54 protein-coding genes (1 of these 54 cut by a window edge) are annotated in these 55,649 nt (G+C 69.9%); 31 read left to right on the top strand and 23 right to left on the bottom strand.

What is annotated here, in order from left to right:
* The 3 genes in view from B0I29_RS33040 to B0I29_RS33030 are tightly spaced (at most 53 nt apart) and all read right to left on the bottom strand, a layout consistent with a single transcriptional unit that may run on beyond the window.
* A protein-coding gene (locus tag B0I29_RS33040) for an ABC-F family ATP-binding cassette domain-containing protein (RefSeq protein ID WP_111653046.1) crosses the window boundary here: on the bottom strand, nt 1-1,584 show its 5' portion. The gene continues 39 nt to the left of window position 1, outside the view; only the first 1,584 of its 1,623 coding nucleotides appear in the window; it begins with the start codon at nt 1,582-1,584; its stop codon lies beyond the left edge, outside the window.
* Nucleotides 1,585-1,637: 53 nt separating this feature from the next.
* Nucleotides 1,638-2,069: a PPOX class F420-dependent oxidoreductase gene (locus B0I29_RS33035; protein WP_111653045.1), complete on the bottom strand. Its 432-nt coding sequence runs from the start codon at nt 2,067-2,069 to the stop codon at nt 1,638-1,640.
* A gap of 28 nt (nt 2,070-2,097) precedes the next feature.
* Nucleotides 2,098-2,916 (bottom strand): PhzF family phenazine biosynthesis protein, encoded by an 819-nt coding sequence (locus B0I29_RS33030; protein WP_111653044.1) that lies wholly within the window; start codon nt 2,914-2,916, stop codon nt 2,098-2,100.
* A 113-nt stretch (nt 2,917-3,029) separates the two neighbouring features.
* Here B0I29_RS33030 and B0I29_RS33025 point away from each other — a divergent pair, with 113 nt between their 5' ends.
* Nucleotides 3,030-4,454 (top strand): sigma 54-interacting transcriptional regulator, encoded by a 1,425-nt coding sequence (locus tag B0I29_RS33025; RefSeq protein WP_111653043.1) that lies wholly within the window; start codon nt 3,030-3,032, stop codon nt 4,452-4,454.
* A gap of 2 nt (nt 4,455-4,456) precedes the next feature.
* Nucleotides 4,457-6,406, top strand: a complete 1,950-nt coding sequence (locus B0I29_RS33020) for a vWA domain-containing protein (protein WP_375790606.1) — start codon at nt 4,457-4,459, stop codon at nt 6,404-6,406.
* Nucleotides 6,407-6,990: 584 nt separating this feature from the next.
* On the opposite strand, the gene B0I29_RS33015 is transcribed toward B0I29_RS33020, so the two are convergent.
* Nucleotides 6,991-7,947, bottom strand: coding sequence for an AraC family transcriptional regulator (locus B0I29_RS33015; protein WP_111653041.1), 957 nt, complete (start codon nt 7,945-7,947; stop codon nt 6,991-6,993).
* A 351-nt stretch (nt 7,948-8,298) separates the two neighbouring features.
* On the opposite strand from B0I29_RS33015, the gene clsA reads away from it, so the two are divergent.
* The 9 genes from clsA (at nt 8,299) to B0I29_RS32970 (ending at nt 14,170) form a co-directional block, all read left to right on the top strand.
* Nucleotides 8,299-8,919, top strand: a complete 621-nt coding sequence (gene clsA / locus B0I29_RS33010) for a cardiolipin synthase ClsA (RefSeq protein ID WP_111653040.1) — start codon at nt 8,299-8,301, stop codon at nt 8,917-8,919.
* The gene (locus tag B0I29_RS33005) at nt 8,916-9,821 is read left to right on the top strand and encodes a DUF881 domain-containing protein (protein ID WP_111653039.1); all 906 of its coding nucleotides are present in this window, start codon (nt 8,916-8,918) and stop codon (nt 9,819-9,821) included. The genes clsA and B0I29_RS33005 overlap by 4 nt, the downstream gene beginning before the upstream one ends.
* Entirely contained in the window at nt 9,818-10,150 is a 333-nt protein-coding gene (locus B0I29_RS33000) for a small basic family protein (protein WP_014445295.1), read from the top strand. The genes B0I29_RS33005 and B0I29_RS33000 overlap by 4 nt, the downstream gene beginning before the upstream one ends.
* A 34-nt stretch (nt 10,151-10,184) precedes the next feature.
* The gene (locus B0I29_RS32995; RefSeq protein WP_245972929.1) at nt 10,185-11,120 is read left to right on the top strand and encodes a DUF881 domain-containing protein; all 936 of its coding nucleotides are present in this window, start codon (nt 10,185-10,187) and stop codon (nt 11,118-11,120) included.
* A gap of 15 nt (nt 11,121-11,135) precedes the next feature.
* Nucleotides 11,136-11,516 carry a glycine cleavage system protein GcvH gene (gcvH, locus tag B0I29_RS32990; protein WP_111653037.1) on the top strand — a complete coding sequence of 127 codons (381 nt, stop codon included), beginning with the start codon at nt 11,136-11,138 and terminating at the stop codon, nt 11,514-11,516.
* A gap of 157 nt (nt 11,517-11,673) precedes the next feature.
* Complete coding sequence (odhI, locus tag B0I29_RS32985) at nt 11,674-12,126, top strand: oxoglutarate dehydrogenase inhibitor Odhl (protein ID WP_014445292.1); 453 nt, start codon at nt 11,674-11,676, stop codon at nt 12,124-12,126.
* A gap of 68 nt (nt 12,127-12,194) precedes the next feature.
* A complete protein-coding gene (ftsR, locus tag B0I29_RS32980; protein ID WP_111653036.1) occupies nt 12,195-12,863 on the top strand; it encodes a transcriptional regulator FtsR in 669 nt (222 codons plus the stop codon).
* 126 nt (nt 12,864-12,989) lie between these two features.
* Nucleotides 12,990-13,454 carry a bifunctional nuclease family protein gene (locus B0I29_RS32975; protein ID WP_111653035.1) on the top strand — a complete coding sequence of 155 codons (465 nt, stop codon included), beginning with the start codon at nt 12,990-12,992 and terminating at the stop codon, nt 13,452-13,454.
* 170 nt (nt 13,455-13,624) lie between these two features.
* Nucleotides 13,625-14,170, top strand: coding sequence for a MerR family transcriptional regulator (locus tag B0I29_RS32970; protein WP_111653034.1), 546 nt, complete (start codon nt 13,625-13,627; stop codon nt 14,168-14,170).
* 52 nt (nt 14,171-14,222) lie between these two features.
* Here B0I29_RS32970 and B0I29_RS32965 read toward each other — a convergent pair whose 3' ends face one another.
* Nucleotides 14,223-15,011 carry an alpha/beta fold hydrolase gene (locus B0I29_RS32965; protein ID WP_111653033.1) on the bottom strand — a complete coding sequence of 263 codons (789 nt, stop codon included), beginning with the start codon at nt 15,009-15,011 and terminating at the stop codon, nt 14,223-14,225.
* A gap of 104 nt (nt 15,012-15,115) precedes the next feature.
* Here B0I29_RS32965 and B0I29_RS32960 point away from each other — a divergent pair, with 104 nt between their 5' ends.
* A complete protein-coding gene (locus B0I29_RS32960; RefSeq protein WP_111653032.1) occupies nt 15,116-16,072 on the top strand; it encodes a sigma-70 family RNA polymerase sigma factor in 957 nt (318 codons plus the stop codon).
* A gap of 3 nt (nt 16,073-16,075) precedes the next feature.
* On the opposite strand, the gene B0I29_RS32955 is transcribed toward B0I29_RS32960, so the two are convergent.
* Entirely contained in the window at nt 16,076-16,372 is a 297-nt protein-coding gene (locus B0I29_RS32955) for an STAS domain-containing protein (RefSeq protein WP_111653031.1), read from the bottom strand.
* A gap of 110 nt (nt 16,373-16,482) precedes the next feature.
* Here B0I29_RS32955 and B0I29_RS32950 point away from each other — a divergent pair, with 110 nt between their 5' ends.
* Complete coding sequence (locus tag B0I29_RS32950; protein WP_111653128.1) at nt 16,483-16,989, top strand: DUF4142 domain-containing protein; 507 nt, start codon at nt 16,483-16,485, stop codon at nt 16,987-16,989.
* 210 nt (nt 16,990-17,199) lie between these two features.
* Here B0I29_RS32950 and asnB read toward each other — a convergent pair whose 3' ends face one another.
* Nucleotides 17,200-19,098, bottom strand: a complete 1,899-nt coding sequence (gene asnB, locus B0I29_RS32945) for an asparagine synthase (glutamine-hydrolyzing) (protein WP_111653030.1) — start codon at nt 19,096-19,098, stop codon at nt 17,200-17,202.
* Between the two features lie 154 nt (nt 19,099-19,252).
* Here asnB and B0I29_RS32940 point away from each other — a divergent pair, with 154 nt between their 5' ends.
* From B0I29_RS32940 to purU, 3 genes are all read left to right on the top strand, one after another.
* The gene (locus tag B0I29_RS32940) at nt 19,253-19,942 is read left to right on the top strand and encodes a response regulator transcription factor (RefSeq protein WP_181558084.1); all 690 of its coding nucleotides are present in this window, start codon (nt 19,253-19,255) and stop codon (nt 19,940-19,942) included.
* Nucleotides 19,939-21,693 carry a sensor histidine kinase gene (locus tag B0I29_RS32935; RefSeq protein WP_111653029.1) on the top strand — a complete coding sequence of 585 codons (1,755 nt, stop codon included), beginning with the start codon at nt 19,939-19,941 and terminating at the stop codon, nt 21,691-21,693. Before B0I29_RS32940 ends, B0I29_RS32935 begins: the two co-directional genes overlap by 4 nt.
* An 89-nt stretch (nt 21,694-21,782) precedes the next feature.
* A complete protein-coding gene (gene purU, locus B0I29_RS32930) occupies nt 21,783-22,688 on the top strand; it encodes a formyltetrahydrofolate deformylase (protein WP_111653028.1) in 906 nt (301 codons plus the stop codon).
* 31 nt (nt 22,689-22,719) lie between these two features.
* Here the strand turns inward: purU and B0I29_RS32925 are convergent, their stop codons facing one another.
* Both B0I29_RS32925 and B0I29_RS32920 read right to left on the bottom strand, forming a co-directional pair.
* A complete protein-coding gene (locus tag B0I29_RS32925; protein WP_111653027.1) occupies nt 22,720-23,295 on the bottom strand; it encodes a TetR/AcrR family transcriptional regulator in 576 nt (191 codons plus the stop codon).
* Nucleotides 23,296-23,340: 45 nt separating this feature from the next.
* Nucleotides 23,341-25,392 carry an NACHT domain-containing protein gene (locus B0I29_RS32920; RefSeq protein ID WP_111653026.1) on the bottom strand — a complete coding sequence of 684 codons (2,052 nt, stop codon included), beginning with the start codon at nt 25,390-25,392 and terminating at the stop codon, nt 23,341-23,343.
* A 76-nt stretch (nt 25,393-25,468) separates the two neighbouring features.
* On the opposite strand from B0I29_RS32920, the gene B0I29_RS32915 reads away from it, so the two are divergent.
* Together B0I29_RS32915 and B0I29_RS32910 are read left to right on the top strand one after the other, a co-directional pair.
* Nucleotides 25,469-26,575: an S-(hydroxymethyl)mycothiol dehydrogenase gene (locus B0I29_RS32915; protein WP_111653025.1), complete on the top strand. Its 1,107-nt coding sequence runs from the start codon at nt 25,469-25,471 to the stop codon at nt 26,573-26,575.
* Nucleotides 26,572-27,183 (top strand): MBL fold metallo-hydrolase, encoded by a 612-nt coding sequence (locus tag B0I29_RS32910; RefSeq protein WP_111653024.1) that lies wholly within the window; start codon nt 26,572-26,574, stop codon nt 27,181-27,183. The genes B0I29_RS32915 and B0I29_RS32910 overlap by 4 nt, the downstream gene beginning before the upstream one ends.
* An 82-nt stretch (nt 27,184-27,265) precedes the next feature.
* On the opposite strand, the gene B0I29_RS32905 is transcribed toward B0I29_RS32910, so the two are convergent.
* The gene (locus tag B0I29_RS32905) at nt 27,266-28,657 is read right to left on the bottom strand and encodes an NAD(P)/FAD-dependent oxidoreductase (protein ID WP_111653023.1); all 1,392 of its coding nucleotides are present in this window, start codon (nt 28,655-28,657) and stop codon (nt 27,266-27,268) included.
* Nucleotides 28,658-28,744: 87 nt separating this feature from the next.
* Between B0I29_RS32905 and B0I29_RS32900 the strand changes: the two genes are divergently transcribed.
* Nucleotides 28,745-29,386 carry a TetR/AcrR family transcriptional regulator gene (locus B0I29_RS32900; RefSeq protein WP_146616959.1) on the top strand — a complete coding sequence of 214 codons (642 nt, stop codon included), beginning with the start codon at nt 28,745-28,747 and terminating at the stop codon, nt 29,384-29,386.
* A 226-nt stretch (nt 29,387-29,612) separates the two neighbouring features.
* Here B0I29_RS32900 and B0I29_RS32895 read toward each other — a convergent pair whose 3' ends face one another.
* On the bottom strand, nt 29,613-30,458 hold the full coding sequence (locus tag B0I29_RS32895; protein ID WP_111653021.1) for a MurR/RpiR family transcriptional regulator: 846 nt from the start codon (nt 30,456-30,458) through the stop codon (nt 29,613-29,615).
* 76 nt (nt 30,459-30,534) lie between these two features.
* Between B0I29_RS32895 and B0I29_RS32890 the strand changes: the two genes are divergently transcribed.
* Together B0I29_RS32890 and B0I29_RS32885 are read left to right on the top strand one after the other, a co-directional pair.
* A complete protein-coding gene (locus B0I29_RS32890; protein WP_111653020.1) occupies nt 30,535-31,542 on the top strand; it encodes an ornithine cyclodeaminase family protein in 1,008 nt (335 codons plus the stop codon).
* The gene (locus B0I29_RS32885) at nt 31,539-33,116 is read left to right on the top strand and encodes an aromatic amino acid lyase (RefSeq protein ID WP_111653019.1); all 1,578 of its coding nucleotides are present in this window, start codon (nt 31,539-31,541) and stop codon (nt 33,114-33,116) included. Before B0I29_RS32890 ends, B0I29_RS32885 begins: the two co-directional genes overlap by 4 nt.
* 361 nt (nt 33,117-33,477) lie before the next feature.
* Here the strand turns inward: B0I29_RS32885 and B0I29_RS32880 are convergent, their stop codons facing one another.
* Nucleotides 33,478-34,467 (bottom strand): LacI family DNA-binding transcriptional regulator, encoded by a 990-nt coding sequence (locus tag B0I29_RS32880; RefSeq protein ID WP_111653018.1) that lies wholly within the window; start codon nt 34,465-34,467, stop codon nt 33,478-33,480.
* Between the two features lie 72 nt (nt 34,468-34,539).
* Here B0I29_RS32880 and B0I29_RS32875 point away from each other — a divergent pair, with 72 nt between their 5' ends.
* Nucleotides 34,540-35,469, top strand: coding sequence for an amidohydrolase family protein (locus tag B0I29_RS32875; protein WP_111653017.1), 930 nt, complete (start codon nt 34,540-34,542; stop codon nt 35,467-35,469).
* Complete coding sequence (locus B0I29_RS32870; RefSeq protein WP_111653016.1) at nt 35,466-35,984, top strand: cysteine dioxygenase; 519 nt, start codon at nt 35,466-35,468, stop codon at nt 35,982-35,984. Before B0I29_RS32875 ends, B0I29_RS32870 begins: the two co-directional genes overlap by 4 nt.
* A gap of 15 nt (nt 35,985-35,999) precedes the next feature.
* On the opposite strand, the gene B0I29_RS32865 is transcribed toward B0I29_RS32870, so the two are convergent.
* On the bottom strand, nt 36,000-37,439 hold the full coding sequence (locus B0I29_RS32865; RefSeq protein WP_111653015.1) for an aromatic amino acid lyase: 1,440 nt from the start codon (nt 37,437-37,439) through the stop codon (nt 36,000-36,002).
* Between the two features lie 116 nt (nt 37,440-37,555).
* Between B0I29_RS32865 and B0I29_RS32860 the strand changes: the two genes are divergently transcribed.
* The 4 genes from B0I29_RS32860 to B0I29_RS32845 are packed head-to-tail and all read left to right on the top strand — an operon-like array spanning nt 37,556 to nt 40,864.
* Nucleotides 37,556-38,560, top strand: a complete 1,005-nt coding sequence (locus B0I29_RS32860; RefSeq protein WP_111653014.1) for an ABC transporter ATP-binding protein — start codon at nt 37,556-37,558, stop codon at nt 38,558-38,560.
* Entirely contained in the window at nt 38,557-39,210 is a 654-nt protein-coding gene (locus B0I29_RS32855) for an ABC transporter permease (protein ID WP_111653013.1), read from the top strand. Before B0I29_RS32860 ends, B0I29_RS32855 begins: the two co-directional genes overlap by 4 nt.
* Nucleotides 39,207-39,890, top strand: coding sequence for an ABC transporter permease (locus B0I29_RS32850; protein WP_111653012.1), 684 nt, complete (start codon nt 39,207-39,209; stop codon nt 39,888-39,890). Before B0I29_RS32855 ends, B0I29_RS32850 begins: the two co-directional genes overlap by 4 nt.
* Before the next feature lie 44 nt (nt 39,891-39,934).
* Nucleotides 39,935-40,864 (top strand): ABC transporter substrate-binding protein, encoded by a 930-nt coding sequence (locus tag B0I29_RS32845; protein ID WP_111653011.1) that lies wholly within the window; start codon nt 39,935-39,937, stop codon nt 40,862-40,864.
* A gap of 46 nt (nt 40,865-40,910) precedes the next feature.
* On the opposite strand, the gene B0I29_RS32840 is transcribed toward B0I29_RS32845, so the two are convergent.
* Together B0I29_RS32840 and B0I29_RS32835 are read right to left on the bottom strand one after the other, a co-directional pair.
* Entirely contained in the window at nt 40,911-42,347 is a 1,437-nt protein-coding gene (locus B0I29_RS32840) for an FAD-binding oxidoreductase (RefSeq protein WP_111653010.1), read from the bottom strand.
* 67 nt (nt 42,348-42,414) lie between these two features.
* A complete protein-coding gene (locus B0I29_RS32835; protein WP_146616958.1) occupies nt 42,415-43,518 on the bottom strand; it encodes a hypothetical protein in 1,104 nt (367 codons plus the stop codon).
* A 168-nt stretch (nt 43,519-43,686) separates the two neighbouring features.
* On the opposite strand from B0I29_RS32835, the gene B0I29_RS32830 reads away from it, so the two are divergent.
* Nucleotides 43,687-44,025, top strand: a complete 339-nt coding sequence (locus tag B0I29_RS32830; RefSeq protein WP_111653008.1) for a hypothetical protein — start codon at nt 43,687-43,689, stop codon at nt 44,023-44,025.
* On the top strand, nt 44,022-44,399 hold the full coding sequence (locus tag B0I29_RS32825; protein ID WP_111653007.1) for a hypothetical protein: 378 nt from the start codon (nt 44,022-44,024) through the stop codon (nt 44,397-44,399). The genes B0I29_RS32830 and B0I29_RS32825 overlap by 4 nt, the downstream gene beginning before the upstream one ends.
* 15 nt (nt 44,400-44,414) lie before the next feature.
* Here B0I29_RS32825 and B0I29_RS32820 read toward each other — a convergent pair whose 3' ends face one another.
* The 7 genes from B0I29_RS32820 to B0I29_RS32790 all read right to left on the bottom strand — a co-directional run bounded on the left by B0I29_RS32820 (nt 44,415) and on the right by B0I29_RS32790 (nt 50,019).
* Nucleotides 44,415-45,905: a ricin-type beta-trefoil lectin domain protein gene (locus B0I29_RS32820; RefSeq protein ID WP_111653006.1), complete on the bottom strand. Its 1,491-nt coding sequence runs from the start codon at nt 45,903-45,905 to the stop codon at nt 44,415-44,417.
* Nucleotides 45,902-46,504: a PilW family protein gene (locus tag B0I29_RS32815; RefSeq protein WP_111653005.1), complete on the bottom strand. Its 603-nt coding sequence runs from the start codon at nt 46,502-46,504 to the stop codon at nt 45,902-45,904. The genes B0I29_RS32820 and B0I29_RS32815 overlap by 4 nt, the downstream gene beginning before the upstream one ends.
* Nucleotides 46,495-47,904 (bottom strand): type II secretion system protein, encoded by a 1,410-nt coding sequence (locus tag B0I29_RS46025; RefSeq protein WP_181558083.1) that lies wholly within the window; start codon nt 47,902-47,904, stop codon nt 46,495-46,497. The genes B0I29_RS32815 and B0I29_RS46025 overlap by 10 nt, the downstream gene beginning before the upstream one ends.
* 67 nt (nt 47,905-47,971) lie before the next feature.
* Nucleotides 47,972-48,370 carry a superoxide dismutase, Ni gene (gene sodN / locus B0I29_RS32805; RefSeq protein WP_111653003.1) on the bottom strand — a complete coding sequence of 133 codons (399 nt, stop codon included), beginning with the start codon at nt 48,368-48,370 and terminating at the stop codon, nt 47,972-47,974.
* An 11-nt stretch (nt 48,371-48,381) separates the two neighbouring features.
* A complete protein-coding gene (locus B0I29_RS32800) occupies nt 48,382-48,870 on the bottom strand; it encodes a flavin reductase family protein (protein ID WP_181558082.1) in 489 nt (162 codons plus the stop codon).
* A gap of 49 nt (nt 48,871-48,919) precedes the next feature.
* Nucleotides 48,920-49,489, bottom strand: a complete 570-nt coding sequence (locus B0I29_RS32795) for a hypothetical protein (protein ID WP_146616957.1) — start codon at nt 49,487-49,489, stop codon at nt 48,920-48,922.
* Entirely contained in the window at nt 49,486-50,019 is a 534-nt protein-coding gene (locus B0I29_RS32790; protein WP_111653125.1) for an RNA polymerase sigma factor, read from the bottom strand. Before B0I29_RS32790 ends, B0I29_RS32795 begins: the two co-directional genes overlap by 4 nt.
* A gap of 197 nt (nt 50,020-50,216) precedes the next feature.
* Here B0I29_RS32790 and B0I29_RS32785 point away from each other — a divergent pair, with 197 nt between their 5' ends.
* Nucleotides 50,217-51,827, top strand: a complete 1,611-nt coding sequence (locus tag B0I29_RS32785) for a methyl-accepting chemotaxis protein (RefSeq protein ID WP_111653001.1) — start codon at nt 50,217-50,219, stop codon at nt 51,825-51,827.
* A gap of 170 nt (nt 51,828-51,997) precedes the next feature.
* Nucleotides 51,998-53,644 carry a serine/threonine protein kinase gene (locus B0I29_RS32780; protein WP_111653000.1) on the top strand — a complete coding sequence of 549 codons (1,647 nt, stop codon included), beginning with the start codon at nt 51,998-52,000 and terminating at the stop codon, nt 53,642-53,644.
* Between the two features lie 149 nt (nt 53,645-53,793).
* Here the strand turns inward: B0I29_RS32780 and B0I29_RS32775 are convergent, their stop codons facing one another.
* Nucleotides 53,794-55,584, bottom strand: a complete 1,791-nt coding sequence (locus tag B0I29_RS32775; RefSeq protein WP_245972925.1) for an amino acid transporter — start codon at nt 55,582-55,584, stop codon at nt 53,794-53,796.
* Nucleotides 55,585-55,649: the final 65 nt, after the last annotated feature.

Genomic DNA, 55,649 nt, shown 5'->3' with positions numbered 1-55,649 from the left:
GTTCGTCGACACCGCGGACAGCATCCGCCGATCGTGCGTGACCAGCAGCAACGTCCCCGTGAAACTCTCCAGCGCCGACTCCAGCTGCTCGATCGCCGGCAGATCCAGATGGTTCGTCGGCTCGTCGAGCACCAGCAGGTTCACCCCACGCGCCTGCAACAGCGCCAGCGCCGCCCGGGTCCGCTCGCCGGGCGACAACGTCGCGGCCGGCCGCATCACATGCGCCGACCGGAGCCCGAACTTCGCGAGCAGCGTCCGCACGTCGGCGTCACTCCACGTGGGAACCACCTCGCCGAACGCCCGCATCAGCGGCGTCTCGGACAGGAACAGCCCGCGCGCCTGGTCGACCTCGCCGACCACCACGCCCGGGCCGAGGTGCTGCGAACCGGACTGCAGCGGCACCCGCCCGAGCAACGCCGCGAGCAGCGTCGACTTGCCGGCGCCGTTCGCGCCGGTGATCGCGACCCGGTCGGCCCAGTCGATCTGCAGCGTCACCGGCCCGAGAACGAACGACCCGTGCGACACCACCGCGTCGCGCAGCGTCCCCACGACCGCACCGGCCCGGGGCGCCACCGCGATCTCCATCCGGAGTTCCCACTCCTTGCGGGGCTCTTCGACGACGTCGAGGCGTTCGATCATCTTCTCGGTCTGCCGGGCTTTCGCGGCCTGCTTCTCGCTGGTCTCGCCGCGCTGACTCTTCGCGATCTTGTCGTTGTCCGGTGCTTTGCGGCGGGCGTTGCGCACGCCCTTGTCCATCCAGGCCCGCTGGGTCCGGGCGCGTTCGAGGAGGTCCTCCTTCTTGTCGGAGTAGTCCTCGAACTCCTCGCGGGCGTGCCGCCGGGCCCGCTCACGCTCGGACAGATACGACTCGTACCCGCCGCCGAACAGGTTGACCTGCTGCTGCGCGAGGTCCAGTTCGAGGACCTTGGTGACGGTCCGCATCAGGAACTCACGGTCGTGACTCACCACCACGGCTCCGGCGCGCAGACCGTCCACGAACGCCTCGATCTGCGCGAGACCCGCCAGGTCGAGGTCGTTCGTCGGCTCGTCCAGCAGGTAGATGTCATAGCGGCTGAGCAGCAACGACGCCAGCCCGGCCCGGGCCGCCTGGCCACCGGACAGCGACGTCATCGACGCGTCCAGGTCCAGGTCCATGTCCAGGGCGGCGGCACGCTCGTCCAGGTCGGCCCCGCCGAGGTCGAGCCAGCGTTCCAGCGCCGCCGCGTACCGATCGTCGGCTCCGTCGGCCGAGTCCGCGAGCAGAAGAGCCGCCGCGTCCATCTCTTCCTGAGCAGCGGTCACCCCGGTGCGCCGGCCGAGGAACGCCAGGACGGTCTCACCCGCGCGTCGCTCCCGCTCCTGCGGGAGATATCCGACATTGGCGGTGGGCGGGCTGAGCGAGACGCTTCCGCTCTCCGTGGGGATCAACCCCGCGAGGGTACGCAGAAGCGTCGTCTTGCCCGCCCCATTGACCCCGACCAGACCGATCACGTCGCCGGGCGCGACGACGAGGTCGAGCCCTGCGAAGAGGGTGCGGTCGCCGTGCCCAGCGGCGAGTTCCCGGGCGATCATGGTGGCGCTCATCAGACGCCATCCTAGGTTCCGCCCCCACCGGACAAATCAGCGCACCGGACAGGTCAGCGCAGCGCGGCCCCATAGACATGGTCGACCGTCATCGTCATCAGGACCCGGCGGTCGGCGACCATCACCGACCGGTACTCGTCCCAGTCCGGATGCTCCCCGGCGGCCCGCCGGTAGTAGTCGACGAGCGCCTCCACCTCGGGGCCGTCCGGCTCGGTGCCCGGCCCGGTGAGGGTGGCGATCCCCTCGGCGGTGGCCCAGGACCAGCCGTCGGCGCTGGTGACCGAGAGGGTGGCGCGGGGGTCGCGGCGCAGGTTGATGGTCTTGGCGCGCCCCTCGGTCATCGAGACCAGGATGACCCCGGCCTCGGTGTCGTAATGGGGCGTCACGGGGGAGAGCTGCGGCCGGCCGTCCGCCTTGATCGTGGCGAGGACACCGATCCGGCTCTCCGCGAGCAGGGTGCGCGGGTCGAACAGGGTTGCCGTCATGAGAGGTCCAGCCTCACCCGGACAGCGCTTATTCCGGGATCGGGGCGCCGGGTCCGCTGACCCGCACACCGGTGACGTCCGGGGTCAGCCGGACGGTGAGACGGCTCGGCCGGCCCATGTCGTCGCCCTGGCGCAGGTGCACTGTCGCGTCCGCGCCGACCAGGCCGAGCGCGCGCAGGTAACCGCCGAAGGCCGCTGCCGCCGCGCCGGTCGCCGGGTCCTCGTAGACGCCGCCGATCGGGAACGGGTTGCGCACGTCGAACGCATCCTCCGCCGTCCGGTGCACCAGCTGGATCGTCGTCCATCCGCGCGAGGTCATCAGCGCTTTCAGCGCCGGCACGTCGTAGTCCAGCTCGGCGAGGCGCTTCCGGCTGGTCACGGCCAGGATCGGATGATACGCCCCGGCGTACGCGACGCGGGCCGGCAACTGCTCGTCCAGATCGGCGGCGTCCCACCGCAGCGCCCCGAGCAGCGCCGCCAGATCGTCGGCCGCGAGATCGGTGACGTGCGGGTCCACGCTGGTCAGCGTCGCCACACCGTCGGTGGAGACGACGACCGGAACCTCGCCCGCATTGGTGACGAACAGGTGCGAGCCCGGTCCGAGCGCCACCGCCGTGGCGACCGTGGCGTGCCCGCAGAACGGCACCTCGGCGAGCGGGCTGAAGTACCGCACCCGCAGGCCCGCGCCGGCCGGCCCGGTCACGAAGGCGGTCTCCGAATAGCCGACCTCGGCCGCGATCTTCTGCATCTGGTCGTCGTCGAGTCCGGCCGCGTCGAGGACCACACCGGCCGGGTTGCCGCCGCTGGGATCCGAGCTGAATGCCACGTACCGCGCAATGTCTGTCATGAACGAAGCGTGCGCCGCGGCAGGGAGGGTGAGCGAGAGCCAATCTCGCGGCCCTGGATGCGTCCCACGTCACAGTCCTGGCATGTCGGGGCGACAGGAGTAGCGTTCTTGCGGTGACAAAGGCTCCTTCCGCGATCACACCCATTCCTCCCGCCGACCTGCCGCGCACCCTGGGCGAGCTGCGTGCCACCGGGCACGAGTTCCGCACCGTGAAAGAGGAGTTGCGCGACAACCTGCTCGATCGTCTCCGTTCCGGGCAGCCGCGTTTTCCCGGCATCGTCGGTTATGACGACACCGTCCTGCCGGAGGTGGAGCGGGCGCTGCTCGCCGGGCACGACATGGTGCTGCTCGGTGAGCGCGGCCAGGGCAAGACCCGTCTGATCCGGTCGCTGACCGGGCTGCTCGACGAGTGGACCCCGTTCATCACCGGCTCGGAGCTGCACGAGCACCCATACCTTCCGCTCACCCCGGCCAGCCTCCGGCTCGCCACCGAGGCCGGCGACCTGTTGCCGGTGTCCTGGCTGCACCGCTCCGAGCGGTACGGCGAGAAGCTCGCCACCCCGGACACCAGCGTCGGTGACCTGGTCGGCGACGTCGACCCGATAAAGGTGGCCGAGGGCCGTGCCCTCGGTGACCCGGAGACGATCCACTTCGGCCTGGTGCCCCGGACGAACCGGGGCATCTTCGCGGTGAACGAGCTTCCCGACCTGGCCGAGCGCATCCAGGTGTCGCTGCTCAACGTGCTGGAGGAGCGCGACATCCAGGTCCGTGGCTACCAGCTCCGGCTGCCGCTCGACCTGCTGCTCGTGGCCTCCGCCAACCCGGAGGACTACACCAACCGGGGCCGGATCATCACCCCGCTCAAGGACCGGTTCGGCGCGGAGATCCGCACCCACTACCCGGTCGACCTGGAGCTGGAGACCGCCCTGATCCGTCAGGAGGCGTCCCTGGTCGCGTCCGTCCCGGAGCACCTCATCGACGTCCTGGCGCGGTACACCCGCGGCGTGCGCGAGTCGCCGTCGGTGGACACCCGCTCCGGTGTCTCGGCCCGGTTCGCGATCGCGGCCGCCGAGACGGTGGCGGCGTCCGCGCTGCGCCGGGCCGGCCTGCGCGGCGAGCGGGAGGCGGTGGCCCGCATCTGCGACGCCACCTCGGTGACCTCCACGCTGCGTGGCAAGGTCGAGTTCGAGAGCGGCGAGGAGGGCCGGGAGACCGAGATCCTGGCGCACCTGCTGCGGGTCGCGACGGCCGAGACGTTCCGGGACCGGCTCGCCGGCCTCGATCTGTCCGGCTTCACCGACCTGGTCGCCGACGGCGCGATCATCCAGACCGGTGACCTGGTCAGCGCCGAGGACCTGCTGGCGCAGATCACCACGGTGCCGGGCCTGGCCAAGGTGCTCGACCGGCTCGGTCTCGGCGACGCGCCGAGCCCGGGGCAGGCGGCCTCCGGTGTGGAGTTCGTCCTGGAGGGCCTGCACCTGACCCGGCGGCTGGCCAAGGAGCTGACCGACGACGGCCGCACCCTGTACGGGAGCTGACCGTGTCCGTCTTCCGATACGGGCAATGGCAGGACGGTCCGGATCCGCTCGCCCCGCCGTACGACGTGCGCGCCGCCGTCGACGAGATGGGCGAGCGGGTTCTCGAGGGCGACAGCCTGCGGGACGCCCTGCGCGACCTGATCCGGCGTGGCCCGCGCGACGGCCGGGGTCTCGACGACCTGCGGGCCCGGGCGCAGCGGCTGCGCCGGGACGCGCTGCGCCGGGGCAATCTGGACGGCGCGGTCACCCGTGCCCGGCAGCAGCTCGACCAGGCCCTGGCCGCGGAGCGGGACACGCTCGCGGCCCGGGACGACATGGACGCGCGGTTCGCCGAGGCGCAGCTCGACAATCTGCCGCGGTCGGTCTCCCAGGCTGTTTCGGAGCTGTCCTCCTATGAGTGGGCGTCGTCCGAGGCACGGCAGATCTACCAGCAGATCCTTGAGGGTTTGCGGCAGGAGGTCGTGTCGCAGCGCTTCGCCGGGATGAAGCAGGCGTTGCAGCAGGGCGATCTCTCGGCTGTCTCCGAGATGGTGGGTGACCTCAACCGGCTGCTCGACCGGCACGCCCGCGGCGAGAACACCGAGGACCAGTTCCGTGACTTCATGGACAAGCACGGGCAGTTCTTCCCGGACAACCCGAGCAACGTCGACGAGCTGATCGACTCGCTGGCCCGGCAGGCCGCCGCGGCCGAGCGTCTGATGCGGTCGCTGAGCCCGCAGCAGCGCGAGGAACTGCAGAACCTGATGGCCCAGGCCATGGGGGATGGTCCTCTGCAGGGCCAGTTGTCCGAGCTCACCGACAACCTGCGCTCGCTGCGCCCCGGCCTCAACTGGGGTCGCGGCGAGCGGATGCGCGGGCCTAACGATCTGGGGTACGGCGACGCGGCGTCCGCACTGGGCGAGATCGCCGACCTGGACGAGCTGATCGACCAGCTCGGCCAGGAACACCCGGGCGCGACCCTCGACGACGTGGATGTCGAAGCCGTCGAGCGGCAACTGGGCCGGGGCGCCGCCGACGACCTGCGGCGGCTCCGCGAGCTGGAGCGTGAACTGCGCCGGCAGGGCTGGGTGCAGCGTGACGACGAGGGCCTCACCCTCTCCCCGAAAGCGCTGCGCCGACTCGGCCACACCGCGCTCTCCGCGATCTTCAAGGACATCGCGGGCGGCAAACGCGGCGAGCACGACATGCGCGACGCCGGAGCCGCCGGCGACCTGATCGGCTCCTCCCGGCGCTGGGAGTTCGGCGACGACCAGCCGCTCGACGTGGTCCGGACCCTCGGCAACGCGGTCCGCCGCCGGGCCGCCTCCCGAGACGTCAAAACCCTTCCGGTACGCCTGGAGCCCGACGACTTCGAGGTGGCCGAGACCGAACGGCGCGCGTCCGCCGTGGTGGCCCTCTGCGTCGACCTGTCCTACTCGATGTACGCCGACGGCCGCTGGGGCCCGATGAAACAGACCGCCCTGGCCCTGTCCCACCTGGTCGCCACGAAATACCCGCAGGACGCGCTGCAGATCGTCGGCTTCGGCAAGTACGCGCAGACGCTCAGCCAGGGCGAACTGGCCGCGATCGAGCCGACCATGGAGAAGGGCACCAACCTGCAGCACGCGCTCAAACTGGCCGGCCGGCACCTGCGCCGGCACCCCGGCGCCGAGCCGGTGGTGCTGGTGGTGACCGACGGCGAGCCGACCGCGCACCTGGAGGACGACGGCGAGGCGACGTTCTGGTGGCCGCCGATGCCGGAGACCGTGCGGGCCACGGTCCGCGAGGTCGACCTGCTCACCCGGTTCGGCGCCACGCTGAACGTCTTCATGCTCGGTGAAGACCCGGGCCTGCAACGCTTCGTCGGCAAGGTCGCCGAACGCAACGGCGGCCGCGTCTTCAGCCCGGAACCGGGCGAGCTCGGCCGCTACGTCATCGACGACTACGTCCGAGCCCGCCGAGGCCGCCGCTAGCCCCCCGACCCTGACGCGGGGCTGCCCGTCTCGTCCTGGCTGACCTGGCGCGGGGCTGCCCGTCCCGTGTCGACTTCGGGTTCGATCCGCACCCGAAGCCGACACGCACGAGGGTGACCTGCCGGTGTCCGTGTCGAGTTCGGGTCAGCCGGCTTCCCATCGAGATCCAGGCGTGTTCTGGCTGGATAGCGCCCGGAACACGCCTGGATCTGGACGGCAGCCCCGCCCACGGGCGTGCTCGCCGCCGGCCCCGGGTCGACGTGGGGTGAGATCCGCACGGCCCGCTCCCCGTCCTGGCTCGACTCGCCGAGGCCGAGTTCCGCGAGCCGTAGCTCAGTGGTGTCATCGGCACCTGATAACGCCACTGAGCTACGGCTCGGCGGCGCGAGCCGTACGCCAGACCCGGAATGACGGGCCGATAACACCACTGAGCTACGGCTCGCGACACCCGACCGCGACCCACGCCACGCCACGGTTCCGGTTGCGGTTGCGGTTGCGGTTCGGATCTTGTGAGGTTTCGGCTTGCTGGGCGGAGCAACCTCACAAGATCGGGGCAGCGTCCCGGCGAACCGGCGCCACGCTGTCTACGTTCGCAGGGTGTCCGAGGGGGAGACCCCGTATCGCTCGCGGTACGCGGCGGCGAAGCGGCTCGGGTGGGTGAAGCCGTACCGGTAGGCGACCTGGGCGACCGTCGTTCCCGGCCGGGCCTGGCGTAGTTCCTCGTGCACCAGGCCCAGCCGGAGCTGACGCAGGTAGGTCATCGGTGGCATCCCGACGTACCGCTGGAAGCTCTGCTGCAGTGACCGCACGCCGACGCCGGCGATCGTGGCGAGGTCGGCCACCGTGAACGGGCGGCCCGGCTGCGCGCGCATCGCCTCGACTACCCGCCGGATCGCGCCCGGGGCGGCCAGGGCCGGCCGGCGGCGTTCCATGGCGTCGCGATAGCGGTGGCCGCTCGCCGTCAGCAGCCCGCTGACCAGGGTCTCCCGCAGCCGCGCGCCGATCACCGGGTGCTGGGTGAGTCCGGCCTCGCTGGTGTCGGCCGCGACCATCCGGGCCAGGCGGGCCCAGGCCGCGCCGGCGCCGCCGGTGACGTCGAGCATGGGTGTCAGGTCGATCGGGCCGCGGATCGGGGCGTCCAGCATCAGGGCCAGCTGGTTCTCCAGATCGGTGCGCGCGATCTTCACGGCGATGATCCGGCAGTCGCCGTCCCACTTGTCGATGACGGTGTTCCCGGTCGGTCCGAAGACGGCGGCGCAGGCGGCGGTGGCCAGCTGCGGCGCGGCGTTGCCCTGGTGGAAGGCCATGTCGCCGTGCAGCGGCATGTTCACGTGGTAGTAGCCGAGTTCCCCGGCCCGGATCCGGACGTCGACGCCGAAGCGCAGGTCGCCGACGGTGACGGAGTCGTCGCCACCGACCGCGAAGGACGCCGTCCAGCCTGGTCGCGGCGTGAGTACGTCGACGTCCAATGTGTAGAAGTAATGGTTCAAGACCTGGTGGGCCTGGTCGACGTCACGGATCGCGTGAGTTACGGGTAACACGCGGTACAGCTTGACGTTTCAATTGACGCCTTGCCAACCGGAGATTGCCGGCCGTGATCACTCCGCGCCGGTTCTGGCCTGAGAAAACGTAGATCGAAGCAGGTCGTTGTGAATGCCGACACGTGTGACCACCCGAACAGCGCCTGGCCACGGCTATGGCCTAGCCTCCTAGGATGAACTAGAGGGTGTGGCCACTGTGACGGCGCGTCGGCGGCGGGAACGCGGCTGGTTATAGTTGCTCGGCGAGTGACCGGGAATCAGGCGCATCCATCCGCGGGGGAGCGGGTGTGAAAGCGCGGTCACCCGCCAGGCGCCGAGCGGGGGCCCGGGCCGAGGGGGAGGGAATCTGTGATGTCGCAGCAGCCTGCGCCGTCCATCGAGACCTCCAACCGCATTTTCACGCTGCCCAATGTGATCAGCTTCCTGCGGCTGCTCGGCGTGCCGCTCTTCCTCTACCTGCTGCTCGTCGCGGAGCACGACATCGCCGCGGTGATCGTGCTGGCGATCGGCGGCTCGACCGACTGGGTCGACGGTTACCTGGCCCGCCGGATGAATTCGGTGAGCCGCCTCGGTGAGCTGCTCGACCCGTTCGCGGACCGGCTCTACATCCTGGCCACGCTCGTCGGGTTCACGGTTCGTGAGGTCGTCCCGCTGTGGCTGACCGCCGCACTGCTGGCCCGCGAGGTGGTGCTCGCCGTCGCGCTGCTGGTGCTGCGCCGCCATGGGTACGGCCCGCCGCCGGTCCACTACGTCGGCAAGACCGGCACGTTCCTGCTGCTCGCCGCGTTCCCGATCATCCTGCTGGCGAAAGCGGTGCCGTCCTGGGAGTCCTGGGCGTACCCGACCGGCTGGGGCCTGGCCTGGTGGGCACTCGGGCTGTACTGGGCGGCAGCGGCTCTCTATCTGGTCCAGGCGGCCCAAATCCTGCGCGCTGACCGAGAAAATCCGCACGTCGGCCGGGAGACGCCGTGACGGTTCCGGACCCGGACGGCGCTTCCACCGGCAAGCGCACCTACGGCCCCGACTTCCTGACCGCGCTGTTCCAGAACCCGCTCGACCCCGGTTACGCCGACGCGGCAGCCCGCAAGGCCGAGGGCCGTGGCCGCACCGGCACGGCCCGGCAGATCGCCTCCGGTTCGACCGCGCTGATGCTGCTGGTGATCGGTTTCCTGCTGGTGGTGGCCTATCGGCAGACGGTCGCCGAGGAGCCGGCCCGCACGGTGGCCCGCGACGAGCTGATCGAGCAGGTGGAGAACCGGCGCGACGAGACCGCCGAGCTGCAGGGCCGCGCCGACGAGCTGGCGGCGAAGGTCGCCACGCTGCGCGAGCAGAAACTGAGCGGTGAGGCCCTGGCGCAGCTGCGTGACCTGGAGGCGGCCACCGGCTTCGCCGCGGTGCACGGCAACGGCGCGAAGATCACCCTGGCGGACGGTCCGACGACGGTGGACCCGGTGACCGGCGAGCGCCGCACCGAGAGCCGGGTGAAGGACACCGACCTGCAGCTCGCGACGAACGCGCTGTGGAGTGCCGGCGCCGAGGCGATCTCCATCAACGGTCAGCGGCTCACCGCCACGTCGACGATCCGTCAGGCCGGCGAGGCGATCCTGGTCAACGTGCAGCCGGTCGCCACTCCGTACGAAGTGGTGGCGATCGGTCCGGGTGACCTGGCCGGCGACTTCACGTCCGGGTACGCCGGGCACTTCTTCGAGACCCTGGTCGCGCGGTACGGCATGTCGTTCGACGCGGCCGGGGTGAAAAACGTGACGCTGGACGCGGCGACCGAGCTGAAACTGCGGGTCGCGACTCCCAGCACTCCTTCCTCCAGCACCCCCGTGCCCGCGCCGTCGGGCTCTGCGTCGGAAGGCGGCCGATGATCGCCGTACTTGCCCTGCTCGCCGGTGTCCTGCTGGGCATCGTCTTCCATCCGGCCGTGCCTCCGGAGCTGGTGCCCTATCTGCCGATCGCGGTGGTGGCGGCGCTGGACGCGGTCTTCGGCGGGGTGCGCGCCAAGCTGGACGGGATCTTCGACGACAAGCAGTTCGTCGTGTCGTTCATCTCCAACGTGCTGGTGTCGGCGCTGATCGTCTACGTCGGTGATCAGCTCGGTGTGGGTGGTCAGCTGTCCACCGGCGTCGTCGTCGTGCTCGGCGTGCGGATCTTCGGTAATGTCGCGGCAATTCGCCGGCACCTGTTCCGGGCCTGAGACGACTGTGGGCTGAGACGACTATGGGACTGCGATGACCGACCGCGAGGACGACGTGAAGGACCCGGCGGAGCCCCTGGCAGCCGAGCCCACAGTTGACCTGACTCGATCGGGTGAAGCTGTGAACCTTCCGGAGCAAGCAGCCGAGCCTGCTTCCGGCGTACCCAAAAGTGATCTTGATCCCTCGGAGAGCGAGACCGTCGCGCCGAGCGCGACCAACGACCAAGATCAAGAGCCAGATCCAGAGCCAGGCCCATTGGGTACGGAAGAAGCGAAGCGATCCTCGCGCCGCCCCGCACCCGCCGGGACCCTGATCTGGGTGTTGCTCGCGCTGCTCGGGTTCAGCCTGGTGGTGCAGCTGCGCAGCAACGACGCCGACCACGGGCTGGCGACGGCGCGGCAGGAGGACCTGGTCCGGATCCTCAGTGACCTGGAGGCGCAGGACAGCCGGCTGCTGTCCGAGATCCAGGCCCTGGAGACGACCCGGCAACAGCTCTCGTCGGGCGTTCAGGGCCGGGAAGCGGCCCTGGCGGAGGCGAGCAAGCGCAGCGAGGAGCTGGGTCTGCTGGCCGGAACCGTGCCGGGGCAGGGCGCCGGGCTGGAGATCACCCTGACCAAGGTGAAGGCGTCCGACATTCTCAACACCGTTCAGGAGCTGCGGGGTTCCGGCGGTGAGGTGATGCAGTTGAGCGGCGATAACGGCGTCGCCGTGCGGGTCGTCGCGGCGACCTATTTCGTGGACGCCCAGGGTGGGGGAATCCTCGCTGATGGCGAGCATCTGACGGGTACGTTCCGTCTTCTGGTGATCGGTCCCGCCGGAACGATGAGTACCGCGCTGCAGATCCCGGGCGGGGTGGTGGCGTCGGTGAAGAACGACGGCGGTAGCGTGACCATGGACTCGCGCTCCATGGTCGAAGTGACCGAGGTGCGTAAGGCGACAGCCTTGCAGTACGCGCGTCCGGTTTCGTGATTAACGGAGGAAGCGTTGATTCCTGAGGATCTGCGGTACACCGCGGAGCACGAGTGGGTCGCCGGTGACGGCAGCGGCCCTGTGCGGGTGGGCATCACCCATTTCGCGCAGGACGCGCTCGGTGACATCGTCTTCGTGCAGCTGCCCGACGAGGGCACGGTGGTGCAGGCGGGTGACTCGCTCGGTGAGATCGAGTCGACGAAGAGCGTCTCGGAGATCTACGCGCCGATAGCGGGAACCGTCGTGGCGAAGAATGCGACCCTCGCCGACGAGCCGGAAATCATCAACGGCGAGCCGTACGCGGCGGGCTGGCTGGTGGAGATCGCCCCGGATGACCCGGCGGTGCTCGATTCGCTTCTCGACGCCGCGGCGTACCGGGCGCTCACCGAGAGCTGATAAAGCCTATATCGGCCTCCGCGAGTCTTGTTGCCTCGCGATATTGGCGCTGACTAGGCTCGCGAAGCACACGAAGAACTGTTATTCCTTTGAAACCGATAGTCGTGCGTCGGGCTGTAATCGGCCGCGGCGACCAACTGATCCGTGAGGTGGTCCGATGACGCGCCCAGACGACGAGTTTCCCCCACTCGACGTCACGTCCACGCTGAACCTTGGCGCCCTTGACGAGGTGCTCGAGGGACCCGAGACCGACGTGGTGCCGAGCCGGATGTCCGGTTCGCTGCCGCCCGGTATGGCGCTGCTGGTGGTCCGCCGTGGCCCGAACGCGGGTGCCCGGTTCCTGCTGGATCACGACGTGACGACCAGTGGACGGCACCCGGACAGTGACATCTTCCTCGACGACGTGACGGTTTCGCGCCGCCACGCCGAGTTCCACCGTGACGGCGGCACGTTCACCGTTCGCGACGTCGGCTCGCTCAACGGTACGTATGTGAACCGGGAGCGCGTCGAGGCCGCGACGCTGAGCAACGGTGACGAGGTCCAGATCGGCAAGTTCCGGCTGGTCTTCATCGCCGGCCCGCGACCGGAGGGCGAGGGCGGCCGGGCGTGAACCCGTCGGGGGCGGCCGCGCGTGACCCCGGGGCTTCGGGCCCCGCGGGCGGGCGTGAGGGTGCGCTGATGAGCATCGGGGAGGTGCTGGCACATTTGCGCACCGAGTTCCCCGACACCACGATCTCGAAGTTGCGGTTCCTGGAGGCGGAGGGTCTTGTCGACCCGCAACGCACCGCCTCCGGGTACCGCAAGTACTCGTGGAACGACGTGGCCCGGCTGCGTTTCGTGCTGACCGCGCAGCGGGACCAGTACCTCCCGCTGCGCGTCATCCGCGAGCAGCTGGACCGTCTGGAGCAGGAACCGGCGGTGCCGCAGCGGCCCACGCTGGTGGCGGTGGGCACCCAGCGCCCGGCCGACCCGGCGGACACCCGCATCCCCAAGGACGACCTGATCGAACGCACCGGTGTGGACGAGGCGGTGCTGGCCGAGCTTGAGCAGATCGGTCTGGTCACCGCACGCCCGCCGGGCTGGTACGACGCCGACGCGGTGATCATCGTGGAGGCTGTGGTCGGGCTCGGCCGCTACGGTCTGGAGGCGCGTCACCTGCGCGCGTTCCGCAACGCCGCGGACCGGGAAGTGGGCCTGTTCACACAACTGCTGGCGCCGATGGCGCGTCAGCAGGACCCGGCAGCCCGGGCTCGGGCCGCCGAGACAGCACGTGACCTGCAAGCGCTCTCGCAGCGATTGCACGCGGCTCTCGTTCGCTCCGGCCTGCGCGGCGAACTGGGTCGTTGACCCGGTTCGGCCTACCCTTTGCGGGGTGTCCCGCACTCCTCGGATACCAGGGGTGTGCGTGTACCGTGCAGATGATGGGGCGGCTGGAACCACAGCGGCGACAAAACAACGACACGGAGGCGGGCGGTGCGCGAGCTGAGCGTGGTCGGGGTCCGGGTGGAGCTGCCCAGCAACCAGCCGATCGTTCTGCTGCGGGAGGTCGACGGCGATCGTTACCTTCCGATCTGGATCGGGGCGGTCGAGGCGACCGCTATCGCGTACGAGCAGCAGGGGGTCAAGCCGGCTCGTCCGCTGACCCACGACCTGCTGCGGGACATCCTCGCCGCGCTGGACGCGCCGCTGAAGGCTGTCGAGATCACCGAGCTGAAGGACAACGTCTTCTACGCCGATCTGCTGATCGGCGAGGACCTGCGTGTGTCGGCCCGGCCGAGTGACTCGATCGCCCTGGCGCTGCGCGTGGGCGCGCCGATCCGCTGTGCGGACGAGGTGCTCACCGAGGCCGGCATCGTCATCCCGGACGAGCAGGAGGACGAGGTGGAGAAATTCCGCGAGTTCCTCGACCAGGTCCGCCCGGAGGACTTCGCGGGCTGACGTGGTCCGCGTGGCCCAGCTATCGAAGCTCGCCGACGGATTCCCTCGCTCGCACGCGGCGTGTCGTGCGGTTACCTCCATGTTTCCGCCGTGACTGAGATATACGCTCATGAAGTCCAGGTGAACTGGCACATCGCCTAGATTCGTTCATGGGCAGGGGAGGTAATCGCGTGCACGAGCAGCCCCTTGAAGGCCCTCTCGTCGGCGAGGACGGCTCGGTCGGGTACCGCGGGGTCACGGCTTGTCAGGCCGTGGGTATCAGTTACCGGCAACTCGACTACTGGGCTCGGACCACACTGGTCGTTCCGAGCGTGCGGGACGCCACCGGCTCCGGCACTCAGCGGCTCTACTCCTTCCGGGACCTGGTGGTCCTCAAAGTCGTGAAGCGGCTGCTGGACGCGGGCGTCTCACTGCAGAACATCCGCCGGGCGATCGAGACGCTGCGCTCTCGCGGCGTGGACGACCTCGCGGAGATCACCCTGATCTCGGACGGGACGACGGTGTACGAGTGCCGCTCCCCGGAGGAGGTCGTCGATCTGCTCCAGGGTGGGCAGGGCGTGTTCGGCATCGCGATCGGCGGCGCCTTCAAGGAGATCCAGGGTTCGCTGTCGCACCTGCCGGCCGAGCCGGCGATGCCGCAGCCGCTGGACGCCATCCCCGAGCCCAGCGGGAACGACGAGCTGGCAGCCCGCAGGGCCCGGCGCCGCGCCGGATGACGGACACCCCGACCGCCCGGCACCCGCGCGCGTACGCCAGTTCCGCGTCTTTTCAGGCCTGGTCGATGAAGGCCAGCGAGGTGGACGCGAACAGCGGGGAGTCGACCAGGTTGTAGTGGGTCAGGCCCGGCAGAATGGCGAGGGCGTGACCGCCCTTGGGCCGGCCCTCGCCCATCCAGCCGCCGTCGCGCAGACCGCCGTCGAGCAGGCCGAAGACCTCGACGAAGTGGCTCGGCGGGCACATGTCCGCGTCGGCCGCCATGATCAGTGTCGGCACCTGCAGGCCGCGGACCTCCTCGGTGAAGTCGAAGTCCTTCGCCATCGACTCGCCGATCTTGTCGAGCAGGCGGGGGAAGTCCTCCGGGCGCGGCGCGACCCGCTGGTACAGCTCGTACATCGGGGTCTCCTTCATGAACTCGGCGGCCGCGCCGGTGACCTGGCCCTGCTGCTCCAGCATCTCCGGATAGGTGGCGCTGCGCCGGATCCCGGCCGAGGCGACGACGGCCCGGCGCACCTTCTGCGGGTGCCGGATCGCGACCTGCAGGGCGACACCGCCGCCGAGCGAGAAACCGACAACGTCCGGGTTCTCCAGGCCGAGGTGGGTGATCAGCGCGGCGATGTCGTCACCCATGGCCGGGATCTCGATCGGCCGGTCGATGTCCGCGGTGCGGCCGTGCCCCTGCAGGTCCGGGAGGATCACCTGATGGTTCGCGGCGAACAGGTCCAGGATCGGGCCGAACATCTCACCGGAGCCCAGGCCGCCGTGCAGCAGAACCAGCGGGCGTCCCTCGCCGTGGATCTCGTAGTAGAGGTTGATGCCGTTGACGTCCGCGTAAGCCATGACCGTTCCCTTTCGTTTTCCTCTGTTGCCGGGGTAGACCGCCAGGGTGGCGCGAACTCATCGGAGGTGGCGGAAGAATTTGGAATTCGACTAGGTTCGGCAGCGTGACCGACATCGAGACGCAGCTCGAGACCTTCCGGCCCGAGCTCACCGGGTACTGCTACCGGATGCTCGGCTCCTCCTTCGAGGCCGAGGACGCGGTGCAGGACACGATGATCCGCGCCTGGAAAGGATTCGGCGGCTTCGAGGGCCGTTCGGCGCTGCGCTCCTGGCTCTACCGCATCGCGACGAACGTCTGCCTCACCATGCTGGGCAGCGCGCAGCGGCGGGTGCGCCCGATGGATCTGACCCCGGCCGGTTCCGGCTCCGCGACCAACCCCGGCGAGCCCCGGCCCGACCAGATCTGGGTGGGGCCGGTTCCGGACGAGAGGATCTTCGAGGGTACGGATCCCGCGCACCTGATCGCCGAACGAGAGTCGATCCGGCTGGCCTTCGTGGCGGCACTGCAACACCTGCCACCACGGCAGCGGGCGGTGCTGATCCTTCGCGAGGTGCTCGCCTGGTCGGCGCAGGAGGTGGCCGACCTGCTCGACTCGACGGTCGCCGGCGTGAACAGCGCCCTGCAGCGGGCCCGGTCCACGATCGCCGCGGCCGACCTGACGGCGTCGGCGTACCAGCCGCTCGACGCCGACCAGCGGGCGCTGCTCGCGCGGTACGTGCAGGCGTTCGAGGCGTACGACCTGACGGCGCTGACGTCGCTGCTGCACGAGGACGCCACCCTGTCGATGCCGCCGCTGCCGCTCTGGCTGCGCGGCCACGACGACATCACCGCGTGGATGTCCGGCACCGGCTCCGGCTGCCGGGGCTCGCGCCTGCTGCCCACTGTCGCCAACGGGATGCCGGCGTTCGGGCAGTACCGGGCGGCCGTGTCCGGCGAGGGTCACGAGCCGTGGGCGCTGATCGTCCTGGAGCTGTCCGGCGGGCGGATCGCGGCCGTGAACAACTTCCTCGACACCGCCCGTCTGTTCCCGCTCTTCCATCTGCCGGCGAGGCTGAACTGAGCGTTACCGGTGACCGCCTTCGCCCGGGGCCAGCAGGGCCTCGGTCAGGCCGAGCAGGCCGATCAGCCGGCGCAGTTCGGGGCTGGGGTCGCGGACGTGCAGCTGCCACCCGTACCCGATGGTGGTGAGCCGCAGCCGGGCGACGGCCTCGACCACCGCGAGGCCGGGCCGTTCCGGGCCGGTGACCTCGCAGATCACCACTCCCGGCGGCCGGCCGCGCAGCAGTGCCGCGAGATCGGCGCAGAGCAACGGGATCTCCGCGCGGCCGACCCCCGCGCCGACCGGGAATATCGTCGCCATGACCGGTATGACCGGCGGCGGACCCGGAACTCATCGGTCTGGGCAAAACTCTCTTTCCGGATCTATAGGCTGAATTTCTCTGTCCTAGGACCGCTGTGAAGGAGATCGACATGCTCGTCCGGCGCATCGCCACCACCCTCGGACTGGCCGGGGCCCTGCTCGCGCCCGCCACCGCGGCCCAGGCCGATCCGGACGTCTCGGCCCGCGACGCCTCCTATCTCAAGACGGCGCACCAGGTGAACCTCGCCGCGATCGAGGTCGGCCGGATCGCCTGGTTCAAGAGCACCGACAAGAAGCTGAAGGACGTGGCCGCCTCTTACATGCGCGACCACATCAAGCTCGACGGCGACCTCTCCGAACAGGCCCGGCGCCTGCGCGTCGCGCTGCCGTCGACGCCGAGTGCCGAGCAGCAGGCGCTGGCGAAGCGGTACCAGGCCAGCGGGGGAGCGGCGTTCGAGCCGTTGTTCGTGTCCACCCAGCTCACCGCCAATGCGGAGGCGCTGAAACTGGCCGAGGGGCAGGCTAGTCAGGGCGACGACCCGGCGCTGAAGGAGCTGGCGAAGAAATCCACCCCGGTCCTGGAGAGCCACCGGAGCCAGCTGCGCGCCGTCGACTGACCGGTGACCGCAGCCGCTGACAGGGCGAGCGGGTCGCGGGTGTGTGTCGATTTTGGGGGCGTAGCGAACCCGAAGTCGACACACTCGTCGGGGCTGCGCGGTCAGCCCGTCAGCCAGTCGGCCAGCCAGCAAGTCGGCCAGCCAGCAAGTCGGTCGGTCAGTCTGTCAGCGCGGATCGGCCGGTCACTGTGGGGCGGCGGGGTGGTTCGATTAGAGGGCGGCGTAGTCGCGCTGGGGGGTTACGGTGATGGACTTCTCGACCGTGATGGCGTGCCAGAGGCAGAACATCGCGACCGTCCAGACCTTGCGGGAGCGGTCGGCCTCGCCGCGGCGGTGCTCGGCGAGCAGGCCCCGGGCGTAGTTCAGGTCGAGCAGGTGACCGGCCTGGGACGTCGCCATCAGGTCGTCTGCCCAGTCGCCGATCTGGCCTTTCAGCCACAGCCTCGTCGGGGTCGGGAAGCCCAGCTTGGCCCGGTCGCGGACCGACTCCGGGACGATGCCCTTCATCGCTTCGCGGAAGGCGTGTTTCGTCGAGCGGGAGCCGGCCGGGAGTTTCAGCTCCGTCGGCAGGCCGGCGGCGGACGCGTAGACCTGCTGGTCGAGGAACGGGACCCGGAGTTCCAGGCTGTGTGCCATCGACATCCGGTCGGCCTTGACCAGGATGTCGCCGGGCAGCCAGGTGTGCAGGTCGACGTACTGCATCGAGGCCACGTCGTCGACGTCGGCGGTCTCGGCGTACAGGCGGGCGGTGATGTCGGTGTGCGGCTGGGCGGTGAAGCGGAGCAGGCGGGCCTTCTCCTCGGGGGTAAAAATCCTGGCATTTCCGTAATATCGCTGCTCGATCGGGGTGGTTCCGCGTTCCAGGAACGACCGGCCACGCACCCCCTCGGGCAGCACGTCGGCGAGGTGCCGCAGGCCGCGTTTCACGCCCGGCGGCAGTTTGTCCACGCCGGCCAGCGACAGCGGCTCCCGGTAGATGCGGTACCCGCCGAAGAGCTCGTCCGAGCCCTCGCCGGAGAGCACCACGGTGACGTGCCGCGACGCGGTCTGCGCCAGGAAGTACAGCGGGATCAGCGACGGGTCGGCGATCGGGTCGTCCAGCAGCTGCACGATTCGCGGCAGGGCCGCCAGGACGTCCTCATCCGAGACGACGGTGGGCGTCAGGCGTACCCCTAGCTGGCCGGCGGTGTCGGCAGCGACCTCGATCTCGCTGTATCCACTGGCGGCGAAGCCGGCGGTGAAGGCGTGGATGTCCGGCTTCTCCCGGGCGGCCAGCGCGACGATCGCCGAGGAGTCCACGCCGCTGGAGAGGAACGTGCCGACCGGCACGTCGGCGTGCAGGTGGCGGCGCACGCTGGCGGTCAGCGCGTCCTGGATCGCCTGGTACGCCGCCTGTGGCTGAACATGCAACGGACGCAGCGACGGCTTGAACCAGCGATGCACGCGTACCCCGCCGCCCGGGGTCCAGACCAAGCGGTGGCCCGGCGGCAGCCGCCGGATGTGCCGGTGCAGGGTGAGCGGGTCGGGCACGTACTGGAACGTCAGATAGTGGGCGAGCGCGTCGGTGTCGAGTGCCGCGCCGGCCGGTGCGGCGAACGGGTCCAGGGCCTTGCGCTCGCTGGCCAGGTGCAGGCCGTCGGCAGTCTCCAGCAGGTAGAGCGGCTTGATCCCGAACGCGTCCCGGGCGGCGTGCAGCGTGCCGGTGCGGTGGTCGTACGCCACGAAGGCGAACATCCCGCGCAGCCGGGGCAGCGCGGCCTCACCCCAGTAGTGGAAGGCCGCTGCCAGGACCTCGGAGTCGCCGTCGGTCTCGAAAGTGGCGCCGTGCGAGCGGATCAGGTCGGCGCGCAGCTCCCGGTAGTTGTAGATCTCGCCGTTGAAGACGACGGTCCAGCGTCCGGCGTAGTGCAGCGGCTGCGCCGACAGCTCACGGTCGATGATCGCGAGGCGGTTGAAGCCGAAGGCGTACCCGTCGCCGTACTCGATCCGGGTGTCGTCCGGCCCCCGGTGCCGCATCGTCGCGAGTGCGGCGCTGAAGGCGGCGGCGGTGCCCGCATCCGGCGGCCCCGCGTCGGGCCGGCTGCTGACGAAAGCACTCAGTCCGCACATGGAAGCCTCCACAGGTAAAGGGAAGGCGACCGTAGGACTGTGGTTGTGAAGAACCTGTGCGGTTCCGGCCCGGATCCGGGTTCGCACCGGAACTCGCGGTGGTTCTTCATCAGAACCTGACATTTCTTGGGCATCGTTGCGAGGACCAGCCAGAATGCGAGCCGTGACCGCCCGCATCCTCGTTGCCGACGACGACCCGAAGCACGCCCAGCTGATCCGCCTCTACCTGGAGCGCGAGGGGCATCAGGTGCTGACGGTCGGCGACGGCCGGGCGGCGCTGGAGCAGGCCCGCGCCCGTAAGCCGGACCTGATCGTGCTGGACGTGATGATGCCGCTGGTCGACGGCTTGGACGTGTGCCGGATCCTGCGGGCCGAGTCGGACGTCGCGATCGTCATGGTGACCGCCCGCTCGGCGGAGAACGACATGCTGCTCGGCCTCGACATCGGCGCCGACGACTACCTCGCGAAGCCGGTGAGCCCGCGCGAGCTGACCGCTCGGATCCGGGCGCTGTTGCGGCGAGCCAGGAACAACACCGACAGCGAGGTGCTGCGCGCCGGTGACCTGGAGGTGGACGGCCCGCGTTTCGAGGTCCGCGTCGCGGGCGAGCCGGTACGGCTGACCGCGAAGGAGTTCGGGATCCTGGAGCTGCTGGCCCGCGAGCCGGGGCGGGTCTTCACCCGCGCGCAGATCCTGGACAAGGTGTTCGGCTTCGAGAACGACGTCTCCGACCGCACGGTCGACGCCCACGTGGTCAACCTCCGGCGCAAGATCGAGAAGGATCCGGCCGATCCCCGGTACGTGCAGACGGTCTACGGCCGGGGTTACCGGATGGCCGAGCAGTGACGTTCCGGGTCCGGATCTTCCTGCTCGTGCTGGTCGTCGCGGTGACCGCGATCGGCGCGACGGCCTGGCTGACGATCAGCCTCACCACCCGGGAGGCGGCCCGGGTCGACCGGGCCCGGGACCGGCACGAGGCGGCGATCGTCGACGAGATCCGCCGGTTCGGCATCCAGCGAGGGCAGTGGGCCGGCATCGACGGGGTGGTCGCGGACCTGGCGGAGAGCACCGGGCTGCACATCCGGGTGGAGACGACGAGCGACACGGTGCTGACCGATTCCGATAATTTGCTGGGGCGGGCAGCCGGGCCGATCCAGCTGCTGTCCCGCCAGGTCCAGCCGGTGCCGGCGCTGGACCCGCTGATCGTCAGCGCCGCCGACCAGATGGCGATGGCGGCGGTGCTGTCCGGTGCGGCGCCGGACCCGGTGATCCGCAAGATCCGCCCGGCCGCGACACCGGCGGCGCCCGTCCTGGCGGCCGACCTGTTCGCGCCGATCCCGCCCGGTGAACCCGACGCGCAGGCCCTCTACCAGCTCGCGCAGTACCGGGCCGCGCTGGTGAAGGTCCGGTGCATGGCCGAGCACGACGCCTGGTCGCCGGCGCTCGCGACGATCACCTCGCCGTACCTGGACCCGGAACAGCTGAGTGCCGAGCCGTCCTGCCGGGCCGCGGCAAACAACCGGGTCCGCGGCGACACCGCCTGGCGGGACAGCCTGTGGACGGAACTGTCCAGCTGCCGGCTGATGATGTTCGCGTACGACGAATGCCTCACCGAGAGGTTCGCCCAGGGCGCGCTGAGCACGTCGGCCGTACCCGTGGAGATCTTCTTCGGCGCGCCGGGTGATCCGGACCTCTCGCAGCTGAGCCGGCAGGCCGGGTACGGCGTGGCCGGCGTCGTGGTGGTCGCGGCGCTCGGAACCGCGTGGATCGCCCGCCGGGTGAGCCGCCCGGTGCACCTGCTCACCGGCGCGTCGCTGCAGCTCGCGGCGGGCCGGCTGGACGTGCGGGTGCCGCAGGGTGGCGGCGACGACCTGGACCGGCTCTCCGCCTCGTTCAACTCGATGGCCGAGGCGCTGCAGCGCAGCGAGGAACGCCAGCGCCGGCTCATCGCCGATGTCGCCCACGAGCTGCGTACGCCCCTGTCCAACCTGCGCGGATATCTCGAAGGCCTGGCCGACGGCGTGATCGAGCCGAGCCCGGAGATCTTCGCCTCGCTGCACGAGGAGACGCTGCTGCAGCGCCGCATCCTCGACGACCTGCAGGTTCTCGCCCTGGCCGAGGCCGGCGACCTGGACTACACCCCGGTCCCGGTCGACCTGTCCGAACTGGCCGCCACCGCCGCGACCGTGCACCGCGCGGTCGCCGACAACGCCGGCGTGGAACTCGTCGTGGACGCACCCGATCCGGTCGAGGTCCGCGCCGATCCGGATCGCACCCGCCAGGTGCTCGGCAACCTGCTCAGCAACGCGATCCGCTACACCGACGCGGGCGGGCGCGTGGAGATCTCGGTGGCGCGCGATGCGCATGGCGCATTTCTCTGGGTACGGGATACCGGCGTCGGCATGACACCGGAAGAGGTGACCAGGGTCTTCGACCGTTTCTGGCGGGCGGATCCGGCGAGGCAGCGTGCGACCGGGGGATCGGGGCTGGGGCTGACGATCGCCCGCCGGATAGTCGCCGACCAGGGCGGGACGCTGGTGGCGGAGAGCACCCCGGACCTCGGCACCACCTTCACCGTGCGTCTGCCGGCGCCCTGATCTGGGAAACTCCGACCCCCGCGACGCCGCCGGGGTGATCACCAGGCACGATCGTCGCGACCCGTGAACATCGGAAGGACCTGACGATCGTGTCTTTGACCCAGCACGCCCCCGCACTGCCGGCCGAGGTGCCCGCCGCCGCTGACCAGGCTGTCCTGATCGTGCACGGCAAGGACCGGACCGGGATCGTCGCGGCGATCAGCGCGGTGCTCGGCAAGCACGACGCGAACATCGTGTCGCTGGACCAGCACTCGGACAACCCGCACGGCGGCGCCTTCTTCCAGCGGACGGTGTTCAGCAAGCCCGGTCTCAAGGCGGCCCTGCCGGCGATCGAGGAGGACCTGCGGGAGCAGCTCGAAGCCGGTTTCGACCTGGAGTACACGCTGCGGGATCTTTCCGTACCCAAGCGGGTTGCGATCTTTGCCTCTAAGGACGGTCACTGTCTGCTGGATCTGCTCTGGCGGCACCGGCGCGGCGACCTGCCGATCAACGTGGCGATGGTCGTCTCCAACCACCCGGACCTGGCTGACGAGGTGCGCTCGTTCGGTGTGCCGTTCTTTCACGTGCCGTCGCAGGGGCCGGACAAGTCGGCGGCCGAGGCGCAGCACCTGCGGCTGCTGGCCGGCAACGTCGACTTCGTGATCCTGGCGCGGTACATGCAGATCCTGTCCGGTGATTTCATCGAGCGCGCCGGTGTGCCGATCATCAACATCCACCACAGCTTCCTGCCGGCGTTCATCGGCGCGGGACCGTACGCCAAGGCCAAGCAGCGCGGCGTGAAGCTGGTCGGGGCGACCGCGCACTACGTGACCGAGGACCTGGACGAGGGCCCGATCATCGAGCAGGACGTGGTCCGGGTGAACCACGCGCACACCGTCGCCGAGCTGCAGCGGCACGGCGCCGACGTGGAGCGGGCGGTGCTGTCGCGGGCCGTGCACTGGCACGCCGAGGACCGGGTCATCCGGCACGGCAACCACACGATCGTCTTCCCCTAAGACCTAAGACCTAAGACCTAGGGCCTAGGCCCTAGGTCTTAGGCAGGAGAACGCTGATCACCTTCTCCAGGGGCTCGGCGAGCTGGTCGGAGTCGGCGGCGGCGAGTGGTTGCAGCCCCGCCGACCGCAGGATCACCGCGCCCAGTGCGGTGGCGAGCACGATCTGCGCGTTGAGCAGCACCTTCGGGTCGTCCGGTTCGCTGCCGGCCGCCGCGGCGAGCCGCCGCGCGAGCGACCCGAGGGTGTCCAGCCGGATCCGCTCGGCCGTCTCGTCGCCGGACGATCGCAGCAGGAGCAGCAGCTGGTTCGCCTCCTTCGGCTGCGAGATCGCCATCTTCTCGGCGAGCATCCGTGGCGCGTCCTCCAGCGGCAGGTTCTCGAAGACGCTCTGCTTGAGGTCGTCGACGGTCCCGCGCAGGCAGGCCCGGAACAGGCCCTCTTTCGACTCGAAATATCGGCTGATCAGCGCCACGTTCACCCCGGCGTCGGTGGCGATGTCGCGGACCGAGGTCGCCGCGTACCCATCAGCCGCGAACCGGCGCCGGGCGGCCTCCAGCAGCAGCTGCCGGGTGGCGGCCGCGTCCCGGCGTCGCACGGGTGAAGTCATGCCGCCAGCTTACCGATCCCCAAGATCAGGTAAACAATCGTTGACCTAGTGCGGCCACCGGCGGTCCACGTGGGCGGGTTCGTAGGCGGCGAGCCTCGACGGCGGCCCCCGGCGGCTGACGCGTGGTCGCGGCGCCCGGCCTCGGGGCGCGTTCACACTCGCCGCGAGATGCTCCTGAAGCAGCACGTGCCGGAACTGGTAGACGGCGCCGGCCCGGCGCAGCACACCGCGTCGGTGGGCGTCGGCGAGGAAACGGTTCAGCCGCCATGGCAGCCGTCCACGAACGGCGAGGCGCAGGTGTGTCAGACGGAATCGCAGTGCGCGAAGCCCGCCGTTGGACAGCGCGCCCGTGCCGCCGTACACCACGGCCCCGGCCAGGCCGGCGATCAGTGGGGGCGAGCCGGTCATGACGGCCGCGGCGGCCCACAGGATGCCGTTCGGCAGCGCGTGCGCCAGCGACTGGACGGCGATGAGCCGGCGCAGGTCGGTCAGTGAGTCGAGGGGCACGGGCCGGTACGAGCGAATCGGCGGCAGCACCGACCACACGGCGGTCGCGCCCAGGCCGGCGACACCGGCGAGCAGGGCCGCGTCCCATGCTCCGGTGAGCATCCCGGTCACGGCCGCGCAGCCCACGATCGAGAGCGCCCGGGACGCGAGGAACCTCGGGTGGCGATACATCGGGAGGTAGTACTCGTCGGGCCACGCGCCGACCGGCCGGCGGGCCCACAGTACGCCGCGGGCGGCGGCGGCCACGGCGGCCGATCCGGCGGTGAACGCGGCGGCCAGGACCAGGTCCGGCGCCGCCCGGTTCGCGGCGGCAGCGGCACCGGCCGCCACGAGACCGATCAGCAGCGCGGCGGCGGTCGTCGTCAGGAACCGCGTCAGCCGCGGGCGGGCGGCGAGCAGCGCGGCGTCGAACTGCCACCAGCGCACGTCCCGGCTGTGCCGGCGGTCCAGCGCGTACGCGATGGTGCCCGTCCACCGGCCCGGCCGTGGACCGTAGACGGTGCTCAGATAGCGGCTCATCAGCAGGCCGGCGACCTCCTCAGGGGTGGACGACGCGAGCAGATCGGCGGGGTTCGTCCCGGCGCCTCGATAGGTGATCCTCGCCAGCGAGACCATCAGCGGCGTGGAGAGCACCTCGGCCAGCGGGCCGCCGGGATGTGCGCGCAGATGATCGAAGACCTCCGCCCACCGGTCACGTGTCGTCTCCGGGTACGACAGGAAGCGGATCGCCGCCTTCGGGGTCACCGGCTCGAGCTCCACGACGGCGGCCTTCGTGAGCACGATCGCGCTGCGGGACACCGCTTCCTCGTACTCGATCGCCCGGCAGGTCACCACCAGCGGGTGTCCGGCGGAGGCGTAGCGGTCCAGCACGTCCAGCGCGCGGTCGACGTCGCGCAGCTCGTCGAGGCCGTCCAGCACCGGCAGGATCAGCCCGCGTTCGAGCAGCTGGCCGGCGAGCGTGCCGGGGTTGCCGTGCGGCGACAGCACCGCTGCGTAATCCTCGGCCAGCCGACGGGACACGTACGCGTTCACGGGTTCGTTCGGATCCCACTCGCTGATGGCGAGCAGCAGCGGGACCGGGCCGGCGGCTTCGCGCGTACCCAAGAGGGCGAGAGTGAGCAGAAGTGCGAAGCCGGACTTTCCCGAGCCTGGCGCGCCCAGGACCACGAGCTGACGGTGCCGCAGGCACCGGAAGGCCGTCAGGATGTCCTCGTTCAAGGCGTCCGTCGACCCGCGAAGCGGGAACTCCTGCCAGGTGGACGAACCGAGGACGGTGGATCGGCCGGCGGCGGGGCGGCCCGTCGAGGACCAGGAGACCAGGATCGGGTCGGGGTGGGAGATCTCACGGCGGACCGCCTCCGTCGACCAGTCCTCGGTGACCCGGTCGGCGAGGACGGCGGCCACATCCGTGAGCGAGCCGGCGACCGGCTGCGGACGGCCGAGCCGGATCGATGCCACCAGCAGGGCGATCGTGGTCGCCCACACCGCCCACGGCCACCAGGGTGCGTCGATCCTGATGGTGTCGGTGGCGAGATTGATCACCAAGGCCAGGGCGGCGCCCACCAGCGGGAGGCTCACCCAGCGTTGCATCTCACCTCTTAGAAGTATCGATGGTCCACAGTGTGGCAGGCTTTGTCACACCGATGAAAGAAGGGACCTCGCACCCATGCAGCAGGTTAAAGCGGTCATCGCACGGTCCAAGGGCGCGCCGGTCGAGCTCGTGACGATCAACGTTCCGGATCCCGGGCCCGGCGAGGCCGTGGTGAAGATCCAGTCGTGCGGCGTGTGCCACACCGACCTGCACTACCGCGAGGGCGGTATCAACGACGAGTTCCCGTTCCTGCTCGGCCACGAGGCGGCCGGGATCGTGGAGTCGGTCGGCGCGGGCGTCACCGGCGTCGCACCCGGCGATTTCGTGGTGCTGAACTGGCGGGCGGTCTGCGGTGAGTGCCGGGCCTGCAAGCGCGGTGACCTGCACTACTGCTTCAACACACACAACGCCAAGCAGAAGATGACCCTGGAGGACGGCACCGAGCTGTCGCCGGCGCTGGGCATCGGCGCGTTCGCGGAGAAGACCCTGGTCGCGGCCGGTCAGTGCACCAAGGTCGACCCGTCGGCTCGGCCCGCCGCCGTCGGCCTGCTGGGCTGCGGCGTGATGGCCGGCATCGGTGCGGCGATCAACACCGGTGGGGTGACCCGGGGCAAGTCGGTCGCCGTGATCGGCTGCGGCGGCGTCGGTGTCGCGGCGATCGCCGGCGCGGCCCTCGCGGGCGCGTCGCCGATCATCGCGGTCGACATCGATCCGTTGAAGCTGGAGGCGGCCCGCAAGCTCGGCGCGACGCATCTGGTCGACTCGTCGAAGACCGACCCGGTCGAGGAGATCAAGCGGATTTCCGCCTCGGTGTATCCGGGCGCTGACGGCGCTGACGTGGTGATCGAGGCGGTCGGCCGGCCGGAGACGTGGAAGCAGGCGTTCTACGCCCGTGACCTGGCCGGTGTCCTGGTGCTGGTCGGTGTGCCGACGCCGGACATGAAGGTGCCGGACCTGCCGCTGATCGACGTGTTCGGCCGCGGTGGCGCGCTGAAGTCCAGCTGGTACGGCGACTGCCTGCCCAGCCGTGACTTCCCGATGCTGGTCGATCTCTATAAGCAGGGCCGCCTCGACCTGGACGCCTTCGTCACCGAGGAGGTCGGCATCGAGGACGTGGAGGCCGCGTTCGCCGCGATGCACGGCGGTGGCACTCCGGTGCTGCGTTCGGTGGTAGTCCTGTGACGGCCCGGGTCGATCATGCCGTCGTCGCCGGGACGTTCAGCCTGGACGGGCAGACGTACGACGTCGACAACAACATCTGGGTGGTCGGCGACGACAACGACTGCGTGGTGATCGACGCGCCGCACGACGTGGACGCGATCCTCGCCGTGGTCGGCGGCCGCAAGATCGTGGCGATCGTCTGCACGCACGCCCACGACGACCACGTCCGGGTCGCGCCGGCGCTGCGGGAGCGCACCGGCGCGCCGATCTTCCTGCACCCGGACGACCGGCCGCTGTGGGAGCTGACCCACGGTAAGGACGAGGTCTGGGACGCGGACCTGGCGGACGGCGCGGAGATCGCGGTCGGCGGCACCACGCTGACCGTGCTGCACACGCCGGGGCACGCGCCGGGAGCGGTCTGTCTGTACGCGCCCGAGCTCGGCAGCGTCTTCACCGGTGACACGCTGTTCCAGGGCGGTCCGGGGGCGACCGGACGGTCGTACTCGGACGCCGGCCTGATCGTGGACTCGATCAAGGCGAAGTTGTTCGCGCTCCCGGGGGAGACCGTGGTGCACACCGGCCACGGCGACGACACGACGATCGCCGCCGAGCAGGAGCGTCTGGCGTAAGAGCCCCTCACGCCGATCTTGAGCGATTTTCCGCCCCTGGGGGCCAGAATCGCTCAAGATCGGCTGATGGTCATCCGACCTGTCAGCTGTCGAAGCCGAAGCCGACCTTGTCCATCGCCTTGAGCCACAGGTTTCGCCGCCCGCCATTCGCGTCGGCGTGGGCCAGTGACCGCCGGGTCAGCTCCACCCCCGCCCAGCGAACCGGCTCCGGCGGGAACGGCAGCGGCTTCGACCGCACCATCCGGGTCGCCGTCCGCTTCGTCCGCTCCCCGGACAGCAGGTCCAGCATCACGTCGGCGCCGAACCGCGTGGCGGCCACACCCAGGCCCGTATACCCCGCGGCGTACGCCACCCGGCCGCCGTAAGCCGACCCGAAGAACGCCGAGAACCGGGTGCACGTGTCGATCGCCCCGCCCCACGCGTTGGTGAAGCGAAGCCCGTCGAGCTGCGGGAACGTGTCGAAGAAGTGGTCCGAGAGCCGGTGGTACGTCTCCTGCCGGTGCTCGTGCGAGAGATCCATCTTCCCGCCGTAGTGGTAGATCGCGTCGTACCCGCCCCAGAGGATGCGGTGGTCGGCGGTCTGCCGGAAGTAGTGGAACTGGTTGCCGGAGTCGCCGAGCCCCTGCCGGTTCTGCCAGCCGATGGCATCCCTTTGCGCAGCGGACAGCGGCTCGGTCATCAGCGCGTAGTCCCAGACCGGGATCGTGTAGAGCCGGGTCCGCTTCACCAGCGACGGGTAGACGTTGGTGCCAAGGGCCACGTGACGGGCGCGCACCCGGCCGAGCGGGGTCTCCACCAGCATGCCGGCGCCGTCCCGGGCCAGGCCGTTCGCGAACGTGCCCTCGAAGATGTGCACGCCGAGCCGCTCGGCCACCTCGGCCAGGCCCCAGGCCAGCTTCGCCGGGTTGACCATGGCGGTGCCGGTGCGGTCCCACGCGCCGGCCAGGAAGCGCGGCGACCGGACCTCGGCCTGTACCGCGGCGTGGTCCATGAACTCGACGTCGACGCCCTGACTGCGGGCCAGCTCGACACCCTGGCGCAGCGCCTCGACCTCGTGCGGCTCGGTCGCCACGTCCAGGGCGCCGGTGCGTTCCCAGTCGCAGTCGATGCCGTACCGATTGATGGTGTCCTCGATGCCCTGCAGGTTTTCCAGGCCGAGCTGTTCGAGGGTGGCGATCTCCTCCGGCCAGCGGCTGTGCCCGTTGGCGAAGCCGTGGGTGAGGCTGGCCGCGACGAATCCGCCGTTGCGCCCGGAGGCGGCGTGCCCGATCCGGCCGCCCTCGATCAGGACGACGTCACGCTGCGGGTCCCGCTCCTTCGCGATGATCGCGGTCCACAACCCGGTGTAGCCGCCGCCGATGACCACCAGATCGGTGGAGAGCTCTCCGGTCAGCGGTCCGCGAACGGCGGGCCGTCCGGGGTCGGACAACCAGTAGGTGGAGTAACTCACATCGGTCAATGACTGTCGGTTCATGGGTTGCACCTCGGTGCGGAAGGAGGGGGGAGCACTAGCATTGGTCGGTTGCTTGGACCGAGAACTGGAGGAAATTTGCGAGCCCGAGTGGCGCTGACACCTGAGCTGATCGTCGACGCGGCGACGCGACTGGCCGAGAATGCCGGCGCTGACGCGCTCAGCATCCGGGCCCTCGGCAAGGAGCTCGGCGTGGATCCGACAGCGGTTTACCGGCATTTCCGGGACCGGGACCAGATCGTTCTGGAAGTCGCCGACCGCCTGCTGAGCGCGATCGTCGACGGCCTGCCCGACGACCTCGCGTGGCGGTCCCGCCTGGAGTGGCTGTCCCAGGAGATGGTCCGCTCGTTCGTGGCGCACCCGGCGATCGCGCCGATCCTGGCGTTGCGGACCACGCGCCGGCAGGGTGAGTTCCGTCTCGCCGAGGAGATTCTGGGTGCTCTGCGGGAGGCCGGCCTCGCCGACGAGCTCGCGGCCGTGCAGCACCGCGTCTTCGACGACACCGTGATGTCCTACGCCGCGATGATCAGTGCCTACACCGCGATGGACGAGTCGAGCCGGGAGGGTGACGAGTCGGCGTGGGCTCGCGAGTACCGCGCGCTGCCGGTCCGCCGCTACCCGAACATCGCCGCCGCCGCGCCGTTCTTCGCCGGCATCGAGGACGAGACGGTCCTGCTGGAACTGATCAGCGCCCTGCTGGACCGAGTCGAAAAACTGGCCGCCGCGCACTGACACCACCCCGGTTCCCGGGCCGCCAGGTCAGCGGCTTCCCCTCAAGCATCGCAGTTGTCAGCGGTGTTGACAACACCATTTAACCAGGCCTTTCCCGCAAGGCAGTGCCAGCGCGAGCTAGCTGCCGCGCTTGCGGCAGATTCTTTGGTACGGAATTGAGCGCCCCCGCAACGACGAAACCTGCCCGGCCCGCAAGCCTCGGTGAGGCACCGCGACACCCTGATCGTCAGGCTTCGTGGATCCAGTCGTCGACCAGGGACTCGTGGGCTTCGAGCCGCCGCTGGGTCCGCTCCGGGTCGGTGGCGGCGATCGCGTCGAGCAGACTGATCGACAGCACCACGGCCGCCGCGTGCGAGTCGAAGACCAGCCCGGTGCCGACCGGCGCCACCAGCAGCACGTCGGCCTCGCCGGCGAACGGCGCGAGCGCGCTGTCGGCGATCACCACGGTGGACAGCCCGAGCTTGCGGGCCCGCCGGATCGCCGCGACAGTGGCCGCCGGGTACCGGGGCATCGCGAAGATCAGCAGCGCGGACGCGTCCTGCTGGCGCAGCTGCAGCACGGTGTCGGCCAGGGTGCCGGCGTTCGTGCAGGTGGTCACGGACGGGAGGATCCGCCGGGCGAAGAAGCCGAAGTGCTCGGCCAGTGCGGCGGACGCCCGCAGGCCGACCACGCCGAGCGGCTGCGACGCGGCCAGCAGCCGGACCGCCGCAGCCATCCGGTCGCCGGTGACCACCCGGTGCAGGCTGCCGACGTTCGCGCACTCCTGCTCGATCGCGACCACGCCGGCGTCGAACCGCTCCGGCGCCCGCTGCCCGGGACCCCGTTGCTCCGGAACGCCTGACAGGACGGCTTCGCGCAACGCGGTCCGGAACTCGGGGAAGCCGGCGAACCCCAGCGCGGTGGCGAGCCGGGTCACGGTCGGCTGGCTGACGCCGGTCTGCTCGGCGATCTCGACCGTGGAGAGGAACGCCACCCCGGGGAACATGCCGAGCATCCGCTGCACGATCTGCCGCTGGGTGGGTGACAGGCGGTGTTGCTGCGCCAGATTCAACAGCCAGTCCTCAGGCGCCATGACTGAATATTCTAGAACACAAATCCGATAGGGTGCATATGTTGATTCAGCGCATCTGCTGGGGGTTGGCTGTCGTATGACGATCTGGCTGCGGTACCTGAACGGCGCCGACATCGACGAGCTGAACATCGGGCACGCCGAGGTGATCGAAGCCGTCGAGTCGGTCGTGGCCGCGCACGGGCGGGGCGAGACCGTCTTCGAGCCGCGTACCCATCTGGTCCCCGACAACGGCGGCACCGGGCACTTCAACATTCTGCGCGGGCACGTCTCCACGCTCGGTGAACGCGGCGTCAGCGGGGTCAAGGTGGTCGGCGACTTCGTCCCGAACTACCTGCGGGGCCTGCCCAGCGAGATGGCGATGCTGACCCTGTTCGACCCGCACACCGGCGTACCCCTGGCGATCCTGGACGCGACGCTGATCACCGAGGTCCGCACCGGCGCGATGACCGCCGTCGGCGCGAAACACCTGGCCCGCCCGGACTCCGCGATCCTCGGCCACGTCGGCGCGCGCGGCACCGCCTTCGCCAACGTGACCATGCTGGACAGCCTGTTCCCCCTGGAGGAGATCCGGGTGACCAGCCGCCGGCCCGAATCCCGGGAGGCCTTCGCGGCGCGCCTGCGCGAGGTCACCACCACGCCGGTACGCGCGGTCGCCACCGCCGATGAGGCGTACGACAACGCCGACATCCTGGTCGAGGCGTCCCGTCTGGAGAAACCGGAGCCGTTGCTGCGTACCGCCGCGGTGAAGCCGGGCGCGTTCGTGGTCCCGTACGGAACGATCAGCGCCGTTGAACTGGACCTGCTCGACGTCATGGACAAGGTGGTCGTCGACGACTGGCGCGAGTCCCAGTCTGGCCGGTTCGGCGCCCTGCGCGCCCACGTCGACACCGGCCGCCTGACCGAGCAATCTCTGTACGCCCAGCTGGGCGAGATCGTCAGCGGCGGCAAGCCGGGCCGGGAACGCGCGGACGAACGCATCCTGTTCTGGCACCGGGGCCTGTCGATCCTGGACGTGGCCCTCGGCCACCTGATCCTGACCAGGGCCCAGGCCGCCGACACGGGCACGATGCTGAAGTACCGATGACCGGGCCGGCGGTGCATCGGATCGGCAAGGCCGAAGAACTCGGGCCGGAACTGATCGCGGCCGTTGCCCGGGGGGATGCCCGCCTCGAACTGGCACCGGAACTGCTCGCCGAAGTCGATGCGGCCCGGGCCGTGATGCTGGCGGCGCTGGCCGGGGGCGGGCCGGTCTACGGCGTCAACACGGGGATGGGTGCGCTCGCCGGGATCCGGCTCGACGCCGAGGAACAGGCCCGGCATCAGAACAACCTGATGGCGGGGCGGTCCGTCGGATCGGCGCCGTGGCTGGGGCGGGAGGAGGCGCGAGCCCTTTTGTGCGTACGCCTGCGAACGTTGCTGCAACCAGCTGCCGGCGCCTCGCCGGAGCTGGCGCTGCAGGTGGCCGCGCTGCTCGACGCGGGCGTGACGCCGGCGATCCCGGCGCGGGGATCGGGCGCGGCCGGGGAGATCATTCCGCTGGCGCATGCCGGGGCCGCGCTGATCGGAACCGGACAGGTTCTCGATCCGTCCGGTCGGGCGGTCGATGCCGGGCCGGCGCTCGCCGAGGCGGGGCTGCGGCCGTATTCGTTCGGGGCGAAGGAGGGTGTCGCGTTCCTGGAGGGCGTACCCGGGCTGACCGGCCTAGCGGTGCTCGCGGCACAGGCGGCGCGCACACTGATCGCACAGGTCACGGCCGTGGTGGCGGCGGAACACGCGATCGCGCACGCGAGTCTCGACCCGTGGCACCCGGCGTTCGGGGACGGGGACCCGGAGCTACGTACCGTCCTGGCCGAGCTGACGGCGAGCCGCGAGCTGCGTTCCGGCGTGGCTGAGCCGGTGGCGAGCCGTGAGCCGCGTACCGACGTGGCCGAGCTGGCGGCGAGCCGCGGCGAAGGACCACCGCGTGCGCTGCAGGCGCCGGTGTCGTTCCGGGTGAGCGCGCCCGCGCTGGCCGTCGCGACACGCGCGACCGCGGGGCTGGAAGCGGCCGTGGACCGGAGCCTAAGGTGCGTCTCCGACTCGCCCGCGTTCCTGGACGGCCGGTTCGTCGGCAGCGCCGGGTTTGCCGGCACCGACCTGGTCGCCGCAGCGAGTTCCCTGACCACCGCCGTGATCCACCTGGCCGAACTGGGCGTGTCCCGGCTGCACCGGCTGCTCGACGCGGGCGTTACGGGGCTGACTCGGCAGCTGTCCGCCACGCCCGGGGTGGACGCCGGGATGGTCGTGGTGCACAAGCGTGCGGTGGGTGTAGCGCACCGGCTGCGGAGGTTCGCGGCGCCGGCACTGATCGGCCCGATGGAGACGTCGGCGGGCCAGGAGGACGTGCAGAGCTTCGGCTTCGAGGCGGCCGAATGCCTGTCCGAGTCCCTGGACGGCCTACGCGAAGTCCTGTCCTGCGAAATCCTCGCGATCCACCAGGCCAATCTCCTGTCCACGGGCGCAGCGACCGCGAGTGACGCGGCGACCGCGAGTCATGACTTGAGCGAGATATTCGGCGAATTGCCCCAGTCGACCCGGGACCGCCCCTACGGCCGTGACCTCGACCGCATCGTCGAGCACCTGAGGGCCGCTCGAACGACCCGGCACGACCCCCGCTGACCCTGTGCCGCCCCTCCTCAGCGATCTTGAGTGATTTCCGACCCCGGGAGGTCAAGGATCGCTCAAGATTCGCGGGGCCGGCGGTCACATGCAAGATCGACTCGGGCGGATCATGGTCGGTTGGGCTCGGCGCTTGCGAGGTCGCCGGCCGCAGACTTGCCGATCTTGTGAGCTTGTGCCGCCATGCCGGCCACGAACTCACAAGATCGCGGAGGCCCACTCGGCGGAGAGGTCCAGGCCGCCGAGAATCCCCGCACGTTGTGAGTTTGGGCCGGCATGCCCGCCACAAGCTCACAAGATCTGGACGCCTCGCCGGCGTCGCACGCGCTGCCCGACGCCCCGTGCTGCCCGTCGGCCGCGGTCAGGAGGGGTGGGTGGTTGAGGCTCTCAGGATCAGTTCGGGGCGGAACACCGGGGTCTGTGGGGGCTCGTCCTCCAGCAGGCCCACCAGTTGGCTCACCGCTGCTTCGACTATCGCGTCCTCGTCCCAGGCCATGGTGGTCAGGCCGGGGTTCACCAGGGCGGCCAGCTGGTGGTCGTCGTAGCCGATCACGGACAGCTCGGCCGGGACCTGGACGCCCAGGTCGCGGGCTGCCTGGTAGACCGCGAAGGCCAGGGAGTCGCTCAGGCAGAAGACCGCGGTCACCTGGTTCGGATCGGACAGCAGGCCGGCCGCCACCGTCACCGCCGCGTTGGTTGCCGCCGGGGCGGAGAACGGGACCAGTTTCAGGCCGAGGGTGGCCGCCACTTCCACGGCCAGGACCTCGGCCGGGCGGCCGGGTGTCGACGGCAGGGCCGGGGCCAGCAGGCCGACCCTCCGGTGGCCCAGGGACGCCAGGTGGGCCAGGGCGGTCTGCACGCCCCACCGGTTGTCGAACAGCACGCTGCCGGTGCCGGGCCGGCTGGTCAGCGCGTCGCCTATCGCCACCACCGCCACGGCCGGGTCGAGCAGCCGCCAGTACGCCGCCGACGGGTCGACCGGGGAGACCACGGCGCCGTCGACGCGCTGGGCGACGAACTGCTCGACGATGAGGCGTTCCTGGGAGGGGTCGGCGTCGGCGTCGGCGATCGTCGCGTACCGGCCGCGGCGGCGCAGGGCCTGGGTGAGCATCACGGAGAGGTCCTGCTGCCACAGGTCGCGCAGCGAGCCGCTCACGCCGACCGAACCGGTGCGGCCGCTCGCCAGGGCACGGGCGATCGGGTCGACGGTGTATCCGAGCTCGTCGGCCAGCTGCCGGACCCGCCGGATCGTGCCGGGGGAGCCGCGGACGCCGCGGAGCGCGTACGACGTGGCGGCGAGCGAGAGACCGGCGGCGTCCGCCAGGTCCTGCAGGGTTCGTCGCCGCGGCATCGACAGAGAGTAACACCGCCCGTTGTCTGAGATCACCTTGCTGAATGGGCACGGAAGCGCTTCACTTCATGCATGAGTGAAGCGCTTCCCCCCGAGCCCCGCAAGGGTCGGGCCGACTGCCATCAGCACCTGTGGCCGTCGCGCTTCCTCGACGCGCTGCGGCGCCGCGACACCTACCCCTACCTGCGGGACTGGACGTTGCATCTGGCGGGCGAGAACCCGTACCCGGTCAATGCGAAGGACCACGACGTGAGCGCGCGTCGCGCGACCGAGCTGGCCGAGGGCACGGGCCTGGCGCTGGTTTCGCTGTCGAGTCCGCTCGGGATCGAGCATCTGCCGGGTCCGGAGGGCGCCGAGCTGATCGACATCTGGCACGAGAGCGCGCTGGAGCTGCCGGATCCGTTCCGGGTCTGGGCGGCCGCCTCGGTGACCGATCCTGATCCGGTCGCCCTCGCGAAGATCCTCGCCGAGGAGCGGATCGCCGGGCTTCAGCTGCCCGCTACGGCGCTCGCCGATCCGGACGGCATCGCCGCGATGGAGCCGCTGCTCACCGAGCTGGAGCGCGCCGGGAAACCGCTGCTGGTGCACCCCGGACCGGCCCCCGCCTGCCCGCCGGACCTGCCGTCGTGGTGGCCGGCGCTGGTGCCCTATGTCGCTCAGCTACACCAGTCCTGGCTGGCCTGGCACGTCTGCGGCCGGGAGCGGCACCCGGCGTTGCGGATCGGATTCGTCGCGCTCGCCGGGCTGGCGCCGCTGCATCACGAACGGCTCGCCGCCCGCGGCGGGTCGTTCGGCGTCGTCGACCCGGGCGTCTTCTACGAGACCAGTTCGTACGGCACCCGCGCGATCGACGCGATGGTCCGCGTCGTCGGTGTGGACGGCATCGTGCACGGCTCGGACCGGCCCTATGCCCAGCCGTGCGACCCGGGCCTCGGCGACGCGTTCGCCCACGCCATGTTCACCGCGAACCCCCACCAGATGCTGACCGGAGAGTCACGATGACGACTGACACCGTCGCGGTCACCGACCTGCCGGAGCTGCCCGGCCGCGTCCTCACCCCGAAAGAGCTGCAGACCTGGGTCAGCTCACTGGCCGCGCGCCCCGAGCTCTGGGAGTCGCTGGTACGCCATGACACCGGGAAACGGCATTACGCGTCGCTGTACCGGGACAGTGACATCGACGTCTGGGTGCTGTGCTGGAACGTCGAGGACGACACCGGCTGGCACGACCACGACATCTCGTCCGGCGCGGTCGCCGTGGTCCGGGGTGCGGTCTCCGAGGCCAATCCGCGGATGGGCGGGGAACCGGTGACCCGGGTCGTGGGGGAGGGCCGGGCGTTCGCGTTCGGACCGGACCACATTCATCGGATGGCCGGGGCCGTGGACGGCTCGGTGTCGATTCATGCCTATTCGCCGCCTTTGTGGCGGATGGGGCAGTATTCGATCAGTCCCAGCGGGGTGCTCCGGCGGCACGCCGTGAGCTATGCGGACGAACTGCGACCGCTGGACCCCGGCTAGGCGCAGAATCAACGCCTAGAGATCGGCCAGCTGGGGGAGGAGAGCCGCGGCGCGTTCCAGGCTGGTGCCCAAGGGGCGATCGTCCTCGTCCGGGTCCATGGACTTGTCGGCCAGCTCGAACGCCCGCAGTGCCAGCCCGCTGGTCAGCCGGCCGGGCGCCATCCGTAGCGCGCGGACCGCGGCCACCAGTTCGGCGGCGAGCATCATCGGGGCCAGCTCGGTCATGGTGCGCAGCGATCGGGCACCCTGAGTGGCGAAGCTCGCATGTTCCTCCAGGCCCAGCGAGATCGACAGGGTGCCGGCCGCGGTCGGCTGCATGCCGACACGGATCTGGGTGAGCAGGTCCTGGACCACGTATTCGCTGATCATGAGGCCTGAGCTGCCGGGCGGGCCGGAGGCGAGGAAGGCGCGCAGACCGGTCAGGTCGGGACGCATCAGCAAACCCAGCCGGGCCGAGGAAAGAGATAGAACTGGTAGGAAAGCGCTACGCATGCTGTCCAGGGCAGTGGCTAGGGTGGCGGTGTGGAACTGCCCGTGATGGAGGACGCCGTCGTCGGTCACCAGGGGGTTCTCGACGGCAGCGTTGAGCTCGGCGGTGAGCACACCGTTCAGTTCGCGCGCCGCGTGGATCGCCGGTGCCGTGACCTGAGGGACGACGCGCAGGCCGAACGGGTCCTGGATCCGCACGGCCGGCCCGCACCCGGTGACCAGCGCGTGCAGCGTCGCCGCGACCTTCGCCTGCTGGGGGTGGGCACGCGCCTGGTGCACGACCGGGTCGTATGCCTCGGGGTTGCCGCGCAGCGCCAGGAACGACAGGGCGGCCACCACGATCGACGCGCGCAGCTGGGTCTGCACCTCGATGAGGGCGAGCGCGGCGGTCGCCACGGTCAGCGCGCTGGAGCTGATCATCGGCAGGGCGTCGGTGGCGTCGATCCGGGTGGTCGGGCCGGGGCCGTTGCGCCAGGGGCGTTCGCCGGCGAGGGTGAGCCCCAGCTCGGCCAGGGCGGACAGGTCGGCCGTGCCGATCGCGCCCCACGGGTGCAGGGTGGGCACGGCGCCGTCCCGCACCGCCGTGGCGATGGCCTCGGCGATCCGGCGGGAGACCCCGGATCCGCCGGCCAGGATCTGGTTCAGGCGTACCGTCATGGCTGCTCGGGCGGTGACGTCGTCCTCGACCGGGCCCACTCCCGCGCAGTGGCTGCGCAGCAGCCGCAAGCCGTGGTCGGAGGCGGGGCCGGCGCTCTCGTGCCGGTTGGCGCCGACGCCGGTGTTCGCGCCGTACACCGCGCCGTGCTCGCGGGCCGCCTGGAGGATCCCGTGCCGGGCGTCCACCCGCGCCAGGGCGATCGGGTCCACGGTGACGTGCGCCATGCCCGTGGCGATCATCACGAGACCCTCGATGGAGAGGGTGTGTCCATCGAGTGGGACGCTCGATACACCGTCTTCTGCCTGCATAGCGGCCCTCACGCACCTGTTAATGGTCGGTAAAGGCGTGGCCTCTGCCGTTGACATCCTATTCACTACACCGGAAGTATGAATAGCAGTATTCAAGAGCTACCGCCAGGAGCGTAATGATCACATTCGACGACGTCGTGAAGGTCTATCCCGGTGGCAGTACGGCAGTCGACCACCTGACTGTCGAGCTGCCCACCGGGAAGCTGACCGCGCTGGTCGGGCCGTCCGGCTGCGGCAAGACCACGTCGCTTCGCATGATCAACCGCATGGTGAACCCGACGTCCGGCCGCGTGCTGATCGACGGCCAGGACGTCTCGCAGCAGGATGAGGCCAAGCTGCGGCGGGGCATCGGATACGTCATCCAGAGCGCCGGCCTCTTCCCGCACCGCACCGTGCTGGACAACGTCGCCACGGTCCCGGTGCTGGTCGGCAAGACCCGCCGGGAGGCGCGTACCGCGGCGCTCGAACTGCTCGACCGCGTCGGGCTGAGCCCGGAGTTCGCGAAGCGGTACCCGGCGCAGCTCTCCGGCGGCCAGCAGCAGCGGGTCGGCGTGGCCCGGGCGCTCGCCGCCGACCCGCCGATCATGCTGATGGACGAGCCGTTCAGCGCTGTCGACCCGGTGGTGCGCGGCCAGCTGCACGCCGAGTTCCTCCGCCTGCAGAACGACCTCGGCAAGACCATCGCGATGGTCACCCACGACATCGACGAGGCGATCAAGCTCGGCGACAAGGTCGCGGTCTTCCGGCAGGGCGGCATCCTGGCCCAGTTCGGTACGCCCCAGGAGCTGCTGGAGAAGCCGGCGGACGACTTCGTGGCCGAGTTCGTCGGCCGGGACCGGGGTCTGCGCAGCCTGTCGTTCGACTCGGCCGCCTCGCTTCCGGTGCAGCCGGTCTCCTCGCAGCCCGACCTCGAGCTCGACGACGCCGGGCGGCCGGTGCGGTGGCGGTCGGCCGGCGATCTCGGCGGGGTCTTCACGGCCTCCGACTCGCTGCGGGTCGTCACCGACCTGGCGATCAGCTCGCCGGTCGGAATCGCGGTCCGGGTCGACGAGCAGGGCAAGGCGGACGGCGTGGTCCGGCACCACGACCTGGTGGATCATCTGCTGGAGCGCCGGCGTTGATCCAATACCTGCAGAACAACTACGAGGTCGTGCTGACCGCTCTGCAGCAGCACGTCTGGCTGGCGCTGCTGCCGGTGCTGCTCGGGTTCGCGATCGCGCTGCCGGTCGGGTACCTGGCGGTGCGTTTCACCTGGCTCTACCACCCGCTGGTCAACGTGTGCGGCGTGCTGTACTCGATCCCGTCGCTGGCGCTTTTCGTCTTCCTGCCGGTGCTGCTCGGCACCAAGGTGCTCTCGCCGATCAACATCGTGGTGGCGCTGACCATCTACACGGTGGCGCTGCTGGCGCGGACGGTCGCGGACGGCTTGCGCTCGGTCGATCCGCTGATCACCCAGGCCGCGACGGCGATGGGTTACCGCCGGTTCGGCCGGCTGATCAATGTCGAGCTGCCGGTGGCGCTCCCGGTCATCCTGGCCGGCCTGCGGGTCGCGACGGTCGCCAACATCAGCCTGGTCAGCGTCGGCGCCCTGATCGGTGTCGGCGGCCTCGGCCAGCTGTTCACCCGCGGATTCCAGCTGTTCTACCTGGAGCCCATCCTGGTCGGCATCATCCTGTCGGTGCTGCTCGCCGGCATCGCCGACCTGGTCATCGTGCTCATCCAGCGGGCGGTCACTCCGTGGGCCCGGTTCCAGCGAGGTGGCGCGGCGTGAACTTCTCGTACCTTTTCGACCCGGAGCACTGGGAGCTCGGCGTGCCGGGCGGTTTCCCGCAGCTGATCCTGTCCCACCTGGGCTATTCGGCCCTCGGCCTGCTGCTCGGCGTGATCATCGCACTGCCGGTCGGGCTGTACATCGGGCATACCGGCCGGGGCTCGTTCCTGGCGATCAACGCAGGCAACGCGGGCCGGTCGCTGCCCACCCTGGGCCTGCTGATGCTGATGGTCACCCTGCTCGGGCTGGGCCTGCTGCCGGTGCTGATCGCGCTGACCGTGCTGGTCGTCCCGCCGATCCTCACCTCGACGTACGCCGGGATGCGCGCCGTCGACCACGGTGTGGTCGACGCGGCAAAGGGCATGGGCATGCGTCCGCTGCAGGTGCTGTTCCGGGTCGAGTTCCCGATGGCCCTGCCGGTGATCATGGGCGGGTTTCGCAGCGCGGCCCTCCAGGTGATCGCCACCGCGACCGTGGCCGCATCGGTCGGCCTCGGTGGCCTCGGCCGCCTGCTCATCGACGGCCTGGCCGTCAACGACTACTCCCGTGTCCTGGCCGGCGCCGTCGTCGTCGCCGTGCTCGCCGTCGCACTGGATCTGATTCTGGCGCTCGTGCAGCGCTGGGTCGTCTCACCCGGCCTGTCCGGGCGGCGCGTCCGGCGCGCCACAGCCGCCACCTGAAGAACACCACCACCTGAAACACGTCCACCAATGGAAGGTTCCTGATGTCCCGCATAAGAATGGTCGGCGCCGCCGTCACCGGCATCGCCCTCGCTCTCTCGCTCGCTGCCTGTGGCGCGGACGAGGACCCGCTCGCCCAGGAGACCGGGGCCGCGTCCTCCGGTGGGGCCGTCACCGTCGGCTCGGCGAACTTCGCCGAGAGCGAGCTGCTCGCCGAGATCTACTCGCAGGCCCTGGAGTCCAAGGGCGTCGAGGTCAAGCGCTCGTTCAACATCGGCGCGCGTGAGCTGTACCTGAAGGCGCTCAACGACGGCTCGATCGACCTGCTGCCGGAGTACAACGGCGCGCTGCTCGCCGCCCTGTCCACCGGTGGCGCGCCCGAGGGCGTCAGCAAGCCGGAAGACGTGCTCGGCGCGCTCAAGAAGGTCCTGCCGGCCGGCACCGAGGTGCTGGAGCAGTCCACCGCCGAGGACAAGGACACCCTGACGGTCACCGCGGAGACCGCCGCGAAGCACAGCCTCAAGACGATCGAGGACCTCAAGGCGGTCGCGGGTCAGCTCACGATCGGCGCCGGTCCCGAGTGGGGCGAGCGTTACCAGGGCCTGAAGGGTCTCAAGGAGGTCTACGGAGTCGAGTTCAAGGAGTTCAAGCCGCTCGACGCCGGTGGCCCGCTGACCGTGAACGCGCTCAAGGGCGGCCAGATCGACGTGGCGAACATCTTCTCCACCGACTCGTCGATCGTGACGAACAAGTTCGTCGTGCTGGAGGACCCGAAGAGCCTGTACCTCGCGGAGAACATCATCCCGCTGATCCGTACCGAGGCGAAGAACGACACGGTGGCCGGCGCCCTCAACGCCGTCTCGGCGAAGCTGACCACCGAGAACCTGACGAGCTACCTCGCGCAGGTCCAGGTGGACAAGAAGGACACGGCGACCGTCGCCAAGGCCTTCCTGACCGAGAACGGCCTGGTCTGACGCTGTAAAAAGCCGGCCCGGGACACCGGGCCGGCTTTTTCGTGCCTTACGGCAGGATGTTGTGATTCAGCCGGAACATGTTGCACGGATCCACCCTGCGCTTGAGCTTGCGCAGCCGCTGGTAGACCCCGGGCTTGTAGGCATGCCGCACCGCGTCGGTACTCGCCTCGTCCACGCTCATGAAGTTCAGGTACATCCCACCCGTGCTCCACGGCCGTAGCCGCTTGATGATCGCGTCCTGCGCCGCCCGGGCCGCCTGAGCACCGTCCGGGCCGGTGATGCCCGCCATGAACACCGTGAACGCCGCGTCCCGCTGGGAGACCGCGTTCGGCACCTCGGGTTCGCGGGCCAGGGCGCCGCCGAGATGGCGTACCTCGGTCAGGGTGATCGGGAACGGCGCGCCCGGCCCGGCCATCTCGACGAGCGCGTCGACGGTCTCCGCGGTCAGCTCGGACAGCAGCCCGGTGCGTTCAAAAGCGGTCACCGGATCGACCGGATCGGCGTGGATCGCCCCGAACGCCGTGTAGGGCTGCTGGGACACCCCGTCCATGATCGGCGTCGCCACCTCCCGCAGCGGCTTCACCAGCGCGGCGCCCTTCGCCGCGTCACCGACATAGGCGATGCGCAACATCGCCACCGCCTTGCCGCGCAGCGGCGGCGGAAAACCGTCCTGGTCCGGGAAGTGCATCAGCGCCACCGAGGACGACATCGCCTCCGGCACGGTCAAAACCCAGCGACGGTACGCGTGAAGCAACTTCGCCGCGTCGGCGCCCGCGAACACGATCGATCCGCCGTAGAACGTGGTGACCGGGAACAGGTCGAACTCGATCGCGGTCACCAGGCCGAAGTTGCTCTTGCCGCCGCGCAGGCCGAAGAAGAGATCAGGATCGGACGTGGCGGTGACGGTGCTCGACCGGCCGTCGGCGGTCACCACGTCGATGCGGCGGACGTGGTCGGCGGCCCAGCCGTACTGCCGGCCCAGGGTGGGGCTCAGGCCGCCGCCCAGGGTGTAACCGACCACGCCGACGATGCCGGTGGAGCCGACGAGCGGGGCCAGCCCGGCCGGGGCCGCCTTGTCGACGACGTCCTGCCAGAGCGCGCCGGCCTCGACGCGGGCGATCCGGCGTTTCGCGTCGATGGTGACCCCGCGCATGGCCCGCGTGGAGACCAGGACCGCGTCCCGGCCGATCGGGACGGACGGCTGGTGGCCGGTGGCCAGGACGGCGACCGGTGCGTCGTGGCTCGCGGCGTACCGGACCGCGTTGCGGACGTCGCCGGCGGTCCTGGCGGCCACCACCAGGCCCGGGTTCGGGGTCTGGACCAGGTTGAAGACTCGGAGCTCTTCGGCGTACCCAAGGTCTCCGGGTTTGAGGAAGTGGGGTTGGGGTCGGGGTTTGGCAAGGGCTGGTCCGGCGGGGATGGTCGTGGCGATCGTCGCCGCGCCCGCCATGCCGAGGACGGTCCGGCGGTTGACGTGCTCCATCGATGTGGCTCCGATTCAGGTGGCAGGTGTGTCACCTGGACTGAACCGGAGCGTGATCATCGCCGGGTCATCGTCGGGACGATGCCACCCGCTTGAGTGTGCGGCGGATCTTGCCGGTCGCGCGGATCTTGAGCAGGTCGAGCGCGCGGACGCCGTCGACGTTGGGCTGGCGGGTCAGCTCGTCGGCGTGCTCCAGCATGCCGACGATGGTCTCGATGGCGGCCTGCAGGATGCGGGAGTCGTCGAGGTCGTCCGGGCTGGAGGACTCCTTCATGTTCACCGGGCGCAGCTCGTCGAGGTCACCGACGATGTGGCACGGGTAGTCGCGCAGCTCCGCGATCTGCTGCTCGGCCATCTCGGCGACCCAGCCGGCGCGGTCCAGGCCGACGCCGAAGCGCACCTCGTTGCCACTGTTCTTGAGAACGGCGTTCACCAGGTGCCGCTGGACCACCAGCTGGTACGGCGTGCGGTGCGGGAAACGGTCGCCGAGCGCGCCGTTGACCCGGCGCAGCACCTCGATCTCGGCGGCGCCGAGCGACGGGTTCGCGGTCGGGTCCTCCAGGTCACAGAGGCCGTCCGGGATGCCCGCGATGCCGGCGAAGCGCTGCCACAGCGTGTCGTGCGGCGCTCCCGGACCGGGAACCGTGACGAGGTGGCGCTGGGCGGGCGGGACCAGATCGCCCCACTTCTTCAGCATCCGGTTGGGCGTGTGCATCTCCCAGAACGTCTCGAACCGGCCCTGCTCGACAGCGGTCAGGAACTCCGAGAAGGTCCACTTGTTGCGGGCCCGGACGCTCTGCTGCCACATCGACGGGAAGGTGCGCCAGAGGTCCCGTCCGGTGACGATGACGTGCACCTCGGCCGAGCCGAAGGCCGCGACGCCCCGGGCCGCCTGCTCCGCGGTGGCGCCACCGAGAGCCTCGTTGGTGACGATCGCGTCGCCGTCCCATTTCCGGACCTCGGCAGCGAGTCGTTCCCAGGTGTAACTGGCCCGCGGATCGCGCCATTCGACCTCGCGCAGATCGGTCATCGCCTGGTCCTGCGCCCAGGCCCAGCCGGGCATCAGAATACCGGCGCCGCGCAATGTCTCCTGGTTGTTCCAGAGCACATTCTGGATGTAGGTGCTGCCCGTTTTCGGGGCGCCGACGTGCAGGAACACGCGTCGGGCCATGGTGCCTCCCAAGATCGATCGGGCGGACAGCGTGACACATTCTGACCGTTGCCAGCAGTGTCCGGCGGCATTGCGAAAATGGATTCATCCAGGCGTCACCTGGATTCAATTTCCTACTATTCCTTGGGGGCTAAAGGGGATTTGCACGCACGTCGCATACTGATCACCATGACTGAGCCCGCGCCTGAGCCGTTCGGGGAGAGCGTGCTGGTGTCGCTCGGCTGGTACGTCACGGTGATCGGTGCCCTGCTCCTCGGGCTGCGGCAGACCGACACCGGGCACACCTGCGACGACGCGACGTCGTGGTGTTTCACCCCGTCCGCAGTGGCGGGTATCGGCGCGGTTCTCGCGGTGCCGGCGATCGCGGTGATGACCGGGATCAGTGCGCTGATCTCCCGCCCGATGGTCCGGTCCGGGTTGTCCGCGCCGGTGGCGGGCACCGCGGCCGCGGCTGCCGCGAGCGTGGTGTTCATCGTGATGGCGCTGGTCGCGCTGGTGGCCCGATGAGGCCGCTTTTTTACGGGTGGCTCTACGGCGTACCGTTTTTGTTGATCGTGGGGTGGGTCCGGCGTGCGTCGTCGCCGGAGTTCGGTGATCCGGCGCAGGCCGCGCACTACGGTGAGGTGACCCTGCGCTATCTGATCGCGGCGCTGGTGCTGAACATCGCGGTTCCGCTGATCGGGATGGCGGTGGCGTGGCGGCTGCGCGACCAGGAGTGGACGGCCCGGTTCGTGCGGTCGCTGTGGTGGATGGCGGGGTTGCTGTTCCTGCAGTGGATGATCGTGGCGAGCAGCGCGGTGCCGCCGTCGAATGTGGAGCCCGTGCCGGAGGTGACCCGGTGCATCCCGATCAGTGGTGGGCGGCAGTGCCCGGGCGGCTGAGCCATTTCTCCTGGGCTATTTCTCCTGGATCTTGGACAGTCCGGTGGAGGGGGCGACGATGGCGTTCCACTTCTGGAGCAGGCTGCCGTCGCATTTGCCGACCTTGATGCGGCCGATCTTGTCGCCGAGGCGGGTGTAGAGCTCGGTCTCGCTCGGGTACAGGCAGAGGCCCGCCGAGTCGACCACGGTGTACGCCTTCGTGGTGTCCTTGTGCGCCACGTACCGGGTCCAGGTCACCTCGGCGGCGATCGAGGTGGCGCAGGCGACCACGATGACGTACTGGCCGGTCGCCGCCGAGCGGGGGCTGCGCAGGCAGTACGTGACGACGCCCTTCGTCGCGGTGACCCGGCCGGTGCCGCCGGTGGTCTTGTCGACGACCGTGGGCAGGGTGAACCGCTGGTTCCAGGAGATGTTCGCGGGCACCGGGTTCGCGGTGCACGGCCAGGCGATCAGATAGCCGTAGAGCACGTTGCCCTCGGTGACGTCCATGCAGCGGCCGAACTGCTGGTAGTTCACCAGCTGCTGGGTGCTCTCGCCGGCCGCGCCCGCGCCGACGCTCGGCTCCGGCTGCATCGTCGACGTCGAGTTGTAGACGGTGCTCGGGCACTTCGCGTAGATCAGCCGGCTCTGTTTGGCGCCCGGGTTCTGCAGGTTGATGCACCAGCCGTTGAGGGTCAGGGCGTCGTCGGTCCCGGCGAAGCTGGCGTGGCTGGCATGCAGCGTCCACAGCTGGCGTGGTGGTGACTGGGTGGTGGTGTCGTCGATCGCGACCACGCACGGCTGGAACGTCACCACGACCGATGTGCCGGTGGACGGTCTCGTCGCGTCGAGACACATGTCGCTGCCTGCGGCGAGCGCCGGCTTCGGATGGGTCAGGGCCATGCTTTTCACGTACGCGAACATCTGGGTGTGCGGCCGCTGCGAGTCGCACGGCATCATCCACACCTCGTCGCCGGCCTCCGGCTGATCCTTGAGCGAGTCCATGCAGAGCTCGCCGCCCGGATAGTTGTGGATCAGCCCCATCGGGACCTGCGCGTTCGGCACCCGGAACGTGTACGTCGCCTCCAGGATGCGGGACTTCACCGTCGACGTCCGCGCGGTCCCGCCCGCCGAGCCGTCGGTGACGTCCCAGGCCCGCAGGGTCGCGGTCGCCGGGGCGTACAACGGCGGGCAGGTGAGCTGCCCGCCGGTCGCGCTCAGGTACGTGATGTCGACCCGGTACGCGTTCCCCGCCGCCGACGAGATCGTCCCCTGCATCGAACCGCAGGGCAGCGCCGACGGTTTGCCCTTGCCGTCGGCGTCCACGGCCGCCCGGATCTGACCCATGGCCACCTGGAGCCCGGCCTCGGCGGATCCGAGGGCCATGCCACGGTCGGCCACCCGGCGTACGTCCTTGACCTGGCTGAGCAGCGCGGAGCTGAGCAGGCCGCTGATCGACAGCGCCAGGATGGAGATCAGGACGGCGATGGGGAGAGAGCCGCGGTCTTTTGTCGAGGGAGCCGTCATGTTCCGGCCCGCCCTTCCGAGCAGACCGTCGCGTTCGACGATGTCGCGGTGGCGTCCGAGTTGAGCGCCGTGAACAGGAACTCGGCGGTGTGGCTCCCGGCGGCCGGGCCCGCCGCGGCGAGCGTGGCGGTCAGGCTCAGCTTCAGCTGCTGGCGTACGCCGACCGTGCTGGTCACCGTGAACGGCGTGGTGCTGGAGAGCCCGCCGGCCAGGGTGCTCCAGCCGCCGCTCGGTGTGTTGCCGCTGGTCCAGGTGCGGCGTGCCAGGATGTCGCCGCGCAGCCGCAGCTCGGTGCAGAGCTGGGTGCTGCCGTTGACGTTGAGGTATTCGACGTACTGGTCAGCGCCGTCGGTGCCGGTGCCGGCCTTGCTGATCGCCGAGGCGTACCGGATCTCCGCGTCCAGGCGCTCGAAGACGATGTTGAGCCGGCTCTGCAACGCCTGGGTGGCCTCGGCCTTGTTGGCGGTGGTGTACATCTGCGCCACGGCGGTGGCGACGATCGCCGTGAAGAAGCCCATGATCGACATGGCGACGACGAGCTCGATGAGCGTGACGCCGCGGTCGTCCGCTGTGTTCTCCGGGAAAGGCTTCACGCGCATGTTCCGGTGATCGTGATGTCGGCGCCGCCCACCTGCACGGTGTCGCCGATGATCCCGCACTGAAACACGCTGTACGACCCGAGCAGGGCGACGCCGCCGCTCAGGGCCTGGACGGTGCCGTACACGGTCGCGTACGAGCCCGAGATGGTGATCGCCGAGGTTGACGTGGAGCCGCTGAGCAGGCCGGTCGTTGCCGGGCTGGTCTTGCTGCCGATGGTCACCTTCGACGTGGCGACGGTGATCGTGCCGGTGGCGACCAGCAGCGGCGCCACGTCGGTGGTGACGTTCACGGCGCACGGGACGTAGACGACGGTGGCGGTGGACGCGACCGCGCCGGCGGCGTACGTCCAGGTGCCGGAGGCGCAGGCGGAGGCGGCGACCGCGTAGTACCCGGTGCCGGCGGCCGTCGCCGCGGTGCCGCCGGGGGCGTAGTCGGCGACCACCCGGGTGCCGGTCGGCACGGATGCGCTCACCTGCACCGGAGTGGGTGCGGTGGCGCCGGAGATGTACTGGTCGGAGACGTACTCGATCCGGGGCGAGAGGGTCACCGACGAGCCCTCGATGCGCAGGTCCGCGTTGGTGTGCACCAGGCCGGTGACGGTCAGCGACGACGAGGAGAGCCAGAGCGCGGCCGGGTTCGTGTACCCGCTGCTGCGGTTCGCCCAGATCGCGGTGCCGCCGCTGGTCGCACTCGCCGACGGCGAGGGCGACGGGGAGGGTGACGGGGACGCCGTCGCGGACGGCGACGCCGACGCCGAGGCGGACGGCGACGCGGTGGCCGATGCCGAGGCCGACGGGGTGGGGCTGGTGGTGACCCCGGCGGTCGGCGCGGTCGGGAAGACCGGGTCGTCGGACGCGTTCAGCAGGGTCGCGAGGAAATAGGCGCAGGTGCCGCCCGGGCACTGCACGTCGTTCCACTGCACGGCGACGACCACCCGCAGGAACTCGGTCCCGGTGCCGCTGCCAGTGCAGGCGCCGGCGGTGCCGGTCGCACGCCAGCACTTCACCACGTACCAGTTCTGCAGGTAGGTGAGGCCGTTCAGCACGACCGCGGCCGCCGTGGTGGGCAGCGAGGCGGTCGCGCCGGCGCCGGCGGTCGCGTCGGTGTCCCAGACCTGCACCGAGTCGGCCAGGTACGCGTCGACCCCGGTGACCAGGGTCTGCCCGGCGACGGCGGCCTTGTCCCGGCGGGTGAGCACGTTCTCCCCGCCGAGACCGGTCGCCACCTCCAGGGCGGAGGTGGCGACGCGTACGGCGTCCTCGCGGCCGGCGTAGTGGTGCCCGAGCGACAGGCTCCGGACGTAGAAGACCGTGGTCGCGGCGAGCACGGCGCTGACCATGGCGATCGCGACGATGACCTCGACGAGGGTGAACCCGCCTTGATCGCCGGAGCGGCGCACCGGATCAGCTCCTTCGCAAACGATTCGTCTCACGCTGAATCGTCAAACAAAGGGTGAACCTGAGTGATCAGGCCTGCTTCGTCTCCCAGAAGATCTTCGAGATCTCCTCGATCCTGGCAAGCAGCTTCTCGGCGACCGCAGGGTCGGCGGATCCCTTCGCGCCGCTCGCGCCGGCCAGCTTCGTCGCCTCGTTGAACAGTGCGTGCAGCTGCGGGTACTTCTCGAAGTGCGGCGCCTTGAAGTAATCGGTCCAGAGCACCCACAGGTGGTGCTTGACCAGCTCGGACCGCTGCTCCTTGATGATCAGCGCACGGGTGCGGAACTCCGGGTCGGAGCTGGCCTGGTACTTCTCCGCGATCGCCTTGACCGACTCGGCCTCGATCCGGGCCTGAGCCGGGTCGTAGACGCCGCAGGGCAGGTCGCAGTGCGCGCTGACCGTGGTGGACGGGGTCAGGAATCTGAACATCAGTGAGTCCTTCACGAGGGATGAGCAATGAACTCGCGGTCGTGATAGACCAAGCGGCCGCCGCCGGTGCCGAGAACGACCTCGAGCACCTCCGCGACGACCACTGTCGAATCGCCGACCTCGACGAGGTGCAACGGGGTGCCGCGCAGCGTGGCCAGGGCGCCGGCCAGGACGGGCTCGCCGGTCGGCAGCACGTCCCAGCCCTGCTCGGGCGTGAACCGCGGCCGTCCGGCATGGGCGAAGTCGTGCGCCAGGGTGGCATGGCCGGGCCCGAGCATGTTCACCACGAAGCTCGGCGCTTCCACGATGGCGCGAGCCGACCGGGTGCCCATGACCGAAAATGACAACGCGGGCGGCTCCACCGACACCGACGCGACGCTGGAGGCGGTCAGGCCCACCGGTCCGCCCGGTCCGGTCGCGGTGATGACCGCGACCCCGGTCGGGTACCGGCGGAAGGCCGCCTTGAACAGCTGGGTGACGTCGGTGCTGGTTCGGAACACGAGGGAACGCTAAAACCTCAAGTGGACTTGAGGTCAAGCGTTCGTTGTCTCAGCCCGGGAACGCCTGCGCGTAGAGCTCGCTCAGTCCCGGCGTGCTCGCCTCGCCGCTGTAACCGCAGATCATCACGGCGCCGGCCGACGACGCGACCAGGTAATCCTTTCCGGACTCGAACTTCCCGGTGCCCATCAGCTGCTCGGACGTCTCACCGGTCTGCGCGACCTCGACATTGTCGGCGGCGGTGCCGTGATAGACGCGCGTCACATCGAGGGTCACCGTTGTGCCGGTGAGCGCGGTGACGGTACCCGCGAAGGCGAAGTCGGCGGAGGCCGCGAGGCGCTCCGCGGAGGGCTCCACGCACTTGGCCGCGATCGCCCCCGGGCCGGTGAGCTGCACCGTTGTGGCAGCTTCCGGCCTTGTCAGGGCCCATCCGGCGACGCCCGCCACGATCAGGATCAAGGCCGCCGCGGCGAGCGCGTAGTGCCGCTGCCGCTTGTTCACCACGGTCGTCGTTGTCACAGTCTGCTCCAGGAGTCGCGTTACCTCGTCGGGAGACGCCGCCGCCATCGACGCTGCCGGATCAGCCTGGCGCATCCGGGCTCGCAGTTCGTTATCGGTCATCGCCGTCTCCCTTCCGTCGACTCCTCATGTCCGGCCGTGCCGTGAAGCTTTCCGAGCTGATCCTTCAATCTCGACTTCGCCCGGTGCAGGCGGATGTTCACGGCATTGATCGAGACGTCGAGCACCACCGCGATCTGCCCCGGCGACAGGTCCTCCCACGCCCACAGCCGCAGCAGCTCGGCGTCCTCGGCACGCAGCGCGGCCAGCGCCGCCGCAAGATCGTCGTCGGTCTCCGCGGGCGCGTCGGTCACCGCCGGCGGCGGATCCAAAACCGCGATCTTGGCGGCCAGGCGCGCTTGGCGGCGCCGCCCACGCTCCGCGTTGGCCAGGGTCAGACGAGCGATTCCGTACGCCCAGAGCACGGGTTCGCCGGGCATGTCCTCCAGACGGCGCCAGCAGGTCAGCAGCGTCTCGGAGAGCACGTCGTCAGCGGTCGCCGGATCGGTCCGCCGTGCGAGGTAACGGCGCACGGCATCGATCACCGCGGGCGCCACCGCCTCGAACCGCGCTCGCCGCACGTCCGCGTTCATGAAGTCCACCCTTGCTCATGTCCGGCAGCGGCCTGATCCTTTCCGGTCCGCCACATGTTTTCTGGTGACGATGGCCGGGCTGCTTCGTGCGTACCCAAGGAGGGTTTTGATCGTGACCCTTGGGGGACCGTTGTGGCTCAGGTGGGGTGAGAAGTGGCCGAACGGGGGTAGGACAAATCGTTTGCAAGGAGCTCGGAATGAGTGACGCTCAGGGTGGAGCGGCAGGTCGGGGCGGATGGTTCGCCGACCTGCGAGTGAACGCCAAGATCCAGGCGGGGATCGGGGTGGCCGCGGTGGCTGCCGTCGCGGTCGGGGTCACCGGGCTGGTCGCCATTTCGAACCTCGGCGAGCGCAACCAGATGTTGTATTCGGACAACGTCGCGCCGCTGACGGAGCTTTCCGTGGTGCAGCGCAACCTGCAGGGGATCCGGGCGCGCTATCTGGAGTACGGCGTGGCCACCACCGCCGTCCGCGAGACGCTGCGCGAAGAGATCGACGAGCGGAAGACGAAGGTCGACGACGGGCTGTCCACCTATCGGGCGGGTGCGGTCGACACGGCGCGGGTCGACGCCATCGCTGAGGCGTACCAAAAGCTGCTCACCGACAGTGAGCAGATTCTGATTCCGCTCGCGGACAAAGGTGACGTCAAGGGGTTCGCCGCCGCCTATCGCGACACCATTCTGCCGACAATGATCACCGCCTCGGATGCGATCGAGGAGGAGAACACCGCGCAGATGGACCAGGCCGCGTCCCGGGCCGCGGAGAGCGCCGACTCCGCGGCGGCGGCCAAACGTCTGCAGATCGGTGTGCTGATCGTCGGGGTTCTCGCCGCGATCGTCATCGGTTTCTCCGTCGCGAGGTACATCGTCAAACGCCTGGAGAGGGTGAAACGGACGCTGACCTCGATGGCGGACGGCGACCTGACCGACATCGTCGACGTGGCCGGCCGCGACGAGGTCGGGCAGATGGCGCACATGCTCTCCCGGGCACAGACGCAGACCCGCGACGTGGTGGCGTCGGTCGGCGCCGCCGCGCAGAGCCTCGCGGCCGCCGCCGAGGAGACCTCGGTGATCGCCAACCAGATCAGCGAGGGCGCCGCGACCGCTTCCGAACAGGCACGCAAAGTGTCGGCGGCCTCCGCCGACGTGTCGCTCAGCGTCACCACGGTCGCTGCCGGATCCGACGAGATGGGCGCCGCCATCGCCGAGATCGCGCAGAGCGCCAACGCCGCCGCCGAGGTCGTCGGCAAAGCCGTCAACGTCGCCGCCTCCGCGAATCAGACGATCGCGACTCTCGGCGAGTCCAGCCGCCAGATCGGTGACGTGATCCGGGTGATCACCGCGATCGCCGAGCAGACGAACCTGCTCGCTCTGAACGCGACCATCGAGGCGGCTCGGGCCGGCGAGACGGGCAAGGGGTTCGCTGTCGTCGCCGGCGAGGTCAAGGACCTGGCCCAGGAGACGGCGCGGGCCACCGAGGACATCGCCCGGCGGGTCGAGGCGATCCAGAGCGACAGCAACCACGCGGTGTCGGCCATCGCCGAGATCAGCGAGATCATCGGCCACATCAGCGACTACACGACGACGATCGCGTCGGCGGTGGAGGAGCAGAGCGCCACGACAGCCGAGATGAACCGGAACGTGGTGGAGGCCGCGACCGCCACCGGCGAGATCAACTCGGGGATCACGAGCGTGGCCGACAACGCCCGGAGCACGGCGGAGTCGGTGGGCGACGCGCAGAGGTCGGCTGCTGAACTGTCCCGGATGTCGAGCGATCTGCAGGCGGCGGTGTCGCGGTTCGTCTACTGAGGACCCGCTCTTTCTTTGGCTCTTTGTCGCTCGGCCTTGTCGTCTCCTGCTGTTGTGTTCTCTCCTGGTGTTGTGCCGTCTTCGGCTGCGCCGGGGTGAGGCGTAGAGATCGGCTTGAGTAGAATCCCCGGTCGCGGTGCCTGCGCGGCGGCGAAGGGGGAGAGCGTCAGATGAGCATGCCGCTACGGCCGGGGGATCTGGCCCGGCTCGGCCGGTACGAACTCGTTGGCCGGCTCGGCGAAGGCGGCATGGGAACCGTCTTTCTCGGGCGTGACCCTGATGGGCGGCTTGTCGCGATCAAGACGGTGCGGCCCGAGTACGCGGCTGACACCGAGTTCCGCGGGCGCTTCCGCAGCGAGGTGAACCGGGCACAGCAGGTGCCGCCGTTCTCCACCGCCGAGGTTCTCGACGCCGATCCCGATCACGAGCCGCCGTACCTGGTCGTCGAATATGTCGACGGGCCCAGCCTGGCCGCCGAGATCCGGGACAAGGGTCCGCTCAGCGGATCCGCTCTGCACAGCGTGGCGGTCGGGGTGGCCACGGCACTGACCGCGATCCACGGCGCCGGAGTGATTCACCGCGATCTGAAGCCGGGCAACGTGCTCTTCGCCCGCGGCGGCATCAAGGTGATCGACTTCGGGATCGCGCGGGCGTTCGAGGCGACCAGCCAGCACACCCGGACCGACCAGATGGTGGGCACGGTCGCGTACATGGCGCCGGAGCGTTTCGACTCGCTGGACGGGCGGCCGGTCACCGCGGCGGCGGACATCTTCGCGTGGGGTGCCGTGGTCGCGTACGCGGCTACCGGGCGGACACCGTTCGCGGCCGAGGCGGCGGCGGCCACCGCGATGCGGATCCTGACTCAGCCGCCGGATCTGCGAGGGGTGCCGGAGTCGCTGGTTCCGGTGGTGGAGCGGGCGCTGGCGAAGGATCCGGTGGAGCGGCCGAGTGCGCGGGAGCTTCTCGATCTGCTGCTGGCTTCGTCGGTTACCAAGTCGGGGTCGGCGGGCACGGGGTCGGCGGTGCCGGGGTCGGCGCATGCGGGGTCGGCGGTTGCGGTGCCGGTGGGGGCTGGGCCGGTTGTGGCTGTTTCTGATCAGGGGGCGCGGGTCGGCGTACCGTCGGGGCGTCGTCGATCGAAGGCGCTCGCGGCAGCGAGCGTGGCGGTGCTGCTGGCCGGCGGTCTGGGGGCTGCGATCCGATATCTGCCGGTGGAGTCCGGAGGTGCCGAGGTCGGTGCCGGACCCAGTCCTTTTCTGTCCGCTCCGGCGCAGGTGTCGCCCGGTGTCGCGGCGCCCGGTGAGCCGGTGACGCCGGAGGAGCGGCTGGCCGCGATCATGCGGGGGAACCGCCAGACGCTGATTCACGTGGCCGAGATTGATCGGGACCTTTCGCTGGAGAAGCACAACGCCGAGGTCGAGGTGGGCGACGGTACGGGTGCGAAGTCGCTGTTCGCGCTGGATTCGCTCGGCGTCGACTATCTGATCCGGTCGATGGCGGACCCGTCCGTCGAACGCTGCATCGGCGTGCGGATCATCCCGGATGTGGGGTCGGAGGTGGTGGCGACCGACTGCACGCCGACCAAGGGGACGATCTTCGAGCTGGCGCGTAGTGAGAAGACTGATGACCAGGGCCGGCCGACGTATTGGATCTACAACGACACGTATGGGGCTGTGCAGTGGGATGAGGACGAGAAGTCGTTGTACGTGCAGGAGGTGGGGGATGCGGACGTGCTGACGACGTTTAGCTTTGTCGATCGGGGGCCGCTGCCTGCGACTGCTTCTCTGGGTACGCCTTCGTCTGAGCCGAGTCGCTGATCGTTCTGTTCTGGTCTTTGCGCGTCTGGTTTCTCCTGGGTCTGGTTTCTTCCCGGGTCTGGTCTCCCTAGGGTCTGATTTTTTCGGGTCTGGTCTCTCTCGGGTCTGGTCTTTTTTGGGTCTGGTCTTTTGGGTGTGGTCTTTTTTGGTCAGCCGACGTGGATGTGGGGGCGGCGTTTTCGGTCTGGCTCGGCCTGTCGGATGATCTCGCGGGTGACCGGGGCGACCTCGCCCTGGCCGAAGATCAGGTAGCGGGCGAAGTTGGTGACCGGGTTGCCCTCGGTCCACTCGAAGTAGATGTGCGGCCGGCGGTGCGTGGTGTCGCGTATCCAGATCAGCAGCGCTGCCAGAGCGCTCGGCACCGACGAACTCTCCATGGTCAGCACCCGGTAGCGGCCGTGCCGTAGCTCGCCACGCACGTGCAACTCCGTCTCGAAATCCGACGCGTCCCGGACCGTGACCTCGACGAACAGCACGTCACGCTGGTCGGTCATGTCGTTGTCGGCGATGATCTGGGTCAGTTTCGCGGAGTATTCGCGGGCGTCGCGGTCCTCCGGCTCGTTCGCGATCAGCCGGATCTGCCGGCCGCCGACCTCGGCCAGGAACCGCTCGGCGACCGGGTCGGCGTCGATCGCGGTGACCCGAAGCTCGAACGCCCGGAACACCCGGGACAGCAGCGACACCGCGATGATCGCCGCGATGAAACAGGCCGCGATCTTCACACCGTCCGGCCGCTCGAACACGTTGACGACCGTCGTATAGGTGAACACCGCAGTGATCGCGCCGAAGGCCCACGCCCGGTTGCGCTGCCCCCGGTGATGGGCGGAAAGCGTCACGGCCGTCGCCGCCGAGGTGATCAGAACGAGCACACCCGTCGCGTACGCCCCGCCCTGCGCGTCCACGTCCGCATTGAAGATCACCGTGATCAGGAACGCAGCGCCGGTGAAGACCAGCACCAGCGGCCGGACCGCGCGTGCCCAGGACGGCGCCATGCCGAACTTGGGGAGGTAGCGGGGGACCAGGTTGAGCAGGCCGGCCATGGCGGAGGCGCCAGCGAACCAGAGGATCGCGATGGTCGAGATGTCATAGATGCTGCCGAAGACGGTGCCGAGGTTCTGGTGCGCGAGGTAGGCGAGCGCGCGGCCGTTCGCCTCGCCGCCCGGGGCGAACTCATCCGCCGGGATCAGGATCGTCGTGGCGACGCTGCTGGTCAGCAGGAAGACACTCATGATCCCGGCGGCGACGGTGAGCAGCCGTTTCCCGCCCCGGATCCGCTGAGGGAGGGTGCCCTTGATGTGCGGCATGACGGCCACGCCGGTCTCGAACCCGGACAGGCCGAGCGCGAGTTTCGGGAAGACCAGCAGCGCGACACCGACCATGGCGAGCGGGCTGCCGTGCGACGTGGTCAGCGCGTGCGTCCAGTCGGTGACCGCGTGCGGGTGGGTGAACACCTGCCACAGCGCGTCGCCGATCACGACCACGTTGAGCGCGAGGTAGACGCCGACCAGGGCGACGGCGATGCCGATCGCCTCGGTGAACCCTTTCAGGAAGACCGCGCCGAGCAGCGCGATCAGCAGCAGCGTGACGAGAACGTGCTGGTCACGCAGCGACTCCGGCCAGAACGGGTTCTCGTCGATGTGCGCGGTCGCGTCGGCGGCCGACAGGGTGATCGTGATGATGAAGTCGGTGGCCGCGAAACCGAGCAGCACCAGGACGAACAGCTTGCCCTTCCAGAATGACAGCAGCCGCACCAGCATGGCGATCGAGCCTTCACCGTGCGGGCTGTCAGCGGCGACACGCCGGTAGACGGGCAGCGCGCCGAGCAGCGTGACCAGGACCAGCACGAGCGTGGCCAGTGGCGAGAGCGCTCCGGCTGCCAGAGCGGCGATGCCGGGCTGGTAGCCGAGCGTGGAGAAGTAGTCCACACCGGTCAGACACATGACCTTCCACCAGGAGTGGGGCTTTTCGGGGTTGCTCTGGGTTTCGGGGTTTCTCTGAGCCTCGG

Source organism: Actinoplanes lutulentus (assembly GCF_003259845.1).
GTDB classification, from domain to species: Bacteria; Actinomycetota; Actinomycetes; order Mycobacteriales; family Micromonosporaceae; genus Actinoplanes; species Actinoplanes lutulentus.
Note: the sequence above shows the minus strand (reverse complement) of the source record. Positions and strands in the feature narration are given on the sequence as shown.

Excerpts from the sequence above, each read along its gene's own strand:
- B0I29_RS32875 (WP_111653017.1), top strand. The coding sequence starts at position 34,540 with ATGAGTGAAGCGCTTCCCCCCGAGCCCCGCAAGGGTCGGGCCGACTGC.
- B0I29_RS32775 (WP_245972925.1), bottom strand. The coding sequence starts at position 55,584 with ATGTGTCTGACCGGTGTGGACTACTTCTCCACGCTCGGCTACCAGCCC.
- B0I29_RS32870 (WP_111653016.1), top strand. The coding sequence starts at position 35,466 with ATGACGACTGACACCGTCGCGGTCACCGACCTGCCGGAGCTGCCCGGC.
- ftsR (WP_111653036.1), top strand. The coding sequence starts at position 12,195 with ATGAGCATCGGGGAGGTGCTGGCACATTTGCGCACCGAGTTCCCCGAC.
- B0I29_RS32795 (WP_146616957.1), bottom strand. The coding sequence starts at position 49,489 with ATGACCGATAACGAACTGCGAGCCCGGATGCGCCAGGCTGATCCGGCA.
- B0I29_RS32845 (WP_111653011.1), top strand. The coding sequence starts at position 39,935 with ATGTCCCGCATAAGAATGGTCGGCGCCGCCGTCACCGGCATCGCCCTC.
- B0I29_RS32950 (WP_111653128.1), top strand. The coding sequence starts at position 16,483 with ATGCTCGTCCGGCGCATCGCCACCACCCTCGGACTGGCCGGGGCCCTG.
- B0I29_RS32840 (WP_111653010.1), bottom strand. The coding sequence starts at position 42,347 with ATGGAGCACGTCAACCGCCGGACCGTCCTCGGCATGGCGGGCGCGGCG.
- clsA (WP_111653040.1), top strand. The coding sequence starts at position 8,299 with ATGTCGCAGCAGCCTGCGCCGTCCATCGAGACCTCCAACCGCATTTTC.
- B0I29_RS32905 (WP_111653023.1), bottom strand. The coding sequence starts at position 28,657 with ATGAACCGACAGTCATTGACCGATGTGAGTTACTCCACCTACTGGTTG.
- B0I29_RS33000 (WP_014445295.1), top strand. The coding sequence starts at position 9,818 with ATGATCGCCGTACTTGCCCTGCTCGCCGGTGTCCTGCTGGGCATCGTC.
- B0I29_RS32955 (WP_111653031.1), bottom strand. The coding sequence starts at position 16,372 with ATGGCGACGATATTCCCGGTCGGCGCGGGGGTCGGCCGCGCGGAGATC.
- B0I29_RS32825 (WP_111653007.1), top strand. The coding sequence starts at position 44,022 with ATGAGGCCGCTTTTTTACGGGTGGCTCTACGGCGTACCGTTTTTGTTG.
- B0I29_RS32780 (WP_111653000.1), top strand. The coding sequence starts at position 51,998 with ATGAGCATGCCGCTACGGCCGGGGGATCTGGCCCGGCTCGGCCGGTAC.
- B0I29_RS32920 (WP_111653026.1), bottom strand. The coding sequence starts at position 25,392 with ATGCAACGCTGGGTGAGCCTCCCGCTGGTGGGCGCCGCCCTGGCCTTG.
- B0I29_RS32785 (WP_111653001.1), top strand. The coding sequence starts at position 50,217 with ATGAGTGACGCTCAGGGTGGAGCGGCAGGTCGGGGCGGATGGTTCGCC.
- B0I29_RS32820 (WP_111653006.1), bottom strand. The coding sequence starts at position 45,905 with ATGACGGCTCCCTCGACAAAAGACCGCGGCTCTCTCCCCATCGCCGTC.
- B0I29_RS32790 (WP_111653125.1), bottom strand. The coding sequence starts at position 50,019 with ATGAACGCGGACGTGCGGCGAGCGCGGTTCGAGGCGGTGGCGCCCGCG.
- B0I29_RS32965 (WP_111653033.1), bottom strand. The coding sequence starts at position 15,011 with ATGGCTTACGCGGACGTCAACGGCATCAACCTCTACTACGAGATCCAC.
- asnB (WP_111653030.1), bottom strand. The coding sequence starts at position 19,098 with ATGTGCGGACTGAGTGCTTTCGTCAGCAGCCGGCCCGACGCGGGGCCG.
- B0I29_RS32865 (WP_111653015.1), bottom strand. The coding sequence starts at position 37,439 with ATGCAGGCAGAAGACGGTGTATCGAGCGTCCCACTCGATGGACACACC.
- B0I29_RS32815 (WP_111653005.1), bottom strand. The coding sequence starts at position 46,504 with ATGCGCGTGAAGCCTTTCCCGGAGAACACAGCGGACGACCGCGGCGTC.
- B0I29_RS32895 (WP_111653021.1), bottom strand. The coding sequence starts at position 30,458 with ATGGCGCCTGAGGACTGGCTGTTGAATCTGGCGCAGCAACACCGCCTG.
- B0I29_RS33030 (WP_111653044.1), bottom strand. The coding sequence starts at position 2,916 with ATGACAGACATTGCGCGGTACGTGGCATTCAGCTCGGATCCCAGCGGC.
- B0I29_RS32835 (WP_146616958.1), bottom strand. The coding sequence starts at position 43,518 with ATGGCCCGACGCGTGTTCCTGCACGTCGGCGCCCCGAAAACGGGCAGC.
- B0I29_RS33035 (WP_111653045.1), bottom strand. The coding sequence starts at position 2,069 with ATGACGGCAACCCTGTTCGACCCGCGCACCCTGCTCGCGGAGAGCCGG.
- B0I29_RS32925 (WP_111653027.1), bottom strand. The coding sequence starts at position 23,295 with ATGACTTCACCCGTGCGACGCCGGGACGCGGCCGCCACCCGGCAGCTG.
- B0I29_RS32830 (WP_111653008.1), top strand. The coding sequence starts at position 43,687 with ATGACTGAGCCCGCGCCTGAGCCGTTCGGGGAGAGCGTGCTGGTGTCG.
- B0I29_RS32880 (WP_111653018.1), bottom strand. The coding sequence starts at position 34,467 with ATGCCGCGGCGACGAACCCTGCAGGACCTGGCGGACGCCGCCGGTCTC.
- B0I29_RS32860 (WP_111653014.1), top strand. The coding sequence starts at position 37,556 with ATGATCACATTCGACGACGTCGTGAAGGTCTATCCCGGTGGCAGTACG.
- B0I29_RS32890 (WP_111653020.1), top strand. The coding sequence starts at position 30,535 with ATGACGATCTGGCTGCGGTACCTGAACGGCGCCGACATCGACGAGCTG.
- odhI (WP_014445292.1), top strand. The coding sequence starts at position 11,674 with ATGACGCGCCCAGACGACGAGTTTCCCCCACTCGACGTCACGTCCACG.
- B0I29_RS32915 (WP_111653025.1), top strand. The coding sequence starts at position 25,469 with ATGCAGCAGGTTAAAGCGGTCATCGCACGGTCCAAGGGCGCGCCGGTC.
- B0I29_RS32995 (WP_245972929.1), top strand. The coding sequence starts at position 10,185 with ATGACCGACCGCGAGGACGACGTGAAGGACCCGGCGGAGCCCCTGGCA.
- sodN (WP_111653003.1), bottom strand. The coding sequence starts at position 48,370 with ATGTTCAGATTCCTGACCCCGTCCACCACGGTCAGCGCGCACTGCGAC.
- B0I29_RS32885 (WP_111653019.1), top strand. The coding sequence starts at position 31,539 with ATGACCGGGCCGGCGGTGCATCGGATCGGCAAGGCCGAAGAACTCGGG.
- B0I29_RS32940 (WP_181558084.1), top strand. The coding sequence starts at position 19,253 with ATGCGAGCCGTGACCGCCCGCATCCTCGTTGCCGACGACGACCCGAAG.